Genomic DNA, 57,093 nt, shown 5'->3' with positions numbered 1-57,093 from the left:
CGGCACGAGCGCGCCGCCGACGATCGCCATACAGAGCAGCCCCGACGTCGCCGACGCGGGCGCGGTCGAACGCTCGATCGTCAGCGAGAAGATCACGGGGAACATGATCGAGTTGAACAGCCCGACCGAGATCGCGAGCACCCCCGCCGCCGGCCCGCTGATCTGGCTGATCGTCAGGCAGAGCAGCGCCGCGGCGACGGCCGCCACCGCGAGCAACGGCCCCGCGGGCAGCTTGTAGAGGAGCCCCGAGCCGATAAAGCGCCCGATCATCGCGCCGAGCCAATAGAGGCTGACGAAGCTGCCCGCCTGTACCGCGCTGATCGCGAACACATCGGGCTGCTCGAGGAAATTGACCATCGCGCTGCCGATCGCCACCTCGGCGCCGACATAGAGGAAGATCGCGAGCGCGCCGGCGAGCGCCCAGGGCGACGCGAAGGCGCTCGACACGCGCGCGCCCGTCTCGACCGGCGGCGCGGCCGCGGTGATCTCGTGGCGGACGCGATACAGGAACATCGCGAGCACTGCGATCACCGCCGCGATGAAGACATAAGCGACGTCGATCCGGCCGAGCGAATAGGCGATCTTCGCCTCGGTCACCGGCCCGTCTTCGAACAATCCGCCCTGCAGCAACGTCCGCGCCGCGAGATAGGGCGCGATAACGGTGCCGAACGAATTGAACGCCTGGCTCAAGACCAGCCGGAAATGCGAGCGTTCGGGGCGGCCGAGCGACGCCGACAGCGGGTTCGCCGCGACCTGCAGCAGCGTGATCCCCGAGGCGATCACGAACAGGCCGACGAGCACGATCGCATATTCGCGCACGATCGTCGCGAAGGGCATGATCAGGCAGCCGACGATCATCGTCGCGAGCGCCACGATGATCGAGTTGGCGGCGCCGAGCCGGCCCATGATTGCCGCCGCAGGCAGCGAGACGACACCATAGGCCATGAAGAAGGCGAATTGCGTGAGGAAGCTTTCGGTATCGCTGAGCGCGAAGATCGCCTTCACCGCGGGGATCAAAATGTCGTTGACCGCGGTCACCGCACCCCAGACGAAGAAGAGCATGGTGACGTAAGCAAAGGTCCAGGCGGTGCCCGATCGGCTGGCGGTCATGCGAATTTCTCCTCGCCCGGATAGGCAAGCAACAGGTCGGCCCCGGCCTCGGCGTCGATCTGCACCGAGCCGGTAAGCGCGAGGCATTCGCCCGCCGCGAAAGCGACGCCATCGACAACGCCCTTGCCCGCAACCGGGATCAGCCAGGCGGTGACGCTATCTGGGAGGTCGATCGTGCGCGCACCGCCAGCCATCCGCTCGAGCACGAACTTCGGCCCGTCGACGAGGATATTGCGGTCGTCGGCAATGCGGCCCGGTGACGGATAGGCGGCATAGGGCTGCGGATCGGACACCGCGATGCCGTCCTCCAGATGCAGCTCGCGCGGGCGGCCATAATCATAGAGGCGGTACGTCGTCTCGCTGTTCTGCTGCACCTCGATCAGCGTCAGACCCGCGCCGATCGCGTGCACCGTGCCCGAGGGGACGTAGAAGAAATCGCCTGCCTTCACGGACTTCCAGTCGAGCAATTGCTCGATGCTGCCATCGAGCGCGGCGTCGCGCAGCGCCGCCTTGTCGACCGGCGCTTTCGTTCCCAGCGCAATCGTCGAATCGGGCGCGGCGCCCAGGATCAGCCAGCATTCGTCCTTGCCGCGCGGCAGCCCGCGTGCACGCGCCTGGTCGTCGTCCGGATGGACCTGCACCGACAGTTTTTCGCTGGTGAAGAGATATTTGATCAGGAGGTCGGGCGTGCTGTCGCCGGGCGCCTGGAACCAGATTTCGCCGACGGGCTCGCCGCCCGCGGGCGAATCGCGAAACGGCCCCCATAGCTGGTGGCGCCCCCAGGGCTTTTCCACGCGATGGGTCGCAAGCAATGTCGCCGGCACAAACCTCTCCCTGTTTCCCAGCCGCCGTTCCGGGTCTGGTTTGCAAAAACTGCCCCGGCCGGACGCCCCTCGTCAAGATAATAATGAAAATTAATTTATTTGATCGAAATCGCCGTTGTGGCATGGCTGTCGGCAATCAGGACGGGCGCCGATGCCCGATCCGTCGGAGAGAGTGGATGACAGGCAAGCACGACAGCGAAGCATTTCGGGTGCCCGGCGCACCGCAACGTCCGGGAGGGCGCGGCACGGGAGGTCGCGGTACTTTGGCCGCCGCGATCGGGACGGCGGCCCTCGCGGGTCTTCTCTTCGGATTCGATACCGCGGTGATCGCAGGGGTGACGGGTGACCTCACCCATCTCTTCGCACTCACCCCCGAAACGCTCGGCATCACCGTATCGGCCGCGCTCTGGGGCACCCTCGTCGGCGCGCTGTTCGCGGGCAAGCCCGGCGATGCGTTCGGCAGCCGCGACAGCCTGCGGATCCTCGCCGCCTTTTATTTCATCGCGGGAATCGGCTGCGCGCTGGCATCGAGCTGGCCGGCTTTCCTTATCTTCCGTTTCATGTGCGGACTCGCGATCGGCGGCTCGTCGGTGCTCGCGCCCGTCTATATCGCCGAGATCGCGCCGCCGCGGCACCGCGGTTTCCTCGTCGGCCTGTTCCAGCTGATGATCGTGACCGGCATTCTCGTCGCCTATCTCAGCAACGCAACGATCGCGGGGCTGGTCGGCGGCGACGCGGCATGGCGGTGGAAGCTGGGCGTCACCGCCGCCCCCGCCCTGCTGTTCTTCGTTCTGCTGTTCGCGATCCCCAACAGCCCGCGCTGGCTCGTCTCCAAGGGACGCCGGGACGAAGCGGGCATCGCGCTGACGCGGATCGGCACCGCGCCCGATGCCGCCGAAGCCGAACTAAGCCGCGTCGAGCAAGCGCTAGAGCGCGACCCGCCGGGCGAAAAGCTGTCGTGGCGCCGCCATCGCCGGCCGATAATGCTCGTGATCCTCGTCGCGATGTTCAACCAGCTCGCGGGTATCAACGCCGTACTCTATTATCTGAACGACATCTTCGCGCGTGCCGGGTCGCTGTCGCCCGATCGGCAGGCGGTGCTGATCGGCATCGCCAACCTGGTATTCACGCTCGTCGGTATGGCGCTGATCGACCGGATCGGGCGCAAGACGCTGCTGCTCGCGGGTGCCGCGGGCATGACCTTATGCCTCGCCGCCGCGGCCGGGGTTCTCTATGGCGCGCTCGACAACGGCCTGATGCTCCCCGCGCTCATCGGTTTCATCGCCTTTTTCGCGACGAGCCAGGGCGCGGTCATCTGGGTTTATATTTCGGAGATATTCCCGACCCCCGTCCGCGCGCGCGGCAGCGCGCTTGGCGCGAGCACGCATTGGCTGATGAACGCGCTGATCGCCGGTATCTTCCCGATGTTGGTGGCGTGGTCGCCGGGAGCGCCGTTCGCGATCTTCGCCGCCGCGATGGTCGTCCAGTTCGTCGTCGTCGCGGCGATCTTCCCCGAAACGCGGGGCGTCGACCTCGACGAGATGGCAGAGCGGATCGAGTAAAGCGTCAGCGCCCCGCCTGCATCAGGATCGATTCGGACGGCAGCACATTGTCGAGGAACGGAATGATCGCGGCGCCGATCGCCGACGCATCGTCGGCCGCCTCGGCGCGCCGCACCGGCGCCACCACGGGAAGCTTGCGCCCCGCCATCCGGGCGTTGAGCCGCTCGACGAGCGCGTCGACCAATTTGCCCGGAAGGCGTCCGCCGATGAGGATCGCGGCCGGATTGATCAGGCAATTGACCGCGATCAGCGGCTGAACCAGCACGTCGGCGGCATCGTCGAGCCATTGAACGATCACCGCTTCCTGATCCGCCGGCCCATCGATCAGCGCCTCGGGCCCGTCGACGACATGCCCCGCTGCTTCCAGCCGGGCGTAAAGCGCCGACAGCGAAACCGTGTCCTGCACATTCGCCCCCTCGCCGCGCGCCGGATCGGGCAGCGCCCAGATCTCACCCGACCGCGAATCGGCGCCGCGAACATAGCTGCGATCGATCACCAGCCCGCCACCGAGGCCCGCGCTGATCAGCAGGTAAAAGAAGCTCGGCAGCGCGATGCCGTTGCCCAGATGAACCTCGCCAAGCGCCGCCGACGCGGCATCATTGTCGGCGTGGAGCGGCCAGGGGAGCACTTCGCCGAGCAGCGCGCCCAAGTCGATATCATCCCACGCGTCATATTCGGTCGGACGGTGCGGCAGTGAAATCCGCCCGAGATCGTCGGGCAGCGCGACGCCGACGCCAAGGATGCGCCCCCGATCGACGCCGCCCTCTTCGAGTAGTCCAGGCAGGATGTCGCGGACATGATCGACGACCGTTCCGGGCAGCGCGAAGGCAATCTCGCGCGTGTGGCGGCTGCGAATCTTGCCCGCGAGGTCGAGCGTCACCAGCGTGATATGATCGCGGTCGATGTTGAGCCCGATCGAAAAGGCGCCGTCGGGATCGATCACGATCCGCATCGCGGGCTGGCCGCGCTTGCCCTGCAATCGTCCAGCCGGTTTGACGAGCCCCATGTCGATCAGCCGCTTGGTGATATTGACGATCGTCGGCGGCGTCAGCCCGGTGACGCGCGCCAGGTCGCTGCGCGTCGTTTCGTCGGTCAGGCGAATGGCCTGGAGCACGATCCGCTGGTTATAATCGCCGGCGCGCTCCAGATTGGTGCCCGAGAGGCTGAGAGTCAGCCGCGCGTCGCGCGCCTCTGGACCATTTTTCGTCGGTTGCCGCCGGTCAAGACCCGGAAGATTAAGGGCCATCGCTGGATTGTCCTTCAAACTGATCCGAATGCCCGGCGCCCCCCGCCAAACAGATTCGATTCATAAAGCATAGGCGCTTTAATAATTCGAATTTAGATAAAGCGGAGCAACGCCCTCCTGTCAATGACGGGCGCTAAGGCTGTGCAGCGATCAGGTTGAAGCGTGGTTGTCGGCTATGGGCATCCGGCCGGACGGGGCCGCAGCAAAGCGCGGCCCGCGGCGACGCCGGTCGTCCGGCCGTCGTCGACCGCCAGCGCGCCGTTGACGAACAATTTGCTGACGCCGACGCTCAGCTCGCGCGGGCGCACATAATCGGCGCGCGGGGCATATTGGTCGGGGTTGAAAACGAGTATATCGGCGAAATAGCCGGGACGCAGATAGCCGCGCCGGTCGAGCTTGTAGATGTCGGCGGTGCGCCCCGTCGACTGGCGGATGAAGGTAGCGAGGTCGATGACCTTCCGCTCGCGGACATAGCGCACATATTTTTCGGGAAAGGTCGCGAACATGCGCGGATGGCCGTCCGAGCCGTCGGACGATGTCACCATCCACGGCTGCTTCATCAGCAGGTCGACGTCGGCCTGCGCCATGTTGAACGACGCGACCGCGGTGCCGCCGCTCTTCTGTTCGCCCGCTTCGATGCTCTGCCGGATGATGCGCAGCGCGGCGTCGCGGCTGTCGAGCTTCCACGTGTCTGCTACCTGTTCGAGCGTCTGGCCGGTCCAGGGAAAGCCCTGCGCGATGAGCAGCAGCGCACTCGCGCCGCCGCGCCGGCGAAGATTCTCCTGCATCTCGCCGCGAATCCGTTCCAGCGTCGCGGGATCATCGAGCCGCTTCAGCAAGGCCGGCCCGCCGCCGTCGACCGCCCAGCGCGGCAGCAGCGACGCATCGAGGCTCGATCCCGACGCCAGCCAGGGATATTGGTCGGCGGTCACATCGACCCCCGACTTGCGCGCGGCGTCGATCGCGTCGATCACCGCGCCCGCCTGTCCATGCACATCGACGCCAAGCGCTTTCAGATGCGCGAAATGGACGGGCATTCCCGCCTGCCGCCCGATGTCGATCGCTTCCTGCACCGACCCGAGCAGGCCGATGCTGTAGCTCGATTCGTCGCGCTGGTGGGTGTCGTAGACGCCGCCGCGGCGCGCCGCCTCGCGCGCCACCTCGACGACCTCGCCCGTGGTCGAGAAGCTTTGCGGCGCATAGAAGAGGCCGGTCGACAGACCGACGGCGCCTTCGCACATGCCCTTGGCCACCAGCGCTTTCATCTGGTCGAGCTCCGCAGGGCTCGGCGCGCGCGCATCCTGACCGAGCACGCGCTGGCGGACCGGGCCGAACCCGACGAACGGAACGATATTGGTGCCGATCCCCGATGCCGCGAGCTTGCCGGCATCCTCCGCAACATCGGGCGTACCCGACCCGTCGACCCCGATCATCACGGTGGTCGCGCCCTGATTGAGCCACGCCGCATTGACGCGCACCGCCTTGTCGGGCGAACGGATGAAGCTGTCGGCATGGGTGTGCGGATCGATGAAGCCCGGTGCAACGATCATGCCCTTGGCGTCGATGACCTTGCCCGCCTTATGGCGGCCCGACTTGCCAACATAGACGATCTGGTCGCCGCGGATCGCGACATCGCCGACAAAGGGCTTGCCCTCGCCGCCGTCGTAAATCGTACCGCCGCGGATGATCACATCGACCGTCTGATCCGCCTTCGCCGCCGCTCCGCCCACGCAGAGCAGCGCTGCGGCCACCGACAGCGAACCGATCGTGCGGCGAACCGAAAGCGAAGCAAGCGGTTGGGGCATCGGCGTGATCCTTCCATGGAGCTTTTATCAGGGACGAAGATGTCTCGATTGCACGTCCCGCGTCCAGACAGCGTTGTTGCACCCCCTATAACCCGATGGCATAGAGATCAAAGCCACAACAATATCCGGCCAAAACAAGGGGCAATCGCATGCCCCGGTGTCGCAACTTCGGGATCGTAACAGGATGAACCTGCGCCAGATCGAGATATTCCACGCGGTCTTCCTGCACGGCACGGTCAGCGCCGCGGCGCGGTCGCTCAACGTGTCGCAGCCGTCGGTGACCAAGGTGCTGCGCCATGCCGAACGCTCGATCGGCCTGACCCTGTTCGAACGGTCGAAAGGGCGGCTGATCCCGACGCAGGACGCGCGCACGCTGTTCGCCGAAGTCTCCGACATTCAGGACCGGGTGCGCTCGCTGCGCCAGGCGTGCCAGAATTTGCGCCACGGGCGCGGCGGGCTGCTCCGCATTTCGGCGCTTCCCTCGCTCGGGCTCGGCGCGATACCCGAGGCCGTCGCCCGCTTCATGGGCGATCATGCGGACATCATGTTCGACCTCCAGACGCTGCATCACGACGAAATGGTGCGCAAACTCTACGAACATGAAACCGACATCGCGATCAGTTTCGAAGTGCCCTTGTCGGCGCCCGTCGCGCATCAGGTGATCGGCGAGGGCGAGCTGGTCGTCATCTATCGCGAAGGGGACATGCCCGGCGCACCGCCGCGCCTGCACCTCGACGAGCTGCGCGGGCACAAGTTCATCAGCCCGGTGCAAGGCGGCCCGATCGGACGGATGCTGTCGAGCGAGCTCAGCCGACTCGAGGTCGAGCTGGACGAGGTCGTTTCCGCTCGCACCTATTATGTCGCCGCGGCGTTGGTGGGTGCGGGGGTCGGCATGGCGATCGTCGACAATTTCACCGCGCATGCCGCGCTGCCCCCCGGGCTATCGAGCCGGCCGCTGCAACCCGCGATCACCTTCGACATCAACGCGGTCTATCTGCAGAACCGTCCGCCATCGCGAACGGCGTCGGCGTTCCTCGCGGTGCTCGCGACGGTGATCGAGGGGCTATAGCATCAAGCTATAGGATATGGGGCGCTAGATATTGGGGCGTTACGGCAGCAAGGGATAATATCGGCCTCTCATCATCTCGCAGGTTTCCCGGATCCATGATCGAAACGCCCTATCTTCTCTACCTCGGCCACTCGAGCGACCCCGCCGACATCAAGACCTCGCGCGGGCTCGCCGTGTTCCGGCCCGACATCTGTGTCGGCGAATATCGCCACGACGATTGCCCGCTGACTCTGGACCTGCCGCGGACGGATTTCGCCGCCGCGCACGCTGCCGGCGCGCGGACACTGGTGCTCGGCATCGCCAATGCGGGCGGCAAGCTGGGCGAGGATCTGATCGTCGATGCGCTCGCCGCGATGGACGCCGGGCTCGACATCGCATCGGGGCTCCACCACCGGCTGAACGCCGAACCGCGCCTGATTGCAGCCGCGGCGCAGCTCGGCCGCAAGCTCCACGATGTGCGCGACCCGCGCCCCGACATTCCGATCGGCAACGGCAAGCCGCGCGCGGGCAAAAGGCTGCTGACCGTCGGCACCGATTGTTCGGTCGGCAAGATGTACACGACGCTCTGCCTCGCCAGCGCACTCGAAAAGCGCGGCGTGGCCGCCGATTTCCGCGCGACCGGGCAGACCGGCATATTGATCGCGGGCGACGGCGTCCCGCTCGACGCCGTGGTCGCCGACTTCATTTCGGGCGCAATCGAGCAAATTTCGCCCGCGCGCAGCGACGACGGCTGGGACCTGATCGAGGGGCAGGGCTCGCTCTATCACCCCTCCTTCGCCGGGGTGTCGACGGGGCTGCTGCACGGCGCGCAGCCCGACGCGCTCGTCCTCTGCCATGACCCGGTGCGCCCGCATATGCGCGGCCTTCCGCACTATCCGCTGCCCGGCATATCTGAAACGCTGGAGGCCAATCTGCGCGTGGCGCGGCTGACCAATGCCGATGTGCAAGTGGTCGGCATCGCGCTCAACACCTCGGCGATGGCAGAGGACGACGCGCGTGCCTTGTGCGCCGCGACCGAGGCCGAGTTTGGGCTTCCTACCAGCGATCCCTATCGCTTCGGGGTCGAGGCAATCCTCGACCGGTTGCTGGACGCGCCCGCCACCGCCGAAACCGTCTGATCACCCGGCGATGAACCGCACCCTGACCGTCGCCGGCGAGATCCTGCCGCTGCACACGCCGTTTCGCATCTCGCGCGGGGTCAAGACCGCCGCCGAGGTGGTGACCGTCGCCATCGCGCAGGACGGCATCACCGGGCGCGGCGAATGCGTTCCCTACCCCCGCTATGGCGAGAATGCCGAAAGCACGATCGCCGCGATCGAAGCGGCGCGCGGCGCGATCGAACGCGGCGTGGGTCGGCAGGACCTGCTGCAGCTGATGCCCGCGGGTGCCGCGCGCAACGCAGTCGACTGCGCGCTGTGGGATCTGGAACTGCGGCTCGCGGGCAGCGATTTCGCGGCGGCGTTAGGCCTCGAACGACCGCTGCGCCCGATCGTCACCGCGATGACGGTCAGCCTCGACACGCCCGAGCGCATGGCGCTCGCCGCCGCGGCGCTCGCCGACGCGCCGCTGGTGAAGGTGAAGGTCGATCGCAGCGATCCCGCCGCGCAGCTCAGGGCCGTCCGCGCCGCGGCGCCCAAGCCGAAAATGATCGTCGATCCCAATGAAAGCTGGACCATATCGGATGTCCGCGACTTGCAGGGGCTGATGACCGATCTGCGCATCGACCTGCTCGAACAGCCGCTGCCCGCCGACGCCGACCGCGACCTCATCGGTTTCCGCTCGGCGATCCCGATTGCCGCCGACGAGGCGGTGCATGTCGCGGCCGATCTCGACAGCCTGCCCGACGGCTATGACGTCGTGAACATCAAGCTCGACAAGACCGGCGGGCTCACCGCCGCGCTCGATCTCGCGCAAGCAGCGCGCGCGCGCGGGCTCGATGTGATGACCGGCTGCATGATCAGTTCGTCGCTCTCGATCGCGCCCGCCTGGGCCATCGCGGCGACGAGCAGCTTCGTCGACCTTGACGGACCGCTCTGGCTTGCAGAGGATCGCGCGGGCGGGGTCAGCGCGGCGAACGGCATCATGGCGCCGCCGCGGCCCGGTTTCTGGGGCGGCATTTGATACGATAAAACAGGGGGACGGATGACGGGGTTTCTTCGCGGCTGGTTCGCAGTGCCGCTGTGGCAACGCGTATTGGGCGCGATGGTCGTCGGCGTGCTGCTGGGGCTCCTGTGGCCCGCCGCGACCGGTGCGATCGCCTTCGTCGGCGAATTGTTCGTCCGTGTGATCCGGATGCTCGTTGTCCCGATCGTCTTCATCAGCATCGCGTCGGGCGTCACCGCGCTCGCCGACCCGCGAAAGCTCGGCTCGGTCGGCGCGCGGACCGTCGGCCTGTTCGCGGCGACCACCTTCTGCGCGGTGTCGATCGGCATGATCGTGGGCCTGCTGCTCGAACCCGGACAGGGCGCCGCGCTCGGCAGCGCCGTCCCGCATGCGCTGGGTGAGGCCAAGTCGCTGCACGATCAGCTGATCGGCATCGTACCCGTCAATATCGTCGAGGCGCTGGTCGAGGGCGACATGCTCGCGATCATCTTCTTTTCCATGCTTTTCGGCTTCGGCGTCATCCTCGCCGGCGAAGCGGGGCGCCCGATGGCCGACCTGCTGCAATCGGCGGGACAGGTGCTGTTCCAGCTGGTGCGGATCGTCATGGAAATCACCCCCTTCGGCGTGCTCGCGCTGATCGCGAAAGCGGTCGCCGACAATGGCGTCGCGGTGTTCGCAAACATCGGCTGGCTGGCAGTCGGGGTCGCGGCGGGAGTCATCCTGCAGATATTGCTCGTCCACCTGCCGCTGATCGCCTTTGTCGTGAGGCGGCCGGTGCTCCGTTTCTATCGCACGATTATCGACGCGCTGGCGGTCGCCTTTTCGACCGCCTCCTCGGCCGCGACCCTCCCCGTCGCGCTGCGCATCGCGCTCGAGGATCTGCGTATCGCCCCCGGGGTCGCCAAGACCGTGCTCCCGATCGGCGCGAGCATCGGCAAGGACGGCACCGCGATGTATGTCGGGCTGCTCAGCATCTTTGCGCTGCAGGCGGTCGGGGTCGAACCCGACCTGCCGATGCTGGCCATCGTCCTGCTCACCGGCGCGCTCGCCGCGTTTGGCACGGCGCCGATCCCGTCGGCATCGCTCTTCATGCTCGCCGCCGTCCTCTCCGCAGCCGGAGTTTCGCCCGAACAGACCGCGCTCGTCGTCGGCTTCGTCCTGCCCTTTGACCGGCTGCTCGACATGACGCGCACCGTCGCAAGCGCGAGTGCGAACCTCACGGTCACCAGCGTCGTCGCGCGCTGGGAAAAAGCCGTCGAGCCGGAGGAAAAGGCGTGACCACAGCGGCGGCCGAGGCCGTGGCGGGGGTCCTCGCAGGCGATCTGCCCGCCAAGCCATCGGCACGGCGCCTGCTCGGCCTCTACCTGCTGCTCGGCTTTTCGGCGGGGCTGCCTTTCTACATGTTCAACGCGGTGCTGACGCTGCGCCTCGCGCGGCACGGCGTCGATATCGTCATCATCGGCTTCTTCGCGTGGATCGCGCTGCTGCCGACGTTCAAATTCGCCTGGGCGCCGCTGATCGAGCGCTACGACGTGCCGGGCTTCGCGCGCTTCTGGGGGCGGCGGCGCGGGTGGATCATGTTGTCGCAGCTCGGTATTTTCCTCTCGATGGTCGCGATGGCCTTCACCTCGAGCGACAAGAGCCTGCCGCTCACCGCGCTGTTCGCGGTCCTGCTCGCCTTCTGGACGACGACATTGGAGGTCGCCGCCGACGGCTGGCGCATCGAGCTTGCGCCGACGCAGGCCGAACAGGCGCCGATCGTCGCCGCGAACCTGTGGGGTTATCGCAGCGCGATGGTCGCGGCGGGGAGCGGCGCGATCCTTGTCGCGGCGTGGGCCGACTGGACCTGGGCCTATCTGGTGATCGCTGTCGCCGCCTTCCTGCCCTTCCCGATCCTCGCGGCGATGCGGCCCGAACGCGAAGGCACCGGGGGCCGGGGGCAGGCGCTCGTTGCGGGCACGCTCGCCAGCCTGTTCGTCATACTTGCCGCGACGCTCGTCACCGCTGTGGTCGGCTGGGCGCTGCTCTCGGCGGTCCAAGGTGCGGGCATTTCGGCGAAGACCAATGTCACGCCGGTCGTGCTGGCGGTCGCCTTGCTGCCCTTCGTCGCGCTGGCGCTCGCGCTGCCACGCATTCGCCGCTTGCCCGCCTATGCCCTTTCGAACGTTTCCACCTTCGCCGCGCCTTATGTCGAGCTGTTCTGGCGTTACGGCACGCCCGTGCTCGCGGTGCTCGCCTTCGTCTCGCTCTATCGCATGGGCGACGTACTCACGCTGACGCTCTCGCACCCGCTGTGGAACGACAAGGGTTACAGCCTGCACCAGATCGGCATTGCCGATGGCGTCGTCGCGCTGTCCGCAAGCATGCTCGGCGTCGCACTCGGCGGCTTTCTGTCGACGCGGCTGTCGCTCGGCTGGACGCTCGGGATCGGCGCGGTGACCGCGGCGGCGGGCAACTGGATCTATGTCTGGCTGTGGCACAGCGAGCCGTCGGCCTTTGTCCTCTATACCTCGGTCGCGGTCGACCAGTTCGGCAACGGGTTCGCGGGGGCGGTGTTCGTCGTTTACCTGTCGATGCTGGTCAGCCCGACCTATCCGGGCGCGCAATATGCGCTGCTTTCGGGCTTCGCCTTCCTGCTGCCGCGCCTGCTCGCGGGCGCGTCGGGCTCGATGCAGACGCAGATCGGCTATGACGGTTTCTTCCTGCTTTCGGGCGCGCTGAGCTTTGCCGCGATCTTCCTGCTACCCATCATCGTGCGGGTGAAGGGCCGCGTGCCGACATGACGATCGAGGCGATTTGCGAAACGGCATTCGCGCCCGCGCTCGAAGCGGTCGAAAGCGGCCGCATTCCCGGCGCGGCGCTGGGGATCGTGTCCGCCGACGGCGAGCGCGCGGTGCACTTCGCCGGAATGGCCGCCCTCGTCCCCGAACGCGAGGTGCTGACGCGCAATCACTGGTTCGATCTCGCGTCGCTCAGCAAGGTGATCGCGACGACCATAATGATCCTGAGGCTCGCGGAAGACGGCCGCCTCGACCTCGACCGGCCGCTGACCGACGCGATCCCCGATCTCCGCCAATATGACGTCGCGGGCGCTGCCGAACGCCGGCTGACCTTTCGCGACTGCCTGATGCACAGAACCTTCCTGCCCGCGGTCGAGCCCATATACACCTATGGCGACGATCCGGCGCGGCTGCGCGCCTTTGTCCTGCAGCGCGAATGGCGCCACGGGCCGCCGGTCTATTCGGACATCAATTTCATCCTGCTCGGCATCGCGATCGAGCGCATCACGGGCGCGCCGCTCTCGGACTGGCCGCTCGGCGAGGGACTCGGCTTCGGCCCGCCGCCCGGTCCGGCGGTCGCGACGGAAAATTGCAGCTGGCGCGGGCGCGTGATGAAGGGCGAGGTCCACGACGAAAATGCCTTCGCCCTCGGCGGCGCGCCGGGGCATGCGGGGCTGTTCGGCACGGTCGATGGCGTATTGGGTTTTGCGCGCGCGATGCTTGATGGCTCGATGCTGTCGCCCGCGATGATGGACGAAGTCCGCACCGCGGACGAACGCCATCGCACCTCGGGCTGGGAACGCGCCTTTGCCGGATGGCACGGCGGCGATGCCTGTTCGACCGAGACGATCGGCCATACCGGTTTCACCGGCACCGGGCTGTGGATCGATTTCGAGCGCGGCCTTGCGTGGACCTTGCTCACCAACCGGGTCCATCCGACCCGCCACGCCGACAGCGGCATTACCACCCTGCGCCCCGCGGTGGGCGAGCGGGTCATTTCAGCCTGGGACAAACGAAACTGATATGACGACATCGATTGGACGCTTCGCACTCGCCTCTGCGCTCGCGCTTTCGCTGACCGCGGCGCACGCCCAGACGAACCCGGCGCCCGCGCCGCTGCTGACAACGGTCGAACAGAAGCTGGCCGAGGGACCCGCGGGGTCGCGCTTCGGCCTGCTCGTCACCACGCTCGACGGCGAAATACTGCTGTCGATCGCCCCCGATCAGCGCTTCATCCCCGCATCGAACACCAAGATGTTCACGACCGCGATCGCCTATGCCGAGCTGCCTTTGCTCCAGCGCACCGCAAAGGGCACCGGGGTGCGGCTCGAAACGCGCGCCGACGGCAAGGTCGACGTCGTGCTGCACGGCCGCGGCGATGCGCTGCTGTCGAGCGCCAATGACTGCAAGGTCGATTGCCTGCAGACGCTCGCCGACGCGGTCGCGGCGAAGACGCGCCACGTCCGCAACATCATCGGCGACGACAGCTGGTTCCCCGATGAGCGCTGGGGCCCCGGGATGAGCTGGAACAATATCCAGTCGCGTTACGGCACCGGCACGTCGGCGCTGACGCTCGACGACAATGAGCTGGTGGTGAAGCTGGCGCCGGGCGCGGTCGGCGCCCCGCCGGGCGTGCAGGCATCGGGCTATTATATCATCGAAAATCGGGTCACGACCGTCGCGGGCAAGGAAGAGGCGATCGAGGCCGACCGCATGCCGAACAGCCGTGTCCTTCGCCTGACGGGCACCGTCGGTGCGGAGGTCGCGCCCCTGACGCTGCGTTATGGCATTGACGATCCGGCGCACCATGCGGCGTGGCGCTTTGGCGAACTGCTGCGAGCGCGCGGGGTGCGGGTGGATGGTGATATCACAGCGCGCCACCGGCGGCTGACGCCCGCCGACGATCCCGAGAACCGCAAGGGTGCGCCGGCCACCCTACCCGCCGAACCCGCGATGCTTGCCGAATTGCCTGCGCCGTCGCTCGCCGAAAATATGGTGCGGATCAACAAGGAGAGCCAGAATCTCCACACCGAACTGATGCTGCGCCGCGTCGCGCGGCAGGCAGGCAGCGGCTCGATCGCCGACGGACAGGCGGTGATGCGCCGGGTGATGACGCAGGCGGGGCTGCCCGCGACGGGTTATCACTTCGCCGACGGGTCGGGCATGTCGAGCTATAACCGCATCACGCCGCGCGCCGCCGTCGGCTTGCTGAGCTGGATCGCGCGCCAGCCGTGGAGCATGGCGTGGCGGGGCACGCTGCCGATCGCGGGGCGCGATGGCACGCTGCAGAGCCGTTTCAAGGGCACGATCCTTGAGGGTAAGCTGTTCGCCAAGACCGGATCGCTCAACGCATCGCGCGCGCTGTCGGGTTATCTGACGACGCGCAGCGGCAAGACGCTGATCTTCTCGGCGCTGGCGAACGACATGCCCGAGGATACCGATGCGCAGGCCACCGCCGCGGTCGACCGCGCGCTCGTGGCGATTGCCGAAGCGCTTTAAGCGGGCGTCAACGTCAGCCGCCCCACGGCATGCCGGTCGACCGCCCCCTTGCTGAACCACAAGGGCTGCATCGCCCCCGCCAGCCAGAAAGGATAAAAGTCGCGGTAGCGCGGCGAGCGCGGGTCGGCGGATTGCCCGGGAAGCAGCAGGAAGCGGCTGTTGTCCCACGCGCCTACGTCGGCGACGAACAGATAGCTCGCGCCGTGCGACACGTTGAAACCGCGCTTGGGGTTGAAGCCGCGCGCCATCGGTGTCGTCCCGTCGCCGCCCGAGCGCCCACCCTCGATCCGAGGAAAAGCAGCGGCGATCGCCGGGTTCGATGCCAGCGGATGCGCGATCGTCACGCGGTGCAGATCGCCCCACCGCCAGCGCGCCGGATCGGGGCCGCCGAGTTCGACCCCCTTTGTCCATCCGGCCGCCAGCGCGCCGTCGACCAGCGCGTCGCGCGCCGCGGCGGGATCGGCGCCCAGCCTTTTGTCGGGCGCGGCGAGGAGGCGCAGCATTTCCGACAGATTGACCGACGCGATCAGGTCGCGCGCGCCCGCGGGCACGATCCGGTCGTAAAAGGCCGTCGATAGCGCCGGCATCACCATTTCATACAGCAGCGCCGCCGCGCTATCCGCCTCGATCCCGCAATCCCATCGCCGGAGCAAGGCGGCCGCGGGGGCGGCCGCCGCCGTGGGGTTGGCGGGAAGCAGCTTCAGCAGCGCGCGCGCGGGTAGCGACTGGACGTCGTGCTGGAGGGCGATGCTGTCCTCGATCCGGTGCTTCGGCTGGCTGCGCAGCACCTCGGCGACGCGATCGTAGCGGAAGGGGTCGCTCCAGCTGAAGCTGATGATCCGCTCGCGATACGGATAGCCCGCGGGCAGGTTCATCTGGTTGGCCGAAGCGAACCAGCCCTCGCGCGGGTTATAGACATGGGGCATATCCTCGACGGGCAAGATGCCCGTCCAGTCGAAAGCGCCATCGCCCGGCGCGGGAAACAGCCCGTCATGCTTCGGCCGACGCGGGGTGAAACCGATCGTCTGCCAGCCCGTGTTGCCGTCGATGTCGGCATAGTGGAGGTTCGTCGGCGATACGTGCAGCTTGAACGCCTGCCGCAGCGATGCCCAGTCTTTCGACAGATTGATCGCGATGATCGCGAAACGCTGGTTGGCGCCGGGCAACATGCTGACCGTGGCGAACGCGACCGCGCGATTGCGCGCGGCGTCCTGTGACACGATCGGGCGGCCCGCGGCATAGCGCAGCGTCACGCGTTCGCTCGGCGCGCCTTTGACCAATATCTCGTCTGCGAAGGTCTCGAACGCCTTCCACTTGCCCTTGTGCCAATAGCGGCCGGGGTCGCCCTCCTTGGTGCGCAGGACGAACAGGTCGGTCTGGTCGATGTGGAAGTTCGTGCGGCCAAAGGCGAAGCGGTCGGTATGCCCCTGCATGATGCCGGGCAGCCCCGGCGCGCCCGCGCCGATGACGTCGAGCCCCGGCGCCGACAGATGGCACATATGCCGCGGGCTGGCGCGGCCGATGCCGAGGTGCGGATCGTTGGCGAGGATCGGCCGTCCGGTGGCGCTGCGCGACGGCGAAACGGTCCACGCATTGCTGCCCAGCGCGAAGCGATCAGTCCAACGTTGTTCGGGGTCGAGCGATGCTTCCTGCACCGGATCGAAATCCATCGGGCGGTTTGCAGGATCGAGGACGCCGAGGTCGGCATCGCTCACTGCCGCGACATCGAGCCCTTTGGGCACGGTGAAGGACCAGGCGGGGCGCAGCGGCACCATCAGCTGATCGGCATCGAGCAGACCGCGCGCCTGAAGCTGTGCGCGGCGCACCTCGTCGTCGGCGTCGCCCATGCCGATGCCGCGATTGCGAACGAGATCCGCCATCTCCCAGCGCAGCGGGCTGATCCCGAGAATGCCATATTCGAGCGGCAGCTGCGCCGGATCGGCGGCGAGTTCCGCGATCCGGGCGTTGACGCCGGCGACATAACCGCGCGCGCATTCGAGCACGTCCGCCGGCAGCGCCGCGAGTTCGGCATCGATGTCGCCGCGATAGAGAAAGAGCCGCGCCGCCTTGTCGGCGGCGACGAAACGCGGTCCGAAGGCCTCGGCCATCCGCCCCATGTCGCGGCGATGTTCCATGTCGATCTGGAACAGCCGGTCGCGCGCGACGAGATAGCCTTGCCCGAAAAAGGCATCGTGCAGCGAGGCCGCGCGGACATGCGGCACCCCCAGCTCGTCTTCGACCACCTCGACCGGCGCGCGCGCGCCGGACAGGCTGATCGTTTGCGCGGCGCCCTTGATCCGGGGTTTCGCGAAAAGGCTTCCCGGCACCGCGACAAGCGCGACCGAAGCCAGCAGAAACGCGCGGCGCTGGATCAACAGGCCCTCCCCGATCAGATATGAAAATGACGAAACGCGACCCTATCGCAGCATCGCACCGCAGGGCCATAGCAAGCGGGCTGCGTCCTATAACTGCAAGCTATTCAGCGGCGCCATATCTTCGGGCTATATGTCCATATCGCCAGGTTAGTGGCCAAGCTGTTGACCCCCCGCAACCACCCTGTAACCTCGTTGTCACGAAATCGGCTGTCTGCGCGCTTCGGCTGCGACGATGGCCGGACCGTATAACGAACATCACGAAATATAAGAAGGCGGGCCAAGCATCCGCCAAATGGTCAGGTGGGACAAATAGGGCAGCCAGCCCGGCACCGCGCCGGGGCACGCCTCGGGCGGCGTGCGGCTCGGCTCTGGGTAAAAAGGGGACTGCTGATATGCGTAATTTTGAACATATTCGTCGACCGCTCGGCCGCAAGGGCCGCCTCGGCGTGGCCATGACCGCCATCGCGCTGGTCCATAGCGCCCCGGCGTTGGCGCAGGAGGCGACCGCCGCCCCGGACAGCGTCGAAGCGGCGCCCGTCGACCAGATCGTCGTCACCGGCTCGCGCGTCACGCGCGACGGCTTCGAGGCGCCGACGCCGGTGATGGTGCTGACGCAGGAAGATATCCAGAACAGCTCGCCGACCAACAACATCGCGGACTTCGTCAACCAGATGCCGGCACTCGCGGCATCGATCCGTCCGTCGAACTCGCGCCTTGAGCTCAGTAACGGCATCGCCGGCATCAATGCGCTCAACCTGCGCAGCCTGGGCACCGTACGTACGCTCGTGCTGATCGACGGGCGGCGGTCCGTGGGTTCGACCGCCAGCGGCGTGGTCGACATCAACACGATCCCACAGTCACTGGTGGAACGCGTCGAAGTGGTCACGGGCGGTGCCTCGGCCGCCTATGGCTCCGACGCGGTTGCGGGGGTGACCAACTTCATCCTGAACAAAGACTTCAGCGGGCTGAAGCTATCCGGCGATGTCGGAGTGACCGATGAGGGCGACGGCTTCAACTATTCGGCGAGCATTGCCGCCGGCTTGAAGTTCGCCGATGGCCGTGGCCGCCTGATCGTGGCGGGCGAGATCGCCCACTCGGACGGCATCTTCCAAGTCGATCGCGACTGGAACCACACCGGCTTCGTGCGGATCCAGAACCCGGCCTGGACGGCCAACAGCACCGTGCCCCGGTATCTGCTCCGGACCCAGGTCGGCGCGGCGAACTCGACGCCGGGCGGCCTTATCACGGGCAGCATGATCCCGAACCCTGCCGGTGGAACCCCTGCCAACGTGGCATCTTCACGGCTGTGCGGGACCTATTTCGGCGGGGGTGGGTCGATCAACCAGTACCAGTACGGCGCCTTGACCTTTCCTTCGCCCGCCTGCTCGTCCACTCCGTCGTTGACGCAAGGCGGCGACTGGCAGGTCAATGATTCGGGCCGCCGCATCGGCCTCAGCCCCGAAGAAGACCGCTATGGCCTCTTCGGCCGGCTGAGCTTCGAGGTCAGCGACGGGGTCACGCTTTTCGCCGAAGCATCGTACAATCGGCAGGAAACACTGTTCAACGCGGGTCCGAACCTGATGACCGGCCTTAGCTTGGACGCGAGAGGCTGCGGCACGGCGGCGACCGCGGCGGCCGCCCCGACGACGTGCAACGCATTCCTCTATAATGCGCTCGGACCGACAGCGCTGGCGGGCCTGACCAGCGCCACGCTGGCGACGACCGCCGTCGACTTGCCCGGCCGCGGCTCGAACAACGAGCGCAAGGTGCAGCGCTATTTGATCGGCGCCGAGGGTGATTTCGAGGCTTTCGGAAAACCGGCGGGCTGGGACGTCTATGCCCAGTACGGCCGCGCCGAGTTGCACGAGCAACTGACCGATATCCAGCAAACGGTGCGGAGAAACAACGCGCTCGCCGCCGTGTTCGCGCCGGCCGGCAACCCGCGCGGTCTTCCGGTCGGTTCGATCCAGTGCCTGATCAACGTCAACGCCAGCGCGGCGGACGACGATCCCAACTGCCGCCCGCTCAACCTGCTGGGCATCGGCGTCGCCGATCCGGCGGCGGTCGATTATGTCCTCGGCGATCCGTTCCGCGATCAGACGCTCGAACAGACCGTGATTGGCGCCAACCTGTCGCTCACGCCTTTCGCGACCTGGGCGGGCGACGTCAGCATCGCGGTCGGCGCCGAGTACCGCAAGGAGGAGATCGACGGGTCCGTGCCCGCCGAGTTCCAACCCGTCTTCAACCCAGCCACCGGCGCATCGACCAGCAATTGGTCGGTCGGCAACTACCGCCCCAGCAAGGGCAGCTACGACGTCAAGGAGGCCTACCTCGAAACGGTCGTGCCGTTGGGCTTTGGACTCGAGTTCAACGGGGCGGTGCGCGCCACCGATTATTCGACCTCGGGCTATGTCACGACATGGAAGCTGGGTGCGACCTGGCAGCCCATCGACGACATTCGACTGCGCGCCACGCGCTCGCGCGACATTCGCGCGCCCAACCTTAACGAGCTGTTCCAGGCGGGTACCGCCAACACCTCCACCGTCACCAACCCGTTCTTCCCGGGAGTGGGGCCGGGGACCGGCACTTATGGCTCCAGCCTCTCCTACCTGGGCACGATCACGGGCAATCTGGATCTGAGACCGGAGAAGGCGGATTCGTGGAACGTCGGCGCGGTGTTCTCGCCCCGCTTCATTCCGGGTTTCAGCGTGTCGGCCGACTATTTTGACATCAAGGTGAAACAAGCGATCGACAGCCTCAGCGCGGACGACATCGTCAACCGCTGTTTCGAGGGGCTGGCGGACTTCTGCGCGGCGATCACGCCCGACCCCGCCAATCCCTCGCGCGTCCTGATCAGCCGCCAGCCGGTCAATTTCTCCAGCCTCGTCATGCGCGGCGTCGATCTGGAAGCGTCGTATCGGATGCCCCTCGCCGGGGGCAATTTCACCCTGCGCGGCCTGGCGACGCGCTATATCGACAACATCGTCACAACAGGGGTGCCCGGCTTCGTGCCGCTCAACTCCGTCGGGACGCTGGGTGTCGGCACCGGCACGCAATCGATCACGCCGAAGTGGATCTACCGCTTCACCGCGAGCTACGACACCGACGATTTCTCGCTGACCGCGACGGCGCGAGGCGTGAGCGACGGCAGGTACGATGCCACCGGCATCGAGTGTGGGACCAGCTGCCCGATCTCGACCAACCAGTTCCCGACCTACGAGGACAACAGCATCGACGGCGCGACTTACGTCGACCTCAACGCGACGTTCAAGTTCGACGCGATGGCCAAGGGCGACGCCGAATTCTTCGTCAACGTCACCAATGTGTTCGACGCCGACCCGATCCTGCTGCCCGAAACCGGCCTCGCCGCGAACAGCACCTATTCGGACCTGCTTGGCCGCAGCTTCCGCGTGGGCGTGCGCTTCAGGATGAAGTGACACGGGACGAACGAAAGAAAAAGGGAGGGCACCGGTGGCCCTCCCTTTTTTGTTGAGCGGTCCAGGGTGTCGCTCGGGTTGAACGAAAATCGACCCGTCCGACAACGGAAAAGGCAGGCGTGGCACACGCCCGGGTCTGGGTGATTGAGGCGGGCCCCAGCATGGACTATAGGCGGCCGCGAAACTCTCACGGCCGGTGTCCCGCTGCGGGTCCCAACCGCCTCGGGAACAACGGAGCCCCCATGTCGAAATCGCTTTTCCTGGATGATTTGCAGGTCGGCCAGCAATGGCATGGCGGCCCGATCGAAATGACCGAGGCAGATATCATCCGCTTCGCGAGCGAATATGATCCCCAGCCGATGCACATCGACACCGCGACGGCCGCGAGCGGACGCTTTGGCGGCATTATCGCCAGCGGCTGGCACGTCGCCTCGGTCGTGATGCGCGATTTTGTCGAAGCCGCCCCGTTCGGGAGCACGCCGCTTCTTGGCCTCAAAATCGACGATCTGACGTGGCGCATACCCGTGCGGCCCGGCGATGTGCTTCGCATCACGCGCGAGGTCGTCGACATCGCGCATTCCAAAAGCAAGCCGGACCGGGGGGTGCTGACCATGCGAATGACCGTTACCAACCAGGAGGGCGCGGTCGTGATGGCGTTCACCAACCTCATCCAAATGCCAGCCCGGCCCGTCATCGATAGCTAGGCTCCTTCAGCAGCACCCGGCCGATAGATGTCTGTCGGCGAGCGGAAACGCTGAGGCAGTTCGAGCCTGCGACACCGCCGAGGATGGTCGCGGCAAGCACGACAAGGCCCGTCCGCCTCAGCGGCGACGAACGGTTCACCGCATCGCGCGCCTTCGGGCAAGTTTTTGTTAACCCCCTTCCTGCAGATGTCGGGCGGGGGGCACAAAGCGGCACAGGCCGCGCGAATGGAGAGTTCGCAGTGCTCGAATATGAAACAAGGCCGGCATCGGTCATGGGGCCGCTGGGCCGGCTCACTCTCGACGATCTGCCGTCCTCGTCCACGGCGCACTGGGTCAGCCGCCGCAAGGCCGAAGTGCTGGCCGCGATCGATGGCGGATTGCTCAGCCAGAGCGAGGCCTGTGCGCGATACCGGCTGAGCGTCGAGGAACTTGCCGGCTGGCGGCGGTCGATCGATCGCGCGGGCATCCCCGGCCTTCGTATCACCAGAACGCAGGAATATCGTAATCGGTTGGGCAGATGATCAATCGATGCCGGGCGTCCCCACACGCACGGCAACGGCGGGGCGGCGCGAGCAGACTGGTCCCTCTCGCGCCGCCCTTTCCAAATGCTCTGCTTCGCCGCCTCTGGGCACCGATGGCCCGCGATTAGTCACCGATCATATCGGCGAATGCTGGTGAAACACCAGCTTCCAACCATCGGGGCGCCGCACATAGGCTGAGCTGACGAGCGCCGCATAGGGTTCGCCATCGGCGCGCGTCACATCCGCCCGGTAGCTGATGATCGCAAAATCTTCGTCATTATCCAGAAGTTGACGATCCCCCATCGTCAGGTCACGCCAGCGGCTGGCGTTGGTCGCCGTCGCCGCGACCTCTTCGCGCGAATGCACGCCATGCATTTCTCCCGCCTGCGGAAAGGCGAGCAGGCACTGGCGGTCGACATGCTTCAGGAAATGATCTTTGCCGTCGAGCCAGAATCCTCGCTCGATGTCATAAAGCTCCTTTTCGAGCGCCATCTCACTTTCCCTTCAAGCGCGCGCGGGATCAACCGCCCTTCTTCTGCGCCCGCGCAGCCCGGACGCCCGCGAGAAACTGCTTTTCATTGACCTTCATCGCCAATCCTCTCGCCGAGAGGAAGAATGCGGCGCGCGGCATGGTGATATTGCCTTCGCTGGTCGCCAGCACCGCGCCCTGGGACGCCATCGCCGTAACCTTGCCGAGCACAGCGGCACCGTCGGCGCTCCGCACTTCGGCGCCCGGTTTCAAGGCTCCGTCAACCGCCGCCGCATCGGCCTCGGCCTGCCTCAGAACGGCGACGATCTTCTCCTTCGGGGCCTTCAGCGCCGGGCCCTTCGCGCTCTTCACAAAGGCATTCTTCGGAACCACCAGCCCGTTGCCGTCAATCGACACGGCCACCCTGTCTCCTGACACTTTGGCGATCTGGCCAACTTCTTCGCCATTCTGGTCATAAACCTTGGCACCCACGACCAGCGAAGCGGCAGGTGCCGGCGCTGGCGCTTGCGCCTGCGCAGCGGGGCCAGCGAGCGGTATCGCGCTCGCAAGGAATAGCGCTGCGATCGGGCCGAAGGATTTGTGCATGAAGCGCTCCTGTCGAACAAATATGCCCGCCCGTGCCGCATCGCACGACCGCGTGCCAAATGCGATGTTGCCCGGCCGTGCTACGGACGCGGCGAGCCGACGTCCCTCGCCAATCGGCGAAGACATCGGTCGGCCCGAAAGGGAGCCGGTTACCGGCGGCTACTGCGGGACGGGCGTCGGGCTGTCAGAACCCGTCGCCGACCTATATGGCGCTCTCGGCGCGCGCCGCGGATCACGCCGCCAAGCTGCTGAGGGAAGGCGCGATCTAACGGCGCGGCGGTGGAAAGGCGGGAGTTCGTCATGCCTTCGGGCGCCAACCGATTGGCCCGCACCTGGCGGACTGTCGTCGTGACAGACTCCGCTTTGCACCGGAATCTCCCTGTTTTCAGCCAAATCGCGAAGATCGGGCTGGCTGGGGCGGCAGGATTCGAACCTGCGAATGGCGGCATCAAAAGCCGCTGCCTTACCACTTGGCGACGCCCCAACAGGCCGGTGCGAGCGCGTCTATAGCGCCTCTCGGCCGCTTGGCAAGCTAGCCAGTCAGAGCCGGGTAACCCAGCCATGCGGATCGGCGGCGCGGCCGCGTTGGATGTCGACTAGCTTGTCCTTGAGCTTCGTTGTCACTTGTCCCGGGCCGCCGGCGCCGATGGTGAAGCTTGAATTGCCGCGCGTCACTTTGCCCACCGGGGTCACCACCGCGGCGGTGCCGCAGGCGAAGCTTTCGGTCAGCTTGCCGCTTTCCGCATCGGCCTGCCACTGGTCGATCGCATAGGGTTCCTCGCGCACCGTCAGCCCGGCGTCGCGCGCCAGCGTGATGATCGTTTCGCGCGTGATGCCGGGAAGGATCGTGCCGGTCAGCGGCGGGGTGACGATGCTGCCGTCGTCGAAGACGAAGAACATGTTCATGCCGCCCAGTTCCTCGATCCAGCGACGCTCGGCGGCGTCGAGGAAGACGACCTGATCGTGCCCCTTGGCGATCGCCTCGCGCTGCGCGACGAGGCTGGAGGCGTAATTGCCGCCGCATTTGGCGGCGCCGGTGCCGCCGGGCGCGGCGCGGGTGTAATCCTCCGACACCCAGAGCGAGATCGCGGGGGCGCCCGACTTGAAATAATTGCCGACCGGCGAGGTGATGACGAGGAACTGATATTCGGCCGCGGGTTTCACGCCGAGGAACACTTCGCTCGCGAACATGAAGGGACGGAGGTACAGCGCGCCGCCGTCGACCTGCGGGAACCAGTGCGCGTCGGCGGCGACGGCTTCCTTGACCGCGGCGATGAACAGTTCCTCGGGCAGTTCGGCCATCGCCATGCGGCGCGCGCTGGCGTTGAAGCGCGCGGCATTGGCCTCGACGCGGAACAGCGCCATCGAGCCGTCGTCGAGGCGATACGCCTTCAGCCCCTCGAAGATTTCCTGCGCATAATGGAGCACCGCGGTCGCGGGATCGAGCGACAGCGGGCCGCGCGGCATAACCTGCGCATCGTGCCAGCCCTGTCCCTCGGTATAGCGGATCGACACCATATGATCGGTGAAGACGCGCCCGAATGCCGGATCGGCGATCGCCGCCGCCCGTACATCGTCCGCGATCAGATTGGGGTGCGGCAGATGGGTGAAGGCGGGAGCGGACATGCGAAAACACCTGTGTTTGCTGGTTTGTGGAGCGGGCCTCTTGCCAAAGACCGGCGGCGCGCGCAACGGTAGCGACTATGCCGGATGAGAATTTTCTTTCACAAGTACCCGCCGCCTCTGCTCTTTTCTTGCGCGAAGACGAAGTGCGCCGCGGCATCGAATTCCTCTTTTTCGCGCACGCCTCGCTGTGGCGCGCGATCGATGCGCGGCTCGCCGAAAAGGAACTGGGCCGCGCGCATTACCGCGCGCTCTATTTCATCGCGCGGCAACCGGGGCTGACGATTTCGGACCTGCTCGCCTTGCTTGGCATCACCAAACAGTCGCTCGGCCGGGTGGTGAAGGAGCTGGAGGCGCGCGAATATCTGACGACGCGCCCGGGCAATCGCGACCGGCGGCAAAAGGAGCTGCGCCTGACCGATGCCGGCCGCGCGGCCGAGACAGTGATCTTTGGCATGCTGCGCGACACGATGAGCCGCGCCTATACCCATGCGGGGCAGCAGGCGGTGACGGGGTTCTGGCAGGTCAGCGAGGCGCTTGTCCCCGCCCGCGAACGCCGCCGGATCGCGATGCTGGGGAAAGATACGGGCTAGCTAAACCCAATTCCGTTCGCATCGAGCCCTTCGACTGCCTTGGCAGGCGCTCAGGATAAACTTCGGCCGCTGGCCGAAGTCGAGATGCCCATCGGTTGGGCGCTACACTGAGGGGCGTCTCGACGTCGCTCGACACGAGCGGGTTATGAAGGGTCAGCCCTCACCGCGCGCAATATCGGCAAGCTCGCGCCCGCGGTCGCGTGCCGCGCGCAGCACGTTGGTGAGCAGCGCGGCAAGCTGGCCGTCGCTGTCGAGCACGTCGAGCCCCGCCTGCGTCGTGCCGCCCTTGCTCGCGACCTGCGCGATCAGCACGCCCGGCTTTTCGCCGCTGTCGGCAAGCAGCGCGGTCGCGCCGCCGAACGTTGCGGTCGCGAGTGCCAGCGCGTCTTCGGCGGACAGGCCGAGGCGTTCGCCCGCGGCAGCATAGGATTCGATCAGGCGAAAGACGAAAGCGGGGCCGCTGCCGGTGAAGGCGGTGACAAGATCCATCGTCGAATCGTCGGCGAGCCGCACCGTCTGGCCCAATGTGTCGAGCAATGCGTCGATCGCCGCATCGTCGGCGTCGCCCAGCGTCGCGACCGCCGACACCCCGGCGCCGATGCGGGCGGCGAGGTTCGGCAGGATGCGAACCTGCGCACCTGCGTGGGGGAAGCGTGCGGCCAGATCGGCGAGCGACACGCCGGCGAGGATCGAGAGCAGATGAACGCCGCCCGTCGCGAGCGGTGCCAGCACATCGGCGACGTCGCCCAGCTGCTGCGGCTTCATGCCGAGCATGATCCAGTCGGCGCTGCCGCCCGCGGCCTGCCATTCGTCAAGCGACGCGTGCTGGGCGATGCCCGCGCGCGGCGCCGCATAGGGATCGACGATCGCGACCAGCGCCGGGTCGAGACCCGCCGCCAGCCAGCGATCGAGCATTGCGCCCGCCATATTGCCGCAGCCGACCAACAGGAACCGGCCGGAGAAATTCCGCAATGCTTTGGTCATAGGTCCTACTTTTCTGTCCTTATCGACAGCTGCTCTCGGGCCCCGACAACAGGTCGAGACAGCGTCCGTCGATCTTGTTCGCGTCCACGGCCAGGCCCATCAGCGAGGCGAGTGTCGGCATGATATCCACCGTCATCACGGCGTTGGGCTGTTCGAAACCGGCCAGCCCCTTGCGCCAGAAGAGGATCGGCACGCGGCGGTCATAATCCCACACCGACCCGTGCGTCGCGACATAGCCGATGCCCGATTCGGGGATCGGCGTGACCCGCGGCTTCAGCGCGATGATGAAATCGCCCGAACGCTGCGGATTATACGAGGCGCGCAGCTTATCCATCAGGGTCCAGGTGTCAGGCGCGCGTTTTGAAATCGAATGCGCCTCGAGTTCTTCACGCGTCACCACCGCCTCGATCTGCGGATGCGCGCGGAGGCGCGGAAGCAGTTCGGCGAGCACGGCCTTGCGCTGCGCGGCGGTCAGCGTCTTCGCCAGATAATAGTCGCCGCCATCGCCATAGAGCAGGGGCTGCGGCAGGCCGAGCTTTTCGGCCACCGCCTTGCCCATTGCTTCGGGGTCGAGCGCCTTATCGACGCGCTGCGCGTCGGGCCAGGCGTTCTGGCGGTTGCGTTCGGGCAGGTCGTGGCCGCCATGGTCGGCGGTCAGCGCGACGACATAATCGATCCCCGTCGCATCGAGCCGCGCAAAGAAATCGCCGAGCTCGCGGTCGAGCCCCGCCATCTGGATGCACATCTCGCTGCCTTCGGTGCCGGTGCTGTGGCCGACATAGTCGGTCGCTGCCAGCCCGACGATCAAGAGGTCGGTGCCGCTACCCTCACCCATCTTGCGCACCTGGCGCAGCGCGGCGGCGGTCGCGAGTACCGCGCCATCGGCCTCGGGCGACGCCATGAAACGGCGGAAGTCGCCGGCGTCGCGCGCCATGCGGCCGGTGCCGACCGAGCCGCCCTTTTCGAGCGGGATCGCGATGTCGTGCGCGGCGCAATCGGCAGGAAGCGTCAGCGCGGGGCGCGGCTGGTTAATCGCGGCGGCGATCGCGGTGCCCGCCTGCTGCGCCGCCGGCGACAAGGTCGTGCCGCGATAGCTGGTGAGCCCGGTGGGCGCGAGCCACATCAGTTCGTCGGCCTGCCGGCCGCCCATCATGATCGCCGAGCGATCCTTGCCCGATACCGAGACGACCTGCGCCTTCGGGTCGCGCGCCTTCATCAGATCGCCGAGCGTCGGCACGAGCAGATGGTTCACCGACGGCGCATATGCGCCGCTTTTCGATGTCGTCCCGGCGACCGTTTCGTCCTCGGCGCAATAGACGCGCTTGTCTTCGCGCGCGACCGACAGGTCGAAATAATTATTGGCGACGATCCCCGTGTGCGCCGGATGATTACCGGTCAGGATCGTCGAATGGCCGGGGCAGGTTTCGGTCGCGCCGTGCGCCTGATAGCCCGACGGGAAGACGATGCCCGACGCGAGCCGCGCGAGGCCGCCAGTGAAACGCCCGCGATATTCGGCGAACAAATCGGCTGAAAACTGATCGACCGCGATCATCACGACGAGCTTCGGCGCCGGGGTCGTGGCGGTAATTTTCTGTACCGGCGGCGCCGAATTCTGCGCGAGACCGGTTCCGGCGGCGGCAACACAAAGCGCGGTAGCGATGGCAGTGGACAGATATTTCAGCTTCACGGACGGCTTCTCCAAATGATGGCGGGGCATCGCCCCAAAAAGCGCGGGCTGTCCTCTCGTCGAAAGCCGCCTATATGGCAAGCCTTCGAACGATGAACGGGCGCGGGCAGAGCATGAATTTGACAAGTGAGGCTTTTGTGACACGCGCATGGCGAACCGTGCTGGCTTTGTTGGCGCTGTCGTTCATCACCATGAGCCCTGCGCACGCGCAATCGACGCATATCCAGCCAAAACTGGTCGCCGAGTCGGCGGCGCCCGCCCCAGGGAGCAGCACGACGCTCGCGCTGACGATGGCGCCCGAGGCGACCTGGCACGGCTATTGGGCCAATGGCGGCGATGCGGGTTTCGGCCTGTCGGTCGAATGGAACGCGCCCGAGGGGGTGACGATTGCGCCCTTTCGCTATCCGGTACCCGACGCGCTGATCCTGTTTGGCATGATGAACCATGTCTACGAGCATCCCTATGCGCTGCTGGCGGAGGTGCAGGTCGACAAAAGTGTCGCACCGGGGACCGACCTGACGCTATCGGGGGTCGCGAACTGGCTCGCCTGCACCGACAAGGTGTGCGTGCCCGAAAAAGCGGTGATTTCGGTCGCGCTGAAGGCAGGTGACGGCAAGATCGCGCCCGCAGAGCGCACCCGCTTCGACGGCTGGCGTGCGCTGCTGCCGCAGCCGCTCGACCGCCACGGCACTTGGGAAAAGCACGGCGACATCGTGCGCTTTGCCATCCCCCTCCCCGCCAGCACCGCGATCGACGCGCCGCACCTGTTCGTCGAGACGCAGGATGTCGTCGACTATGCCGCGCCCCAAAGTTTCAGCCGCAATGGCGACCACATCATCGTCGAAACGCGCGTGAAGGGCGAAAAAGCAGGGCCGGTTTCGGCGCTGCTGAAGCTCGGCGGCGGGCGCGGACTGTCGTTGACGCTCGACCCCGGCGCGGTTCCGGCGGCGGGCGAGGCGATCGCCGGGAAAGCCGGCGGCATCGATATGGCGCTGTTCTGGACCGCGCTCGGCGGCGCAATCCTCGGCGGGCTGATTCTCAACCTGATGCCGTGCGTCTTTCCGATCTTGAGCCTCAAGGCATTGAGCCTTGCTCGCTCGGGCGGCGATGCGCGGTCGGCGAAGATCGAGGCGCTCGCCTACACTGCCGGTGCCATCGTCACCGCACTGCTGCTCGGCGGCGTGCTGCTCGCGCTGCGCGCGGCGGGCGAGCAGGTCGGCTGGGCGTTCCAGTTGCAACATCCTGTGAGCGTGCTCGCGCTGCTGATCCTCGCGCTGGCGATCACGCTCAATCTGCTCGGCGCCTATGAACTGCCGTCCTTCGGCCGCGGACAGGCGCTCGTCGACAAGGGCGGCGCGGCGGGCGGATTCTGGACCGGCGCGCTCGCGGCCTTTGTTGCAACGCCGTGCAGCGGCCCGCTGCTCGGGGCGGCGCTCGGCGCGACGCTGGTGCTGCCAGCGTGGGCAGCACTGCCGATCTTCGGCGGGCTCGGCTTGGGCCTCGCCCTGCCGTTCCTCGCGATCGGCTTTGTGCCCGCGCTCAGGAACCGCCTGCCGAAGCCGGGGCCGTGGATGGATCGCTTCCGCAAATGGATGGCGCTGCCGATGGGGCTCACCACGCTCGCGCTGGCATGGCTGCTGTGGCGGCAACTCGGCGGCGGCGAGCAGCTCATATGGCCGATCCTCGCGGTCGCCATGGCGCTTGTCCTGCTCACGCATTACGGCTCGATCCAGCGCGGCGACCGGCGGTCGTGGTTGCTCTACGCCTCGGGGCTGCTCTTGCTTGTCAGCCTCGCGGGCACGGTGACCGAAGTCGCCGAGGCCGAACGCACTGCCGACGGCGCCGGATCGACCTTCTCTGCAGATGCGCTCGCCAAGGCGCGCGCCACCGGCAAACCTGTCTTTGTCTATTTCACCGCCGACTGGTGCCTGTCGTGCAAAGCGAACGAAGCCGGGGCGATCAATCGCGAGGCGGTGCAGGAGGCGTTCGACAAGGCGGGTGTCGTCACGCTTGTCGGCGACTGGACCAATGGCGACCCCGTCATCACGCGCACCCTCGCCGAGCATGGCCGCAACAGCGTGCCGCTCTACCTCTGGTATGCGCCGGGCGCCGCGAAACCCGAAATCCTGCCGCAGATTCTGACCCCGGGCCTGCTCACCGACAAGGTTGGCGGCTGATGGCGAAGCAGCGCGCCGACCAGCTGCTCGTCGACCGCGGCCTCGCCGAAAGCCGGACGCGCGCGCAGGCGCTGATCCTTGCGGGGCTCGCCTTCGTCGGCGACCGCAAGATCGACAAGGCGGGGCAGCAGGTTGCCGAGGATGCAGAGATCAGCGTCAAGGGCCGCGACCATCCGTGGGTGTCGCGCGGCGGGATCAAGCTCGACCACGCGCTGACCCATCTTGACTGGGACGTGACGGGCGCGGTCGCGATCGATGTCGGATCGTCGACCGGCGGGTTTACCGATGTGCTGCTGAGCCGCGGCGCGGCGCGCGTCTATGCGGTGGATTCGGGCACCAACCAGCTCGCGTGGAAGCTGCGGCAGGACGAACGCGTCATCGTCCACGAACAGACGAGCGCGCGCATATTGACGCCCACGCACATTCCAGAGCCCATCGACCTGATCGTGTGTGATGCGAGCTTCATCGCGCTGTCGAAAGTGCTTCCCGTGCCGATGTCCTTCGCGAAAGACGGCGCGCGGATGGTCGCACTGATCAAGCCGCAGTTCGAGGCCGAGCGACATGAGGTGGGCAAGAAAGGCGTCGTTCGCGACGCCGCGGTGCATGCGCGCGTTTGCGCCGACGTGCAGGGCTGGCTGACCGGCGAAGGCTGGGACGTCGTCGACCTTGTCGAGAGCCCGATTACCGGCCCTGAAGGAAATGTGGAATTTCTGATCGCGTCGGTGAAGCGAGCCGCTTGACGCTGCGCCGCACAATCGCGACACCATGCAACGGATTCGCGTGTGGGGGATAATGCGGACATGACCGAAATCGCAACGCCGGGGCAGCTTCGCATGTCCTATCTGCGCTGGGCGCTCGTCACGGTTCCGGCGATCGTGCTTGCGGGGAGCCTGTCGGGCCTCTTGTCGAACAGCGGTTATGGCAATCGCTGGTTCGCGTCGCTCGACCTGCCGCCGATCACGCCGCCGGGCTGGGTGTTCGGCACCGTCTGGCCGCTCCTCTATATCTGCCTCGGCCTGTCGCTCGCGATGATCCTCCACGCCCGCGGCGCAAAGGGGCGCGGTTTTGCGCTGCTGCTCTTCTTCGTCCAGCTGATCGCCAATTTCGCCTGGTCGCCGCTGTTTTTCGGGCAGCATCAGGTGACGACCGCGCTCTATGTGATCATCTTCATCCTGATGGTGACGATCGCCACCGCCTTTGCCTTTGCGCCGATCCGCAAGGCCGCGGCGTGGTTGCTCGTGCCCTATATGATCTGGCTCAGCTTTGCCGCGATCCTCAATTTCCAGATCGATCAGCGCAATCCCGATGCCGAAACCCTTGTCCCCGCCGCCGCCAGCACCCAAATAGGGTGACGGCAAGGGGACAGACCCCGACGAAGGAATATGAGACATGCAGAGCGAAAACCGCTTTTTCGACGATCTGGCCAAGATGGTGAACGGCATTGCCGGAACCGTCGCCGGTGCCGGCCGCGAAGCCGAGTCCGCGATGCGCGACCGCGCCAAGGAATGGGTTGGCCGCATGGATTTCGTCAGCCGCGAGGAATTCGAGGCTGTGAAGAAAATGGCCGCGACCGCGCGCGCCGAAGCTGAGGCGCTGAAAGCGCGCCTCGACAAGCTCGAAGGGGTGACGAAGCCCGCGGCGACGCCCAAGGCGGCTGCGGCGCCGAAAGCTGCGGCGAAGCCGGCCGCTGCGAAGCCGGCCGCGAAACCCGCTGCTGCGAAACCGGCAACCAAAGCCGCGGCAAAGCCGAAGGCCAAGTAATGCGTCGCCCCTGCGAAGGCAGGGGCCGCTGGCAACCTTGCGCAATGCCGATAGCGGCCCCTGCCTTCGCAGGGGCGACGAATATTCGCGGACTCGCCACGATGCGCGAGAGCCGCTAAAGGCGCGCGCATGAGTGACGATATTTACGACGACGATGACGGCCAGGATGCGGCACCGATGGAGATGCTGGCGTCCTATTTCGCCGCGCACGACTGGCCGCACGAGATGGTCGGCGAGGACGAGATCGTCGCGACCGCGCAGGGCAGCTGGACGACCTATGAGCTGCGCGCGGTGTGGCGCGCCGACGACGGCGTCATCCAGCTCCTCGCCTTTCCCGACATTCGCGTCGTCGAGGACAAGCGCGCCGCCGCGCACGAGGCGCTCGCGCTGATCAACGAGCAATTGTGGCTCGGTCATTTCGAGCTGTGGTCGAACAGCGGCACAATCCTGTTCCGCCACGGCATGCTGCTCGGCGCCGACGCATCGCTGCCGCTCGACCTCACCGAAACGCTGATCGAAAGCGCGATCGACGAGTGCGAGCGCTTTTACCCGGTGTTCCAGTTCGTGCTGTGGGGTGGCAAGTCGCCGGCCGAGGCGCTTGCCGCGTCGCTCATCGAAACGCGCGGCGAAGCCTAAGCCCTAAATCTTTTCGAAGCGGGTCAGCCCCGGCCCCAGTTCGTTCGGCCCGATCGCCAGCGGCTCGCCGCTCCAGTCGGCGACGAAGATCGTCTTGCGGCCGGTGCCTTGCGGAACGCTCGCACGATTGCCTTCGATGATCAGCCCGCGCGACGGATTGTCGCGCGCCTCGGCTGCGATCGCGATCAACGCGCCGTAATTTTCCTTGTCGCGTCCCTGGATCATCAGGTTGTTTGCAATCCGTCCGGTCGATCCCGCGGGCAGGTCGATCAGATAATTGGTCGCGGTGCCCTGCGTATCGTCGAAGCTGTTGTCGCGGATTTCGACGCGCGGCGAACGGGTCTTGAGATAATGGCCGCCGCTGCCCTTTTCAAAGCGCGTGCGCGTGACGACGACGCGGCCATAGACGCCGGTATAAACGCTGTGTGCGCAGCTGAGGCCGCGGTCGCAGCGGCCGAGGCGCGAGAAGGTCGAGCGGTCGATCGTCAGCGTCGCCGCGGGGTCGTCGGCGGTGAGGATCCCTTCCTCGCTGTTGCGGAACAGGCTGTTCACGACGTCGAGATTGCTTTTTTCGAGGCGGATGCCCGCGCCATTGCCGTCGGGGACGCGCATATTCTGGAACACGATCCCGTCGATGCGCGCGCCGGCGCCGCGCAGCACCAGCGCCGCCTTGCCCTCGCACGTCACGCCGTCGAAGATCGCCCGGCCGGGCTCGACGGCGACGAAGGCGATACGGCCCGCGGTCTGTACCGCGCAGTCGCGATGATAGCCGGGGGCGACGCGGATCGTGCCCTCGCCTTCGCCGATCGCATCGACGGCGTCCTGCAGCCGTCCGAAGCTGCGGCCCTCGACGCTGTAAGGTGCGCCCCCGGTCTGCGCGGGCAGCGGCACCGGCGCGAGAAGCAGCGGGAGGGCGAGCAGCGGCAACAAGGGCCGGCGAAGAAGTGCCTTGAACATGCCGCCGCCCATAGCGGCTTTCGGCGCGTCCGTCGTTGGCGAAGCTGGTTAATCGCGCGCCTGTCCCCTTATCGGACAGGCGCGCGGACGCAGGTTAATCCAGATTGGGCCGCAGCCAGCGCGTCGCGGTTTCGATGTCGACGCCGCGCCGCTCCGCATAATCTTCGAGCTGGTCGCTCCCGATCCGGGCGACACCGAAATACTGGCTTTCGGGATGCCCGAAATAAAAGCCGCTGACCGCCGCCGTCGGCAGCATCGCAAAGCTTTCGGTCAACACCAGCCCGGCATTGTCGCCGGCCGCCAGCAAGTCGAACAGGATCGGCTTCAGGCTGTGGTCGGGGCATGCCGGATAGCCGGGGGCGGGTCGGATACCGCGATATTCTTCCTTGATCAGCGCCTCGTTGGTCAGCTGCTCGCCGGGCGCATAGCCCCACAGGGTGGTGCGGACATGCTGGTGCAGCCGCTCGGCGAAGGCCTCGGCGAAGCGGTCGGCCAGCGCCTTCAGCAAGATATCGGAATAATCGTCCTTGTCGGCGCGGAAGCGTTCCGAATGCGGCTCGATGCCATGAATGCCGACCGCGAAGCCGCCCATCCAGTCGCCCGCCGGATCGATGAAATCAGCGAGGCACATATTGGCGCGGTCGCGGCTCTTCTTGACCTGTTGACGCAGGAAAGGAAGCGTCACATGGCGCTCCTCCTCGGCGATGTGGATCGTGACGCTGTCACCGTCGCGCGCGCACGGCCAGAGGGCGCAGACGCCGCGTGCGGTCAGCCACTTCTCCGCGATCAGCTTGTCGAGCATCGCATCGGCATCGGCCTTCAGCGCCTGCGCCGTTTCGCCGACCACGTCGTCTTCCATGATCGACGGCCAAGTGCCATGCAATTCCCACGCGCGGAAAAAGGGCGTCCAGTCGATGCATTCGCGCAAATCTTCGAGCGACCAGTCGTCGAAGCGGTGCAGCCCGGGCTGCAGCGGCGGCGCCGGCTTGTCGCTGAGATAGGCGTCGTAATAATTGGCACGCGCTTCTTCGAGGGTGTGCAGCACGCTCTGCCCCTTGCCCGCGCGCACGTCGCGGATATGGGCATAGTCGTCCTTATAGCCCTGCACATAGGCCTCGCGCCCGGTATCGCTGACCAGCGAGGTTGCTACGCCCACCGCGCGGCTCGCATCAAGGACGTGGAGCACCGGCCCCTGATAAGCCGGATCGATGCGCAGCGCGGTGTGGACCTTCGACGTCGTCGCGCCGCCGATCAGCAGCGGCATCGTCATTCCCGCGCGCTGCATTTCCTCCGCCACCGTCACCATCTCGTCGAGCGAGGGGGTGATCAGGCCCGAGAGGCCGATCATGTCGGCGTCATTCTCGTTCGCGGCTTCTAGGATCTTCGACCACGGCACCATCACGCCGAGATCGACGATCTCGAACCCGTTACACTGGAGCACGACGCCGACGATATTCTTGCCGATGTCGTGGACGTCGCCCTTCACGGTCGCCATCACGACCTTGCCCTTGCCCTTCGCGCCAGGCTCCTTCGATGCCTCGATGAAGGGCAGCAGGTGCGCGACCGCCTTTTTCATCACGCGCGCCGATTTGACCACCTGCGGCAGGAACATCTTGCCCGACCCGAACAGGTCGCCGACGACGTTCATCCCGTCCATCAGCGGCCCCTCGATCACCTCGATCGGACGCGGCATCAGCAGGCGCATTTCCTCGGTATCGTCGACGACATAGGCGTCGATGCCCTTGACGAGCGCATGTTCGAGCCGCTTGGCGACCGGCCAGCCGCGCCATTCCTCGGCCGCCTTTTCCTGCGCGGGGTTGCTACCCTTATAGCGTTCGGCGAGTGCGATGAGCCGCTCGGTCGGGCTTTCGGCTTCGCCCTCGACCTTGCGGTTGAGCACGACATCCTCGACCGCCTGACGGAGTTCGGGGTCAATCGTGTCGTACACGTCGAGCTGGCCGGCGTTGACGATTGCCATGTCGAGCCCGGCGGGGATCGCATAATAGAGGAAGACGCTGTGCATCGCGCGCCGCACGACTTCGTTGCCGCGGAAACCGAAGGACAGGTTCGAGAGGCCGCCCGAGAAATGGACGTGCGAGCAGCGGACGCGGATTTCCTTCACCGCTTCGATGAAATCGACCGCATAATTGTCGTGCTCTTCCAGCCCTGTCGCGACCGCGAACACATTGGGGTCGAAGATGATATCCTCGGGCGGGAAGCCGATCGTCATCAGCAATTTATAGGCGCGCTCGCAAATCTCGATCTTGCGCTCTTTGGTGTCGGCTTGCCCGACCTCGTCGAACGCCATCACGACGACCGCGGCGCCATAAGCCATGCACTTGCGCGCATGTTCGAGGAAAGGCTCCTCGCCTTCCTTCATGCTGATCGAATTGACGATCGGCTTGCCGGGAACGCATTTCAGCCCCGCCTCGATCACACTCCATTTCGAGCTGTCGATCATCACCGGCACGCGCGCGATGTCGGGCTCGGCGGCGATCAGCTTGAGGAAGGTCGTCATAGCATATTCGGCGTCGAGCAGACCCTCGTCCATATTGACGTCGATGACCTGCGCGCCGTTTTCGACCTGCTGGCGCGCGACCTCGACCGCCGCAGTATAATCGTCGGCGAGGATCAGCTTCTTGAACGCCGCCGATCCGGTGACGTTGGTGCGTTCGCCGATATTGACGAAGCTGGATGAGGCGGCGGTGGTCATCGGGTAATCCTGAAACTGAGTATTAGGCAGCGAGCGGGCGGGCGAGGACGAGATCGTCGTAAAGCTTGCCGCCGACGTTGAACTGGCGCGTGCCGAGGTCGGCGAACCCCTGCTTGCGGTAAAAGGCGAGCGCGCGTTCGTTCTGCGCATAAACACCAAGCAGAAGGCGGCGATGGCCGCGCGCCGCTTCCAGCGCCTGCTTCATCAGCGCCGCGCCGAGCCCGCTGCCGTGAAAGCGCGACAGCGAATAGATGCGCTTCAACTCGATATCGCCTTCAAGCGCCGCGACAAGGTCGGGCTTACCGACCAGCGCGAAACCGATCGGCGCGCCGCCGGGCTTCGCCTCGGCGATCCACGCGCGCGCGCCAGCCGCCAGATAGGCCTTGTACGCCGCCTCATTGTGGTGCGCGGCGCAATGACCGACGATCGCATCGCCGTCGAGGATGCCCGCGAAGGTTTCGAGGAAGGTCGCGGCGCCGATCAGCGCGAGCGCCGACGCATCGTCGGCTCCGGCTTCCCGGATCGTCCATGTCGGATTGTCGGTCATCGGTTCAGGCCGCCATGGTGAAGGGCTCGAGCCCCGCGAGCCGCGTCCGCACCGGCACCTCGGGAATATGCCGGGGCGCAAGGCCCTGAACCGCCTTGGCCATCGCCGCGATATGCGCGGGGGTCGACCCGCAGCAGCCGCCGAGGATGTTGACCTGGCCATGCTCGGCCCATTCGCGCACCAGCCCCGCGGTCGTGTCGGGCATTTCGTCATATTCGCCGAGTTCGTTCGGCAGGCCCGCGTTCGGATAGACCATCACCAGCGCGTCGGCGATGTCCGACAGCACGCGGACATGCGGGCGAAGCTGCGACGCGCCGAACGAGCAGTTCAGCCCGATCGTCAGCGGCTTGGCATGACGCACCGCGTACCAGAAAGCCTCGACCGTATGCCCCGACAGGTTGCGGCCGCTGAGATCGGTGAGCGTCATCGAAATCATCAGCGGCAGTTCGCGCCCGACCTTCGCCTCGGCCTCGAGCGTCGCGGCGATGCCAGCCTTGGCGTTCAGCGTGTCGAAGATCGTCTCGATCAGAATGAAATCGGCGCCGCCTTCGGCGAGCGCCACGACCTGATCGAGATAGACATTCTTGAGCTCGTCGAAGTCGATCTCGCGATAGCCGGGATTGTTGACGTCGGGCGACAGCGACAAAGTCTTGTTCGTCGGCCCCACCGCGCCCGCGATGAAACGGCGGCGACCGTCGCGCTCCTGATAGCGATCGGCGGCTTCGCGGCCCAGCCGCGCGCTTTCATGGTTGATGTCGGCGACCAGATGCTCGGCGCCATAATCCGCCTGGCTGATCGTGTTGGCGCTGAAGGTGTTGGTCGACACGATGTCCGACCCCGCCGCCAGATAGGCTTCGCCGATCGCGGTGACGACATCGGGGCGCGTCAGCGCGAGGATGTCGTTATTGCCCTTCTGGTCGTGCGTCAGGCCGAGCGAGCCGGCATAGTCGGCCTCGACCAGCTTGCGGAGCTGGATCTGGGTGCCCCAGCCGCCGTCGGTCAGCAAGATACGTTCCTTCGCCGCTGCCTGCAGGGCTTCACGTGCGCTGATCATGCGGCTTTCTCCGTCGCGGGGGCCACCGCCGGGCGGAGGCCCAGGAGGTGGCAGATGGCATAGCTCAGCTCGGCGCGGTTGAGCGTGTAGAAGTGGAAGTCGCGCACCCCGCCCGCATAGAGGCGGCGGCACATTTCGGCGGCGATCGTTGCGGCGACAAGCTGGCGCGCGGAGGGCAGGTCGTCGAGCCCCTCGAACAGCGAGATCATCCACGCGGGGATCGCGGTGCCGCACATATCGGCCATACGCCGCGTCTGCGACACGTTCGACACGGGCAGGATGCCCGGGATGATTGGTGCGGTGATCCCCGCCGCCGCAGCCGCGTCGCGGAAACGCAGGAAGCTGTCGGGCGAGAAGAAGAATTGCGTGATCGCGCGCGTCGCGCCCGCGTCGAGCTTGCGCTTCAGATTGTCGAGGTCGGACTGCGGACAATCGGCGTCGGGATGCGTTTCGGGATAGGCGGCGACCGAAATGTCGAACGGCGCAATCGCCTTCAGCCCCGCGACGAGTTCGATCGCATTGGCATAGCCGTCGGGATGCGCGCGGTACGGCGCGCCGCCCGGGACGTCACCGCGCAGCGCGACGATATGGCGCACTCCGGCATCCCAATAGGCATGCGCGACCTCGTCGATCTCGGCGCGCGAGGCCTCGACGCACGTCAGGTGCGCGGCGGGCGGAACGGCGCTTTCGGCGGCGATGCGCGCGACGGTCGCATGGGTGCGCTCGCGCGTCGATCCGCCCGCGCCATAAGTGACCGACACAAAGCTGGGCCCCAGCGGCTCGAGCGTGCGGAACGTGTCCCACAGCTGCGCTTCCATCTTCTCGGTCTTGGGCGGGAAGAATTCGAAGCTGACGCCGATGTCGCCTTCGAGATTGGCGAACAGCGGCGAGGCCGCGGCGCGGCGCGCCTCTGCCAGCGAATTCAAGTTCGACGTCATGCCGCAAGCCTTTTACTTTGTCCGTCACCGATGACGGGGGGTTGATCTTCATCGCTGCGACGGCGGCCGAGCCACAGCTTCACGGCCAGCTCCCCGCCTTCCAGCGTCTGGGTATTTTCCAGCAGCAGCCCTGCCGACGCGAACCAGCCGCGGATCTGCGCGTCCGAAAAGCCGAGGCGCGCGTGCGCCGCAAAATTGCGCAACTCTTCGTCCTCGTGCGGCGCGAAATCGACGACGAGCAAATGGCCACCGCCGCGCAGCACCCGGCTCGCCTCGGCGATCACGCGGTCGGGCTCGTGCGCGAAATGCAGCGCCTGATGGATGACAATGCTGTCGATGCTCGCATCATCGACCGGCAGGTTCAGGAAGTCGCCCTGGAGCAGGTCGACCGGAACCGATTGCTCCGCCAGCTTGGTGCGCGCGATGCGCAGCATTTCGGGGCTGCGATCGAGTGCGGTGATGCGGCGCGCGGTCGGCGCGAAGATTTCCGCCATCCGGCCGGTGCCGGTGCCGATGTCGAGCAGGTGCCCGAGCCGGCGGTTGTGCATCATCGCCAGCATCGCGGCCTCGACCTCGCTTTCGGCGACGTGGCGCGACCGGATCGCATCCCATTCGGCGGCATGTTCGGCAAAATAGCGTTCGGCGGACGCCGCGCGCTCGTCGCGCACCGCCGCCAGCCGCCGCGCATCATGCGCGATGACCCGCGTCTCGCGCGCAGAGAAAGGCCATTTTTCGGCTTGGCCGATAATGTCGGCGACCGGCCCGCCGTTCGCGATGCGCAGGAAAACCCAGCTTCCTTCGCGCCGCCGCTCGACGATCCCGGCCTCGACAAGGATCCGGACATGGCGCGACACGCGCGGCTGGCTCTGGTCGAGCACGACCGCCAATTCGCCGATCGCGAGCTCCATCTCGCGCAAAAGCGCGACGACTCGCAATCGCGTCGGGTCCGCGAGGGCACGGAAAATGTCGATCAGCTCGCTCATGGGGTAACATATAAAGCTTTCTTTATATCCGGTCAACCAAGCGCCGCTCCCCTATTTCCGCCACGCACCCTTCAGCCGGGACCGAATTACGACGAAACAGCGGGGCTCTGGCAAAAAGGGCGTTGCGTGCCATTTGGCGAGGGGGTAATTCTGCGCGCGATTGGCAAATTTCGGGATCGATCAGTTCCTGTGCCGATCGGTCAGTTCAAACCGAGAGGGGTATTCCCAAATGAAGAAATCGATCACTCTGTCGCTCGTCCTCGCCGCCTCGATGGGCCTCGCTGCTTGCGCCGAAAAGGCTGCCGACGACACGGCTGCTGCAACCGAAGACGCAGCCGCGACCGTCGAAGGCGCTGCTGATGGCGCGATGGAAGCGGCCGAAGGCGCTGCCGACGCGACCGCAGCTGCTGCTGGCGAAGCCGGCGCCGCTGCCGACGCCGCTGGCGATGCCGCTGCCTCGGGCGACGCTGCCAAGGCTGCCGACAAGGCGACCGAAGCTGCCGATGCTGCCAAGGAAGCTGCCGACGCCGCCAAGGGCGCGATGGAAGAAGCCAAGAAGTAAGCGTCTTTTCGGCCTTTCAGGCCGAAGAAATGCCACAGGCAAAGGGGGGTCGCCGGTTCGCCGGTGGCCCCTTTTTCATTCGGGACAGGTATCAATCGGCGCAGTTGCCAAGCCCCTGATCCGCCGTTAACTCTCAGTCCCTATGGCCGTCGCCCGGCCATTGCATTCGAAAGGAATATCATGCGCAAGATCATCATCGCCTCGATGGCCGCCGCGGCCTTCAGCCTCGCCGCCTGCTCGGAAAAAACCCAGGACGCCGCTTCGGAAACCGCCACTTCGGCCGCCGATGACGCCGCCGCCGCTGGCGATGCCGCTGCCGATGCTGCCGCTGGCGCTGCCGACGCGACGGCTGCTGCCGCCGACGAAGCCGCCGATGCGACCGCCGCCGCCGCCGACAAGGCCGGCAACGCCGTCGAAGGCACCGTGAATGCCGCGGGCGAAGCCGCCGACAAGGCCGGCGCCAATATCGCCGAAGAAACCAAGAAGGCCGAAGCCAACGACAAGAAGTAAGTCGTCGGCACGCCTTCGGGCTGATATCGGGGGCTCCATCCACCACGGATGGGGCCCTTTTTCATGGGAGCGCATGCGATGATCGACCTTCGGATGACGAGCGCCGCGCTCGCGATGCTGATCCTGACGACGGGATGCAGCCGCACCGACAATGAGCCCGGCCCCGGCGGCGTGACCGTCAGCGAGGCCAAGGCGCTCGACGATGCCGCCCAAATGCTCGAAAGCCGCGATAGCGCGCCGGTAGCCGCCGCGGACAAGCCGGACGGCGACGCCGAAAAGACCGTCAAATAGCGCCTTCCCCTCGCCGCATCAGGGCGTTAGGCTGCTCTCGCCCCGCAACTGGCGCTGAAGATGGAGTCCCATCGGGAAGCGGGGCGGACCGACAGGTCGACAGGAGCCGCGCGCCTGGGTGATCCATCGCCAGCGCAAGGACATCCGCATGACCGATACGCCCAGCACCACCGTCGTCTTCCTGCTCTTTCCCGGTATCACCCAGCTCGATTTCACCGCTCCCGCGCAGGCGCTTTCGCGCATGCCCGGTGCCATACTCGCGGGCGCCGCGGCCAGCCTCGACCCGATCATGACCGACAGCGGCTTCGCGATCGTGCCGACGCATGATTTCGCGAGTGCGCCGCAGGGCGACATCCTCTGCATCCCCGGCGGGCACGGCGTCGCCGACGCGCTGGGCGATGCCGCGACGATCGATTTCATCGCGCGCCAGGCGGCGGGCGCGCAGTGGGTGACGAGCGTCTGCACCGGCGCCTTCCTGCTCGGCCGCGCCGGGCTGCTCGACGGCAAGCGCGCGACGACGCACTGGGCCTATACCCACCTGCTGCCACTGGTCGGTGCCGAAACGGTGAAGGCACGCGTCGTCGAGGACGGGAATGTCGTGACCAGCGGCGGCGTCACCTCGGGGCTCGATTTCGCGCTGACGCTCATCGCCCGGCTGCGCGGCGATGCGGTCGCGCAGGCGATCCAGCTCGCGATCGAATATGATCCCGCGCCGCCCTTCCCCGGCGGCCATCCCGACCGCGCGCCCAAGGCGATCACCGCGGGATTGAAAGAGCATGTCTATGACGCCGCAGCAGCGCGGATGGAGGCGGCGTTGTCGGGCGGTTAGGGTCCAGACCCTAACGGCAGCCCGCGAGTGCGATTTCGTAAAGTTTCGGCCAATATTTTCCGGTGACGAACAAGCGCTTCGTTTTCGCGTCCCATGCAATGCCGTTGAGCACGCTGTCGGTCCCCCTGACACCGGCGTCGGCCTTGAGCCCCGTCAGGTCGACGAGCGAGACGACGTTGCCGGTGGCGGGATCGATGCGGACGATGAAATCGGTCATCCACACATTCGCCCAGATCTGGCCGTCGATCGTCTCCAGCTCGTTGATCATCGAGATCGGCCGGCCGCCGAAGCGCACCGTGACGCGCCTCTGCTCCTTCATTGTCGCGGGATCGAAGAAGCGGAGCTCCGTCGTGCCGTCGCTGAGCACCAGGCTGCCTTCGACCATCGTCACGCCCCAGCCCTCGCCTTCATATTTGAAGGTGCCGGCGCGTTTCAGATCCTTGATCGACCAGCGATTGCCGGCGCCGCCCTGCCAGGTCACGCCGATGATCTGATCACCCCAGCGCGTGATGCCTTCGCCGAACTGGTCGGCCGGCAGCTTTGTCTGCGCCAGCGCCTTGCCGGTCTTGAGGTCGAGCCGCGCCACGCGGGACTGACCATATTGACCGGTGGCCTCGTACAGATGCCCCTCGTCCCAGAAGAGGCCTTGGGTGAAGCTGGTCGCGTCGTGCGGGAAGGTTTCGACGATGCGGTAGCCGCAGCGCTCGATCGGCGGCGGCGCGGGGGCGGCAACCGCAGGATCGGCGAGCAGCGCAAGGGGAAGAACGAATAGCATCACCACTCTTAGCTATGCCGCATCGCCTGAACTGGCAATGTCCCGCCTGCCCTATTTCGTCATGCCATTTTCGTCATGCCGGACTTGATCCGGCATCCATGACGCCGCCCGTGGCATGGACCCCGGATCAAGTCCGGGGTGACGATGAAGATAAATTGCACAAAGAAAAGGGCCGGAGGATTGCTCCCCCGGCCCTTCTTTTTTGACTTGGCCGTTCGGCAAGTCGGCATGCGACCCCGGCCTTCGCCGGGGTGACGACCTGTTGGGGTCGTCAGAAGTCCATGCCGCCCATGCCGCCCATGCCGCCGCCGCCCATGGGCATGGCGGGCTTGTCGTCAGGTGTTTCGGCGATGCCGGCTTCGGTGGTGATCAAGAGACCGGCAACCGAGGCCGCATCCTGCAGCGCGGTGCGCACGACCTTGGTCGGGTCGATGACACCGGCCTTGACGAGGTCTTCATAGACGTCGGTCGAGGCGTTGAAGCCGAAGTTGCTGTCGTTCTGGTCGAACAGCTTGCCCGCGACGACACCGCCGTCGAAGCCCGCGTTTTCAGCGATCTGGCGAACCGGAGCCTGCAGCGCGCGACGGATGATGTCGATGCCGCGGGTCTGGTCTTCGTTGACGCCCGACATGCCGTCGAGAGCCTTCGTCGCGTACAGAAGCGCCGTACCGCCGCCGGGGACAATGCCTTCTTCGACCGCAGCGCGGGTCGCGTGGAGCGCATCGTCGACGCGGTCCTTGCGTTCCTTCACTTCGACTTCCGAAGCGCCGCCGACCTTGATCACGGCAACACCGCCGGCGAGCTTCGCCAGACGTTCCTGCAGCTTTTCCTTGTCGTAGTCGCTGGTCGTCGTTTCGATCTGCGCGCGGATCTGTTCGACGCGGCCCTTGATCGCATCATGGTCGCCAGCACCATCGACGATGGTGGTGTTGTCCTTGTCGATCGTGACGCGCTTGGCCTGCCCAAGCATGTTCAGCGTGACCGACTCAAGCTTGATGCCCAGGTCTTCGCTGATCATTTCACCGGCGGTGAGGATCGCGATGTCCTGCAGCATCGCCTTGCGACGATCGCCGAAGCCCGGTGCCTTGACGGCAGCGACCTTCAGGCCGCCGCGCAGGCGGTTGACCACCAGCGTTGCGAGCGCTTCGCCTTCGATGTCTTCGGCGATGATGAGGAGCGGACGGCCCGACTGCACCACGGCTTCGAGGATCGGAAGCATCGACTGGAGGTTCGACAGCTTCTTTTCGAAGATCAGGATGTACGGATCCGAAAGCTCGACGAGCATCTTTTCGGGGTTGGTGATGAAGTAAGGCGACAGGTAGCCGCGGTCGAACTGCATGCCTTCGACGACGTCGAGTTCGAAATCGAGGCCCTTGGCTTCCTCGACGGTGATCACGCCTTCCTTGCCGACCTTTTCCATGGCTTCGGCGATCTTGTCGCCGACTTCCTTGTCGCCATTGGCCGAAATGATGCCGACCTGCGCGATTTCAGCGGTGCCCGAAACGGGCTTCGACTGCGCCTTGATCGTTTCGACAACCTTGGTGACCGCGAGGTCGATGCCGCGCTTCAGGTCCATCGGGTTCATGCCGGCGGCAACCGACTTCATGCCTTCGCGCACGATCGCCTGCGCCAGAACGGTCGCGGTGGTGGTGCCGTCGCCGGCCTTGTCGTTCGCCTTCGATGCGACTTCGCGCAGCATCTGGGCGCCCATATTCTCGAACTTGTCCTTAAGTTCGATTTCCTTGGCGACGGTGACGCCGTCCTTGGTGATGCGGGGCGCGCCGAAGCTCTTGTCGATCACGACGTTGCGGCCCTTGGGACCGAGGGTCACCTTCACCGCGTCGGCGAGGGTGTCGACGCCGCGCAGAATGCGCTCACGCGCGTCGCGGCTGAATTTTACGTCTTTAGCAGCCATGGGCTTGTTCCTTTAAAATCCGCAGAAAACTGCGTAACTTCACACTGAATTCGATGAAATCGCTCAGGCGATGACGCCGAGGATGTCCGATTCCTTCATGATCAACAGCTCTTCGCCGTCGACCTTGACTTCGGTGCCCGACCATTTGCCGAACAGGATGCGGTCGCCCGCCTTGACGTCGAGCGGGGTCACCTTGCCGTCATCGGCGCGGGTCCCGGTGCCGACCGAGACGACTTCGCCTTCCTGCGGCTTTTCCTTGGCGGTGTCGGGGATGATGATGCCGCCAGCCGTCTTTTCTTCGGCTTCGATACGGCGAACAAGCACGCGGTCGTGCAGCGGACGAAATTGCATGGAAATCCCTCCAGAGATGGAAATGATGTCGTTTAGCACTCACAGGACGCGAGTGCTAACAGTCGGCCATATGGGTGGGAGTCAGATAGGCGTCAAGCGCAGGGGTACAAGATTCTCGCGAAGTTTTTGCGTCAGGCCGGAAGCAGGCCCAGACGCGCGCGCATCCGCCAGCGGAGCAGCAGCACGGCAGAGACGACAATCAGCCCCACGGCCAGCCCGATCCACACCCCGACGCCGGCGAGCGGCGTCCAGAAGCCGAGGTAGATGGCGGTGCCATAACCCGCGATCCAGTAACCGCAGATCGCGATGATCATCGGGGTGCGCGTATCCTGCAATCCGCGCAGCACGCCGGCCGCCACCGCCTGCGCCCCGTCAAAGAGCTGGAAGGCGGCGGCGACGACGAGGAACTGCATCGCGAAACCGACGAGCGCGGCGTTGCGCGCGGCATCGACGTCGACATAGATCGACAGCACGAGCGACGGGAACAGCCACATGATGAGCGCGGTCAGCCCCATGAAGCCGATGCCGAGGATGAGCGACGCCTGCCCCGCGTGTGCGATACCGCGATGGTCGCGCGCGCCATAGAAAAGACCGACGCGGATCGTCGCCGCCTGCGCGACGCCGAAGGGGATCTGGAAGGCGAGCGCCGCGACCTGCAGCGCGATCGTGTGCCCGGCGAGCTCGGTTTCGCCGATGCGGCCCATCAGGAAGGCGGCGCCGGTGAACAGCCCCGCCTCGGCCAGGATCGTCAGGCTGATCGGCGTGCCGATGCGCAGCATGTCGAAAAAGCGCGTCCATTCGGACCGCCACCAGTTGCCGAACAGATGATAGCGCCGCAGCCGCCGGTCGCTCTGGATGACGACGACATAGGCGATCAGCATCAGGAAGCTGGTCATCACGCTCGAAATTGCCGAGCCGTGGAGGCCGAGCGCGGGCATGCCGAGGTGGCCGAACACCAGCACCCAGTTGCCCAGCGCATTGACGAACAGCGCGCCGAAGGTGATCGCGGTCGCGATCGTCGGCCGCCCGAGCGCCGAGACGAAGATGCGCAGCACCGCCGCGGCGATCATCGGGAACATGCCCCACATCAGGATCAGCAGGAAGCCCGCGGCACGCGCCGAGGTTTCGGCCGGCTGCCCCGTCGCGAGCATGATCGGCCCGCCCGCGGCGCAGATGCCCATGAAGAGGAGCGAGACCAGCGCGCTGAGCCACAGCGCCATGCGCACGGTTCGCCGCACCTCGCGCACCGCATGCTTGCGGCGGCCGAGCTCGGCGGCGATCAGCGGCGCCGACGCGCCGATAAGGCCGGAGCCGGTCCACAGCAGGAGTCCGAAGATCGCGACGCCGAGCGACGAGGCGGCGAGCGCCGCGTCGCCGAGCCGCGCGACGAAGATCACGTCGATCGCATGGACGAGCATTTGCAACAGGTTCGCGGCCGCGAGCGGCACCGCAAGCGCCAGCGTCGCGCGGAATTCGGCGCGGAGGCTCGGCGGTGTTTCCGCGGTCAGAGGGGCGGCCTGATGCAGCATAGCCGGCCCGGATAGGCGAGCGGCCCGACGCTTTCAATTGCGCGCGTCGATCACTCCGCTTTTCGGCCCAAGGGGTGGCAAAAAGGCAACAACTGCCGGCGCATGCGCATCAGCGCAGGGTGATTTCGACCGATGAGCCCGAAGTGCGGCGCGTGATATTTCGCGGCGCAACGCCCCGCGCTTCCAGATAATTTTGCACGACCGCGGTCATCCGGTCGTTCGGCCCGACGATTTCGATCCCGCCGCCGCAATCCCGCGCGACCTTGCCCAGCATGTCGAGCATGGCGCGCGAATCGGGCGTGATCGCCGCCATCCCGCTGTCAAAAGCAATCGGATAAGGTCCGGTGTTGCAGACCGCCGAGCCGAGATCTTTGGGGACGAACGCCTCCGTCATGTCGGAGACGACCGCCGGCGGCGGCCCCGATGGCGCCTCGACCCCGGCCAACGACGCCTCGCTATCGACCGGCGCGCCGACCGGCTGTCCGGACCAATAAGCCGAAGCCGCCCATATCAGCAGCGCAATGCCAATCGCGCAGAGTGCGGTCAGGCGATGGCGGCGCACGAACGCGGCGATATGACCCAGCCGGTCCGGAGCGATATCGGTCGCAGCCGCCGTCGTTTCTGGACGGTCGGCAACGGGCGAAGGCGTGCCTGCGACTTTGGCGCCCGCGAGGGCTGCCAGCCGTTCGCGCGCCTCGCCGAGAAGCGGATCGCCCGCGTTAGCCGCAATCCAGCCGCGCCACTGTCCCGCGTCGGCTGATTGTTCGTAGCGGACATAATCGCCCAGCCCCGGCCGTCCGACGAGACGGCCGATCCGCGCGACGATTTGCCGCCAACCGTCGCCCGCCTGAAAATCGGGCCGGTCGAACAGGTCAACCGCCTGTACCGAGGCGAATTCGAGCGGGGGCAGGCAGTCGTCAAGCCTTGCTGCGACCAGCCTTTCGCTCTGCCGCCCGGTGCGCGCTTCGGCGCGGATCCAGTCGCTGTCGGCCGCCAGTTCGGACCAGAGGACCAGCACCGCCTTGGCGCGGCGTACCTCACGCTCGATCTCGCGATCGAAATCGGTGCCCGGTTCGATATGCGCGTCGAACCAGACCGACAGCTTCAGGTCGACGAGCGCGGTGCAGATCGCAACGCATCGCCCGCGCTCCTCGCGCTTGTAGCTGATGAAGACGTCGGTCATGCTGGGATAATGCTTTGAGGGATCATTTGCTCCAAAGCGTCGCCATCTCGAAGGCAAAAGCCAGGAAGGTCAGCGTCAACCCGACGACGAACAGCCGGTACGCATAGGCAAGATAGCGATATTTGCGCCGCGCGAGGACGACGCCATTCTGGTAGGTATCGCGCAGCATCGTCTCATAGAGATCCTCCTCGGTGCGCAGGCGCGCCTTCACCGCGGCGATGAACTCATCCTCGTCCATCTGTTCGAAGCGGCCGAAGAAGAGGATATTGCTGTGATCCTTGCCGTCCTTGTAGACGACCGGCGGCGCCCTGCCGACGCGCGGCAGCACCGCCGACACCGCGAGCAAAGCCGAGAGGAAGGAAAAGGTCGCGAGGATCGCGAGCGGCATCGCAAGCGCGCCGCCGCCCGAGCGCGCCTGCCCGATCGCAAGCGTGAAGACGACGAAGGTCGCGCCCATCAGGATCGATGCCTTCTGGTCGGCCATCTGCGACAATTGCATCGTGATCTGCTGGTTGGTGCGCACGAGGTGCACCGCGTTCGGCGGAAAGGAAATCGCCGGCCGGCCCTGCGATATCTTTGAATCTTCGCTGTCCATGCCAAGCTGCCCCTGCTGGCGACCCGCCACAGCGATGCCACGAAGTCCCGCCAGCGGCAAGATGCTGCCCTGTTCCCGCCGCATTCGCTTGCCAATCGGAGGCCTTCGCGGCATGCCGCACGCAACTTCATATCTTTATGGGACGCACCACATGAGCACCGCCCTGCGCGACCAGATTTTCGGGCTGATTGCCCCTTTCAACAAGAAGGGCGTCGAACTGACCGACGCCACCACCTTTGCCGGCGACCTCGAATGGGACAGCCTGACGGTGATGGATTTCGTCGCCGAGGTCGAGGATACGTTCGACATCATCATCAGCATGAACATGCAGGCCGAAATCGAAACCGTCGGCCAGCTGGTCGCCGCGGTCGAGAAGCTGCAGGGCTAAATCTTTTTCCCCGTTCGTGTCGAGCGAAGTCGAGACACCCATCGGGACAGCGCAAGTTCGAGGGGCATCTCGACTTCGCTCGATGCGAACGGATTTTGGACATTTGACATGACCGACCTCTTTTCGAAATTCGACCCGCTGATCCAGCAGCGCGAGGATCTGCTCGCGACCGGAGTCACCGATCCGTATAATCTGGTGATGGAAAAGGTGATCTCGCCGACCGTCGCGATCTGTAACGGGCGCGAGACGATCCTGCTCGGCACCTATAATTATATGGGCATGACGTTCGACGAGGATGTCATCGCCGCGGGCAAGGACGCGCTCGACAAGTTCGGCAGCGGCACGACCGGCAGCCGCGTGCTCAACGGCACCTATCAGGGGCACAAGGAGTGCGAAGAGGCGCTCAAGGAATTTTACGCCATGGATCATGCCATGGTGTTTTCAACGGGGTACCAGGCGAACCTCGGCATCATTTCGACGATCGCCGGCAAGGGCGACTATGTCATCCTCGACATCGACAGCCATGCGTCGATCTATGACGGCTGCGCGATGGGCAATGCCGAAATCGTCGCTTTCCGCCACAATGACGTCGAGGCGCTCGAAAAAAGACTGAAGCGCCTGCCCCCCGAAGCGGGCAAGCTCGTCGTGCTCGAAGGCGTCTATTCGATGCTCGGCGACGTTGCGCCGCTGAAGGAAATGATCCGCGTCTCGAAGGAAGCCGGCGCGATGGTGCTCGTCGACGAAGCGCATTCGATGGGCTTCATCGGCGAGAATGGCCGCGGCGTCGCCGAGGCGCAGGGCGTATTGGACGACGTCGACTTCGTCATCGGCACCTTCAGCAAGAGCGTCGGCACCGTCGGCGGCTTCTGTGTGTCGAACCATCCGAAGTTCGAAATCCTGCGGCTCGTCTGCCGTCCCTATGTCTTCACCGCCTCGCTGCCGCCAAGCGTCGTCGCGACCGCGGCGACGAGCATCCGCAAGCTGATGCACGGGTCGAACAAGCGCGCGCACCTGTGGGAAAATTCGAAGGTTTTGCACAAGGGACTGCGCGACCTCGGCTTCCAGCTCGGCACCGAAGAGCCGCAGTCGGCGATCATCGCGGTGATCATGCCCGACCTTGAACGCGGCGCGATGATGTGGGAAGCGCTGCTGGAAGAAGGCCTTTACGTCAACCTCGCGCGCCCGCCCGCGACCCCCGCGGGCATGACCTTGCTCCGCTGCTCGCTCTGCGCCGAGCATAGCATCGAACAGGTCGGCGAAATCCTCGGCCGGTTCGAACGCGCCGGCCAGCGCGTCGGCATTATCGGCTGAACCGAGCCTGCGCGCCGACCAGCGGATTCCTTTTCGGGTCGAGTTGAAGCGGTGTTAAGTTAACGGCGGCTTCGGCGCTTTGCGGCGCCGCGCTTGTCCGGTAAGAGATGCGCGTGTTCGAGAGGGATGGCGACAGCGAAAATGACGGCCGGCGGGAGCGTGTTCGCTTCTGGCTGACGATCGTCCTCGGCGCGATCCTGACCGGTGTGGTCGGGGCGCTCGTGCTGCTGCTCGCGCGCGCCAACGACAATTACGACCGCTCGCTCGGCTGGCAGACGCAGAGCATGGAAGTCATTTCGCAAACGCGGTCGGTCGACGCCGCGATCGCGCGCGCCGAGGCGTCGCTCGGCCGCTTTGCGGTCGGGCTGCAGAAAGAGGATGGGCGCGTCTATGAATATCAATGGGGCCGCGCGCGGCAGTTCCTCGCGCAATTGCAGCGTAACGTCCGCGACAATCCCAAACAGATGGCGCTGGTCGAACAGCTGACGCGCGAAATGGACAGCCGCGGGGCGCAGCTTGGCGACGCGGCGCTCAGCGCCAACTATAACCAGACCGTCGCGGCCATTTCGAAATATTATGCGGCGGGCAAAGGCCAGGGCGTCAGCCGGATCGACAAGCTGCTCAGCGAAATCATCGCGAACGAGCGCGCACTGCTGCGCGAGCGCAACCGGCTTGCCGTGGCCGACCGCGCCAGCCTCAACCAGGCGATCCTGCTCTTTTCGTTACTCGGCGCGGGCGCCGCGGTCATCGCGATCGGCACGACCTTCTCGTTGATCCGCGCCGAGGGCGAACGGCGGCTCGCGCGGAACGAGCAGCTGATCGAAAGCGACCGCGCCGCGCAGCTCGAGGCGGCGGTCAACGAACGAACCGCGGAACTCGCGCACGCGAACGATGCGCTGCGCGGCGAGATGATCGAGCGCGAAGCCGCCGAGGCCCAGCTGCGCCAGGCGCAAAAGATGGAGGCGGTCGGCCAGCTGACCGGGGGCATCGCGCATGATTTCAACAATATGCTGGCGGTCGTCGTCGGCGGGCTCGAACTGGCGCAACGGTCGCCCGCAAAAGCGTCGCGCCACCTCGCGAACGCGCTCGACGGCGCCAATCGCGCCGCCGACCTGACCCGCCGGCTGCTGACCTTTGCCCGGTCGGAGCCCGCGCGACCCGAGATGGTCGCGGTCGACGCGTGCATCACGAGCTTTGCCGAGCTGATCGAACGCACGATCGGCGACCGCATCGCATTGACGCTCGACCTGCAGGCGCCGGGCCGTGCCTGCTGGGTCGACCGGCAGCAATTCGAAAATGCGCTGCTCAACCTTGCGGTCAATGCGCGCGACGCGATGAACAGCCATGGCTCGCTCACGATCCAGACGCTCGACGATGGCGAAGGCAAGGCGCTCGCGGTGCGGGTGATCGACACCGGCTGCGGCATGTCGCCCGAAGTGCTCGAACGCGTGTTCGATCCCTTTTACACGACCAAGCCCGCGGGCCAGGGCACCGGGCTGGGCATGAGCCAGGTCTTCGCCTTCTGCCGCCAGTCGGGCGGCGAAGTGCAGCTTTCGTCGACCGAGGGCGAAGGCACCAGCGTCGCGATGCTGCTGCCGATCGCCAAGCCTGAGGCCGATGCGGCCACCGAAACTTTGCCCGTCGATGCCGACGGTCCCGCATCGCCCGACGACGCGCTCAGCATCCTCGTCGTCGAGGACGACGAACGCGTCCTCGCGGCGACGGTCGATGCGGTCAGCGAGCTGGGCCATAGCGTGGTCGCCTGCGGCAACCCGCTCGAGGCCGAAACGCTGGTCGAGCGGCGGCTGGCGGAGGGAGGGAGCGGTTTCGACCTGATCCTGTCCGACGTGCTGATGCCCCAGCTGACCGGCCCCGAAATGGTCGCGCAGCTGAAACAGCGCTGGCCCGACCTGTCGGTGCTGTTCGTGACCGGCTATGCCGGCGACGCGAGCGAGGTCGAAAGCTTCGGCGACCATGATGTGCTGCGCAAACCCTTTACCCTCACCGCGCTCGACCAGGCCATCCGCCGGCGCGGCGAGGCGCGGCCGGCCGAAGGGCAAAGGCTGGCGAGTTAGGGTTATCCGTCATCCCGGCGAAGGCCCGGATCTCACCCTCGATTTCTGACACACCGGCGAGATCCCGGCCTTCGCCGGGATGACTACGGGTGTTACCGAATAGCCCCGCTCTTCATCAGGCGCGGCACCAAAGTCAGCGCGGCGACGAGCGGCCAGCGGCGCTGCCACGGCTTGATCTCGATCTTGGTCCCCGCGTGGCGATTGATCTTCCACGCCAGATAATCGATCCCGCCGGCGTAGGTCAGGCTGGCCTTGGCAAGCCGCGCGATGCTGAGCGCCTTGCCCTCCAGCCGCCGCCGCGCCCAGCCGCCGGCGCGCGCATCGGCCGGGATCGCGGCGATCGCGGGCAGGCTGAACCGCTCGTATCGTTCGGCATCGGCGTCGACCACCGACTGTGCGCGGCTCGTGCGCTCGGCGCGCAGCTCGACCGAGTAGGTGAGCGAAAAGGCGCGCCGCCACCAGTCGAGCGACGCTTCGCCATCGACCCGGCCCGCCGCAGCGAGCAGCGTCGGTGCCGCGCGCGCCACCGCCGCGACGGCCCGGTCGCGCGCGGTATCGTCGACCGCCCAGACGAGGCGCGACGGCTGCGCAAAGCGCGCCCACACCGACACATTGCGCGTCTCCGCACCGTTCAGCCGGTCGAAATCACCTTCGCTGAGCACCGCATATTTGGCGATCAGCCCGCCCGACTGGAACGGGAAGACGTTGGGCGGGATCAGGCGGTTGGCGGCCGCCATCCAGCGCTTGGGATAGGCGTCGCTATAGTCCGACACGATCAGGTAGAAATCGAGCATCAGCCCGTCGAGCTCGCTCTCGCGCAGGCAGCTGCCGTAAAACAGCACCGCGCGCGCGCTGCCCGGATATTGGGCAGCGATCGCCGCTGCCATCGCGGCGGCGCGCGGGTCGACGGGGGTCGCCAGTTCGGCGCGGACCAGATCGAGCAGGTCGGACACGCGCGAAGGCTCAGGCGGCGAGGCGCAGGAACGGAACCGGCTGCGTCGAGGTCAGGATGATCGGCATGCCGTGCTTCGCCTGAAAGATTTCGCCGTCGAGGATGACGTTCGACCGTTCGCCCTCGATGCGGATTTCGTCGCCCTGCTGGAAATGCACGCCGTCGAGCGGCTTTTGCCCCAACGTCCCGCGCCAGGTCGCGCCGAGCATGCGGAACATCGCGCCGACATTGCTGTCGGTCGCGAGCAATTTCATGTGCCCGTTGGTGCCGCCGCCGTCGCTCGTGCGGATGCTGAGCAGCAATTTTTCGAGCGTGGTGACGATCAGCAGCGAGAATTTGCCTTTGAACTCGCCCTGACGGATCAGCGACACGGTCATATTTTCGGGCTTGGGCGGCAGGCGGCCGCCGCCGATCCCGAAGATGATCGCGAACAGCCCGAGGATCGCCGCGAGGAAATGCGAAATCCCGTTCGGCAGGCCGAGCGGATAGATGCGGTTGCGGCAATAGAGCATCACGTCGGCGAGATAGGCGCCGCCGAGGAACATGCCGAGCACCGGCCGCGCTTCGCCGCCGCTGTCGAGCGAGATGAGCTGGCGTTCGATTACATGATCCTCGAGCCGGCCGCTCGCGACGAGTTCGAGCACGCGATCGAGCGCCTTGATCGGATCGCCCTCGGCGCCGAGGTCGAGCGCGATGAGGTTGGTCTTGCCGTTCGGAAGCACCGCGACCGGCGGCGGCGAGCCGCCGAAATGGTCGCCCGAATAAATTTCGGTCAGCGCCGCCTGGACCGTGCCGTCGCCGCCGTTGATCACGACGACGCGCGGGCCGACCATCGCCATGGTGCGAATGGCCTTTTCGATCTGGTCGACGTCCTCGACCTCATAATGAAAGATGTCGGGGTGCGCCGCGCAATATTCGCGAACCCGCGGCAGCAGCGAGCGGTTGCCCGTGGAGCGTGGATTCGAAAGGAGCGCGACGCTTGCCATATATCCCTAAAGTCTCTCTATTCGACGGGGTCGAAGGACAGGCCGTTGACATAGTTCAGCACGACCGGGACGCGCTTGGTGGCGCCGCCGACCGCAAAACTGACCGTTGCCAACTTGGGCTTCCGCTTGAAGATGAAGTCGCTGACCTTCATGTCGGGGTTGCCCGACAGGCCCGCGCCGTCGCTACGGTCCGACTTGCCGTTGCCGTTGATGTCGTGCCGCACCGAAATGACATAATTGCCCTGCTGCTTCACAGGCACACAGACCGACATGGTGCCGGCGCGCGACACGGGGACATCGACGCGCTCGAGCCATTTGCGCTTTTCCAGATAGCTGCTGTTCGCGCTGTAAATCTGCACGCGCACGGTTCCCGTGCGCTGCTTGAAACCGCGCACGTCGACCTGGACGGCGGTGGCGTTGCTGTTGCACAGCGCGGCGCTCGGACCCAGCGCGGCACCCTGCGCCGCGACGGGCGCGATCAGCGCTCCGGCAGCACCGGCGCCAAGCAGTCCGGCGAGAAACATTTTCGACATGACCTCAAAACCTCCAGAGGCTATAGCCATCTCAGCAAGCGCGAGAGCGCACGCTGACACGGGTCCCTGTCGCCCTTGAATCGGCATATCGGAAACAACTGCGGCCAAATCATGGTGATGGGGCGACCAAAGATTGAATAAGCTTCCTGCCATCGACCGCTACATCGCGCGGCTCATCTTCTTCCCGATGCTCGGCACGCTCGTCCTGTCGGCGATGCTGCTCGTGCTCGAAAAGATGCTGCGCCTGTTCGATTTCGTCGCGACCGAGGGCGGCCCGGTCAGCGTCGTGTGGCGCATGCTTGCAAACCTGATCCCCGAATATCTTTCGCTCGGCATTCCGATCGGGCTGATGCTGGGGATTCTCCTTGCTTTCCGGCGCCTTGCGACATCGAGCGAGCTCGATGTGCTGAAGGGTGTGGGGATGAGTTTCGGGCGGCTGATGCGCGTGCCCTTCGCTTATGCGATCGCGCTCGCCGCGCTCAATCTGGCGATCGTCGGCTTTATCCAGCCCGTCGCGCGCTACGCCTATGAAGGGCTGCAGTTCGAACTGCGCTCGGGCGCGCTGGGCGCGTCGATCAAGGTCGGCGAATTCACCAAATTGGGCGACCGCATGACGCTCAGGATCGAGGAAAGTTACAACGACGGGCGCAGCTTGCGCGGCATTTTCGTGCGCGGCGAGCAGAAAGACGGACAGCGCGTGTCGGCCACCGCAGCGCGCGGGCAGTTCCTCGCGACCGACGATCCGAACACAATCATCCTCCGCCTGTCGCAGGGCGTGCTGATCCATGAATCGCCGAAATTTTCGGTTCCGCGCGTCCTGACCTTCGACAATCACGACCTGCCGATCCCCCTGCCCAAGATCGAGGCCTTCCGCCTGCGCGGCGGCGCCGACCGCGAAATGACGATCCCCGAATTGTTTGTCGCGGGCAAGGACAAGAGCCAGTCGGTGCAGACACGGCTGGAATCGCGCGCGAATTTCCACTTCCGCATCGTCGAAGTGATGTCGATGTTCCTGATCCCGCTGATCGCGATCGCGCTCGCGATCCCGCCCAAACGATCGACCTCCTCACTCGGCGTCTTCCTGTCGATCGTGCTGCTCGTCACCCAGCACAAGATCAACCAATATGCCGAGGACATGGGCGCGCGCGGGGTGGTCGACCCGCTGATCGCGCTATGGGTGCCCTATCTGCTGTTCGCGGCGCTCGCGATCTGGATGTATTATGTCGTCGCGCATGTCCCCGGCGGCCAGCCGATCGGTGCGCTCGAGCGTGTCGCGGCGAAGGCGGCGCAGAAAATCCGCAAAATGCTGACGATGTTTCAGCGCAAGCCGGGGCTGGTGGAGAGTGTGAACTAAATGCATCAGCTCCACTTTTTCCCGTCGCGGACGATGGCGCTCTACGTCGGCCGCCTTTTTCTCGTCCGGTCCTTCTCGATCCTGTTCGCGCTGGTGCTGATCCTCCAGACGCTCGACCTGCTCGGCGAGAGCGGCAAGATCCTCGCGGTCGCGGGCAACAGCGATTCGGATGTGTGGCGCTATGTCGGCATGCGGATGCCGCAGATTATCGAGACCTTCCTGCCCTTTTCGGTGCTGCTCGGCACGATATTGACGATGGTGACGCTCAACCAGAACAGCGAGGTCATCGCGATGAAGGCGTCGGGCATGTCGGCGCATCAGGTGCTCGCGCCCCTGTTCCTCGCGGCCTTGCTCGTCGCGGGGATCAGCTTTGCGTTCAACGAACGCATCGTCACGCGCTCGACCGCGGCGCTCAGCGCCTGGCAAAAGGTCGAGTATAAGAAAGTCCCCAAGGACAGCGGCATACGCACCAACATCTGGGTCCGCGACGGCGACAATCTGATCAACGCCGCGACGGTCGATACCAGCGGCCCGGTGATCGTCCTCGGCTATGTGACGATTTACGAGCGCACCGGCGGGGTGCTGTCGTCGATGCTGTCGGCGGACAGCGCACGCGCGCTTCCGGCCGGCGGCTGGGAATTGACCAATGCGCGGCGTTTCCTGCGCCGCTCGGGCACGCTCGAACCGCTCGGCACGATCGTCGCGGCGAAGGATGTCCGCCCCGACCAGTTCACGCTGGCGCAGGTCGACGGCGACGAGCTGCCCTTCCTGAAGCTCCAGTCGGCGATCGCCGATCTCGAGGCGGCGGGGCGGCCGGTCGATGCGCTCAAGGGCGTGCTGTGGCACAAGATTTCGGGCCCGCTGTCGGCGATATTGATGCCGCTCTTGGGCGCGGTCGCGGCGTTCGGCCTTGCCCGATCGGGCAAGCTGTTCATCCGCGCGATCATCGGCATGGGGCTCGGCTTCGCCTATTTCGTCGCCGACAATTTCGCGCTCGCGATGGGCGACCTTGGCGCCTACTCGCCCTTCCTCGCGGCGTGGGGGCCGTTCATATTGTTTGCGCTGATCGGCGAGATGATTTTGATACGGACTGAGGAATAGGGCGGCTTGCGCCTAATTATTGGTCGTCGCCCCCGCGAAGGCGGGGGCCGCAGTCGGCCTTATTCTTCGACGCTGTGTAAACCTCCAGCG

The 57,093-nt window shown here is 66.0% G+C and carries 51 protein-coding genes, 1 tRNA gene and 1 riboswitch (1 of these 53 only partly in view); of the genes, 26 read left to right on the top strand and 26 right to left on the bottom strand.

The features are described from left to right. Both ACTJI5_RS20905 and ACTJI5_RS20900 read right to left on the bottom strand, forming a co-directional pair. Positions 1–1,110, bottom strand: the 5' portion of a protein-coding gene (locus tag ACTJI5_RS20905) for a sugar MFS transporter (protein WP_440861657.1). 150 nt of this gene lie to the left of the window's left edge; the window shows 1,110 of its 1,260 coding nt (coding positions 1–1,110); the start codon lies at positions 1,108–1,110; its stop codon lies beyond the left edge, outside the window. Beyond that, on the bottom strand, positions 1,107–1,934 hold the full coding sequence (locus ACTJI5_RS20900) for a class I mannose-6-phosphate isomerase (protein ID WP_440861656.1): 828 nt from the start codon (positions 1,932–1,934) through the stop codon (positions 1,107–1,109). Before ACTJI5_RS20900 ends, ACTJI5_RS20905 begins: the two co-directional genes overlap by 4 nt. 263 nt (positions 1,935–2,197) lie before the next feature. Here ACTJI5_RS20900 and ACTJI5_RS20895 point away from each other — a divergent pair, with 263 nt between their 5' ends. Continuing rightward, positions 2,198–3,496, top strand: a complete 1,299-nt coding sequence (locus tag ACTJI5_RS20895; RefSeq protein ID WP_440861655.1) for a sugar porter family MFS transporter — start codon at positions 2,198–2,200, stop codon at positions 3,494–3,496. A gap of 4 nt (positions 3,497–3,500) precedes the next feature. Here the strand turns inward: ACTJI5_RS20895 and ACTJI5_RS20890 are convergent, their stop codons facing one another. Next, complete coding sequence (locus tag ACTJI5_RS20890; protein WP_440861654.1) at positions 3,501–4,742, bottom strand: ROK family transcriptional regulator; 1,242 nt, start codon at positions 4,740–4,742, stop codon at positions 3,501–3,503. A gap of 173 nt (positions 4,743–4,915) precedes the next feature. Beyond that, positions 4,916–6,547: an N-acyl-D-amino-acid deacylase family protein gene (locus ACTJI5_RS20885; RefSeq protein ID WP_440861653.1), complete on the bottom strand. Its 1,632-nt coding sequence runs from the start codon at positions 6,545–6,547 to the stop codon at positions 4,916–4,918. 184 nt (positions 6,548–6,731) lie between these two features. Between ACTJI5_RS20885 and ACTJI5_RS20880 the strand changes: the two genes are divergently transcribed. The 7 genes from ACTJI5_RS20880 to dacB all read left to right on the top strand — a co-directional run bounded on the left by ACTJI5_RS20880 (position 6,732) and on the right by dacB (position 14,998). After that, on the top strand, positions 6,732–7,616 hold the full coding sequence (locus ACTJI5_RS20880; protein WP_440861652.1) for a LysR family transcriptional regulator: 885 nt from the start codon (positions 6,732–6,734) through the stop codon (positions 7,614–7,616). A 95-nt stretch (positions 7,617–7,711) separates the two neighbouring features. Next, positions 7,712–8,734, top strand: a complete 1,023-nt coding sequence (gene dgcN, locus ACTJI5_RS20875; RefSeq protein WP_440861651.1) for an N-acetyltransferase DgcN — start codon at positions 7,712–7,714, stop codon at positions 8,732–8,734. A 10-nt stretch (positions 8,735–8,744) separates the two neighbouring features. Next, the gene (gene dgcA, locus ACTJI5_RS20870; RefSeq protein WP_440861650.1) at positions 8,745–9,737 is read left to right on the top strand and encodes an N-acetyl-D-Glu racemase DgcA; all 993 of its coding nucleotides are present in this window, start codon (positions 8,745–8,747) and stop codon (positions 9,735–9,737) included. A 21-nt stretch (positions 9,738–9,758) separates the two neighbouring features. Continuing rightward, the gene (locus ACTJI5_RS20865; protein ID WP_440861649.1) at positions 9,759–10,997 is read left to right on the top strand and encodes a dicarboxylate/amino acid:cation symporter; all 1,239 of its coding nucleotides are present in this window, start codon (positions 9,759–9,761) and stop codon (positions 10,995–10,997) included. Continuing rightward, positions 10,994–12,502, top strand: a complete 1,509-nt coding sequence (locus ACTJI5_RS20860) for a permease (protein ID WP_440861648.1) — start codon at positions 10,994–10,996, stop codon at positions 12,500–12,502. Before ACTJI5_RS20865 ends, ACTJI5_RS20860 begins: the two co-directional genes overlap by 4 nt. Continuing rightward, positions 12,499–13,521, top strand: coding sequence for a serine hydrolase domain-containing protein (locus ACTJI5_RS20855; RefSeq protein ID WP_440861647.1), 1,023 nt, complete (start codon positions 12,499–12,501; stop codon positions 13,519–13,521). Before ACTJI5_RS20860 ends, ACTJI5_RS20855 begins: the two co-directional genes overlap by 4 nt. A gap of 1 nt (position 13,522) precedes the next feature. Then, the gene (dacB, locus tag ACTJI5_RS20850) at positions 13,523–14,998 is read left to right on the top strand and encodes a D-alanyl-D-alanine carboxypeptidase/D-alanyl-D-alanine endopeptidase (protein WP_440861646.1); all 1,476 of its coding nucleotides are present in this window, start codon (positions 13,523–13,525) and stop codon (positions 14,996–14,998) included. On the opposite strand, the gene ACTJI5_RS20845 is transcribed toward dacB, so the two are convergent. Further along, positions 14,995–17,373: a penicillin acylase family protein gene (locus ACTJI5_RS20845; RefSeq protein WP_440861645.1), complete on the bottom strand. Its 2,379-nt coding sequence runs from the start codon at positions 17,371–17,373 to the stop codon at positions 14,995–14,997. The two genes, dacB and ACTJI5_RS20845, sit on opposite strands and share 4 nt — an antisense overlap. Before the next feature lie 452 nt (positions 17,374–17,825). Here ACTJI5_RS20845 and ACTJI5_RS20840 point away from each other — a divergent pair, with 452 nt between their 5' ends. The 3 genes from ACTJI5_RS20840 to sciP all read left to right on the top strand — a co-directional run bounded on the left by ACTJI5_RS20840 (position 17,826) and on the right by sciP (position 22,035). Further along, positions 17,826–20,810: a TonB-dependent receptor plug domain-containing protein gene (locus tag ACTJI5_RS20840; protein ID WP_440861644.1), complete on the top strand. Its 2,985-nt coding sequence runs from the start codon at positions 17,826–17,828 to the stop codon at positions 20,808–20,810. 242 nt (positions 20,811–21,052) lie between these two features. Further along, complete coding sequence (locus ACTJI5_RS20835) at positions 21,053–21,514, top strand: MaoC family dehydratase (RefSeq protein ID WP_440861643.1); 462 nt, start codon at positions 21,053–21,055, stop codon at positions 21,512–21,514. Between the two features lie 239 nt (positions 21,515–21,753). After that, the gene (gene sciP / locus ACTJI5_RS20830; RefSeq protein ID WP_269433268.1) at positions 21,754–22,035 is read left to right on the top strand and encodes a CtrA inhibitor SciP; all 282 of its coding nucleotides are present in this window, start codon (positions 21,754–21,756) and stop codon (positions 22,033–22,035) included. 135 nt (positions 22,036–22,170) lie between these two features. Here sciP and ACTJI5_RS20825 read toward each other — a convergent pair whose 3' ends face one another. The 4 genes from ACTJI5_RS20825 to ACTJI5_RS20810 form a co-directional block, all read right to left on the bottom strand. Continuing rightward, on the bottom strand, positions 22,171–22,527 hold the full coding sequence (locus tag ACTJI5_RS20825; RefSeq protein WP_310251652.1) for a hypothetical protein: 357 nt from the start codon (positions 22,525–22,527) through the stop codon (positions 22,171–22,173). Positions 22,528–22,555: 28 nt separating this feature from the next. Further along, positions 22,556–23,110 carry a hypothetical protein gene (locus tag ACTJI5_RS20820; RefSeq protein WP_440861642.1) on the bottom strand — a complete coding sequence of 185 codons (555 nt, stop codon included), beginning with the start codon at positions 23,108–23,110 and terminating at the stop codon, positions 22,556–22,558. Between the two features lie 409 nt (positions 23,111–23,519). After that, a tRNA-Gln gene (locus tag ACTJI5_RS20815) sits at positions 23,520–23,594 on the bottom strand. A gap of 56 nt (positions 23,595–23,650) precedes the next feature. Next, positions 23,651–24,736 carry a branched-chain amino acid aminotransferase gene (locus tag ACTJI5_RS20810; RefSeq protein ID WP_058536835.1) on the bottom strand — a complete coding sequence of 362 codons (1,086 nt, stop codon included), beginning with the start codon at positions 24,734–24,736 and terminating at the stop codon, positions 23,651–23,653. A 77-nt stretch (positions 24,737–24,813) separates the two neighbouring features. Between ACTJI5_RS20810 and ACTJI5_RS20805 the strand changes: the two genes are divergently transcribed. Beyond that, a complete protein-coding gene (locus ACTJI5_RS20805; protein WP_440861641.1) occupies positions 24,814–25,326 on the top strand; it encodes a MarR family winged helix-turn-helix transcriptional regulator in 513 nt (170 codons plus the stop codon). A 153-nt stretch (positions 25,327–25,479) separates the two neighbouring features. On the opposite strand, the gene proC is transcribed toward ACTJI5_RS20805, so the two are convergent. Further along, positions 25,480–26,310, bottom strand: a complete 831-nt coding sequence (gene proC / locus ACTJI5_RS20800) for a pyrroline-5-carboxylate reductase (protein ID WP_440861640.1) — start codon at positions 26,308–26,310, stop codon at positions 25,480–25,482. Between the two features lie 19 nt (positions 26,311–26,329). Then, a complete protein-coding gene (locus tag ACTJI5_RS20795) occupies positions 26,330–28,027 on the bottom strand; it encodes an alkaline phosphatase family protein (protein ID WP_440861639.1) in 1,698 nt (565 codons plus the stop codon). Between the two features lie 83 nt (positions 28,028–28,110). On the opposite strand from ACTJI5_RS20795, the gene ACTJI5_RS20790 reads away from it, so the two are divergent. The 5 genes from ACTJI5_RS20790 (at position 28,111) to ACTJI5_RS20770 (ending at position 32,571) form a co-directional block, all read left to right on the top strand. Then, on the top strand, positions 28,111–30,174 hold the full coding sequence (locus ACTJI5_RS20790) for a protein-disulfide reductase DsbD family protein (RefSeq protein ID WP_440861638.1): 2,064 nt from the start codon (positions 28,111–28,113) through the stop codon (positions 30,172–30,174). Further along, positions 30,174–30,914, top strand: coding sequence for a TlyA family RNA methyltransferase (locus ACTJI5_RS20785; protein ID WP_440861637.1), 741 nt, complete (start codon positions 30,174–30,176; stop codon positions 30,912–30,914). Before ACTJI5_RS20790 ends, ACTJI5_RS20785 begins: the two co-directional genes overlap by 1 nt. 60 nt (positions 30,915–30,974) lie before the next feature. Beyond that, positions 30,975–31,526 (top strand): TspO/MBR family protein, encoded by a 552-nt coding sequence (locus ACTJI5_RS20780; protein ID WP_056372140.1) that lies wholly within the window; start codon positions 30,975–30,977, stop codon positions 31,524–31,526. A 37-nt stretch (positions 31,527–31,563) separates the two neighbouring features. Further along, positions 31,564–31,935 (top strand): accessory factor UbiK family protein, encoded by a 372-nt coding sequence (locus ACTJI5_RS20775; RefSeq protein ID WP_440861636.1) that lies wholly within the window; start codon positions 31,564–31,566, stop codon positions 31,933–31,935. A gap of 129 nt (positions 31,936–32,064) precedes the next feature. After that, positions 32,065–32,571 carry a YbjN domain-containing protein gene (locus ACTJI5_RS20770; RefSeq protein ID WP_058536841.1) on the top strand — a complete coding sequence of 169 codons (507 nt, stop codon included), beginning with the start codon at positions 32,065–32,067 and terminating at the stop codon, positions 32,569–32,571. Positions 32,572–32,574: 3 nt separating this feature from the next. Here the strand turns inward: ACTJI5_RS20770 and ACTJI5_RS20765 are convergent, their stop codons facing one another. From ACTJI5_RS20765 to ACTJI5_RS20740, 6 genes are all read right to left on the bottom strand, one after another. Next, positions 32,575–33,528 (bottom strand): right-handed parallel beta-helix repeat-containing protein, encoded by a 954-nt coding sequence (locus tag ACTJI5_RS20765; protein WP_440861635.1) that lies wholly within the window; start codon positions 33,526–33,528, stop codon positions 32,575–32,577. A 94-nt stretch (positions 33,529–33,622) separates the two neighbouring features. After that, the gene (gene metH, locus ACTJI5_RS20760; protein WP_440861634.1) at positions 33,623–36,241 is read right to left on the bottom strand and encodes a methionine synthase; all 2,619 of its coding nucleotides are present in this window, start codon (positions 36,239–36,241) and stop codon (positions 33,623–33,625) included. A gap of 22 nt (positions 36,242–36,263) precedes the next feature. Further along, positions 36,264–36,788, bottom strand: a complete 525-nt coding sequence (locus ACTJI5_RS20755; RefSeq protein ID WP_440861633.1) for an N-acetyltransferase family protein — start codon at positions 36,786–36,788, stop codon at positions 36,264–36,266. 4 nt (positions 36,789–36,792) lie between these two features. After that, positions 36,793–37,842, bottom strand: a complete 1,050-nt coding sequence (locus ACTJI5_RS20750) for a homocysteine S-methyltransferase family protein (protein ID WP_440861632.1) — start codon at positions 37,840–37,842, stop codon at positions 36,793–36,795. Next, on the bottom strand, positions 37,839–38,780 hold the full coding sequence (gene metF, locus ACTJI5_RS20745; RefSeq protein WP_440861631.1) for a methylenetetrahydrofolate reductase [NAD(P)H]: 942 nt from the start codon (positions 38,778–38,780) through the stop codon (positions 37,839–37,841). The genes ACTJI5_RS20750 and metF overlap by 4 nt, the downstream gene beginning before the upstream one ends. Further along, on the bottom strand, positions 38,777–39,763 hold the full coding sequence (locus ACTJI5_RS20740) for an ArsR/SmtB family transcription factor (RefSeq protein WP_058536845.1): 987 nt from the start codon (positions 39,761–39,763) through the stop codon (positions 38,777–38,779). The genes metF and ACTJI5_RS20740 overlap by 4 nt, the downstream gene beginning before the upstream one ends. Before the next feature lie 229 nt (positions 39,764–39,992). On the opposite strand from ACTJI5_RS20740, the gene ACTJI5_RS20735 reads away from it, so the two are divergent. From ACTJI5_RS20735 to ACTJI5_RS20720, 4 genes are all read left to right on the top strand, one after another. After that, entirely contained in the window at positions 39,993–40,325 is a 333-nt protein-coding gene (locus ACTJI5_RS20735) for a hypothetical protein (RefSeq protein ID WP_058536846.1), read from the top strand. A 180-nt stretch (positions 40,326–40,505) separates the two neighbouring features. Next, entirely contained in the window at positions 40,506–40,835 is a 330-nt protein-coding gene (locus ACTJI5_RS20730) for a hypothetical protein (protein WP_037514457.1), read from the top strand. A gap of 78 nt (positions 40,836–40,913) precedes the next feature. Continuing rightward, on the top strand, positions 40,914–41,126 hold the full coding sequence (locus ACTJI5_RS20725) for a hypothetical protein (protein WP_440861630.1): 213 nt from the start codon (positions 40,914–40,916) through the stop codon (positions 41,124–41,126). Positions 41,127–41,160: 34 nt separating this feature from the next. Further along, positions 41,161–41,253, top strand: a riboswitch (ZMP/ZTP riboswitch). A 21-nt stretch (positions 41,254–41,274) separates the two neighbouring features. Beyond that, a complete protein-coding gene (locus ACTJI5_RS20720; protein WP_440861629.1) occupies positions 41,275–41,955 on the top strand; it encodes a DJ-1/PfpI family protein in 681 nt (226 codons plus the stop codon). A 10-nt stretch (positions 41,956–41,965) separates the two neighbouring features. Here ACTJI5_RS20720 and ACTJI5_RS20715 read toward each other — a convergent pair whose 3' ends face one another. From ACTJI5_RS20715 to ACTJI5_RS20690, 6 genes are all read right to left on the bottom strand, one after another. Beyond that, entirely contained in the window at positions 41,966–42,730 is a 765-nt protein-coding gene (locus tag ACTJI5_RS20715) for a glutaminyl-peptide cyclotransferase (RefSeq protein ID WP_440861628.1), read from the bottom strand. A gap of 271 nt (positions 42,731–43,001) precedes the next feature. Further along, positions 43,002–44,645: a chaperonin GroEL gene (gene groL / locus ACTJI5_RS20710; protein WP_058536849.1), complete on the bottom strand. Its 1,644-nt coding sequence runs from the start codon at positions 44,643–44,645 to the stop codon at positions 43,002–43,004. Between the two features lie 63 nt (positions 44,646–44,708). After that, positions 44,709–44,996 carry a co-chaperone GroES gene (gene groES, locus ACTJI5_RS20705; protein ID WP_037514464.1) on the bottom strand — a complete coding sequence of 96 codons (288 nt, stop codon included), beginning with the start codon at positions 44,994–44,996 and terminating at the stop codon, positions 44,709–44,711. A gap of 131 nt (positions 44,997–45,127) precedes the next feature. Continuing rightward, on the bottom strand, positions 45,128–46,525 hold the full coding sequence (locus ACTJI5_RS20700; protein WP_058536850.1) for an MATE family efflux transporter: 1,398 nt from the start codon (positions 46,523–46,525) through the stop codon (positions 45,128–45,130). 109 nt (positions 46,526–46,634) lie between these two features. Next, positions 46,635–47,708: a TIR domain-containing protein gene (locus tag ACTJI5_RS20695; protein ID WP_440861627.1), complete on the bottom strand. Its 1,074-nt coding sequence runs from the start codon at positions 47,706–47,708 to the stop codon at positions 46,635–46,637. Between the two features lie 22 nt (positions 47,709–47,730). Then, positions 47,731–48,303 carry a Pycsar system effector family protein gene (locus tag ACTJI5_RS20690; RefSeq protein ID WP_440861678.1) on the bottom strand — a complete coding sequence of 191 codons (573 nt, stop codon included), beginning with the start codon at positions 48,301–48,303 and terminating at the stop codon, positions 47,731–47,733. Positions 48,304–48,454: 151 nt separating this feature from the next. On the opposite strand from ACTJI5_RS20690, the gene ACTJI5_RS20685 reads away from it, so the two are divergent. From ACTJI5_RS20685 to ACTJI5_RS20675, 3 genes are all read left to right on the top strand, one after another. Further along, positions 48,455–48,691, top strand: a complete 237-nt coding sequence (locus ACTJI5_RS20685; protein WP_056372169.1) for an acyl carrier protein — start codon at positions 48,455–48,457, stop codon at positions 48,689–48,691. Between the two features lie 108 nt (positions 48,692–48,799). After that, positions 48,800–50,002, top strand: coding sequence for a serine palmitoyltransferase (gene spt / locus ACTJI5_RS20680; protein WP_058536851.1), 1,203 nt, complete (start codon positions 48,800–48,802; stop codon positions 50,000–50,002). A gap of 113 nt (positions 50,003–50,115) precedes the next feature. Further along, entirely contained in the window at positions 50,116–52,077 is a 1,962-nt protein-coding gene (locus ACTJI5_RS20675; protein ID WP_058537023.1) for an ATP-binding protein, read from the top strand. Between the two features lie 92 nt (positions 52,078–52,169). Here ACTJI5_RS20675 and ACTJI5_RS20670 read toward each other — a convergent pair whose 3' ends face one another. Genes ACTJI5_RS20670 through ACTJI5_RS20660 form a run of 3 tightly spaced genes read right to left on the bottom strand, consistent with a single transcriptional unit; the run spans position 52,170 to position 54,548 of the window. Continuing rightward, a complete protein-coding gene (locus ACTJI5_RS20670; protein WP_440861626.1) occupies positions 52,170–53,030 on the bottom strand; it encodes a hypothetical protein in 861 nt (286 codons plus the stop codon). 10 nt (positions 53,031–53,040) lie between these two features. After that, a complete protein-coding gene (locus tag ACTJI5_RS20665) occupies positions 53,041–54,015 on the bottom strand; it encodes a diacylglycerol/lipid kinase family protein (RefSeq protein WP_058536853.1) in 975 nt (324 codons plus the stop codon). Between the two features lie 17 nt (positions 54,016–54,032). Further along, entirely contained in the window at positions 54,033–54,548 is a 516-nt protein-coding gene (locus tag ACTJI5_RS20660; protein WP_082639648.1) for a DUF2141 domain-containing protein, read from the bottom strand. A 133-nt stretch (positions 54,549–54,681) separates the two neighbouring features. On the opposite strand from ACTJI5_RS20660, the gene lptF reads away from it, so the two are divergent. Both lptF and lptG read left to right on the top strand, forming a co-directional pair. Beyond that, the gene (gene lptF, locus ACTJI5_RS20655) at positions 54,682–55,902 is read left to right on the top strand and encodes an LPS export ABC transporter permease LptF (RefSeq protein ID WP_082639649.1); all 1,221 of its coding nucleotides are present in this window, start codon (positions 54,682–54,684) and stop codon (positions 55,900–55,902) included. Further along, complete coding sequence (lptG, locus tag ACTJI5_RS20650) at positions 55,903–57,003, top strand: LPS export ABC transporter permease LptG (protein WP_058536854.1); 1,101 nt, start codon at positions 55,903–55,905, stop codon at positions 57,001–57,003. The last annotated feature ends 90 nt before the right edge of the window (positions 57,004–57,093 follow it).

The organism is Sphingopyxis sp. 22461, assembly GCF_052044915.1.
Lineage (GTDB): Bacteria > Pseudomonadota > Alphaproteobacteria > Sphingomonadales > Sphingomonadaceae > Sphingopyxis.
This window is presented reverse-complemented; position numbering and strand designations above follow the sequence as displayed.

Coding starts and splice junctions, on each gene's coding strand:
- dgcA (WP_440861650.1), top strand. CDS start 8,745: ATGAACCGCACCCTGACCGTCGCCGGCGAGATCCTGCCGCTGCACACG.
- ACTJI5_RS20735 (WP_058536846.1), top strand. CDS start 39,993: ATGAAGAAATCGATCACTCTGTCGCTCGTCCTCGCCGCCTCGATGGGC.
- ACTJI5_RS20740 (WP_058536845.1), bottom strand. CDS start 39,763: ATGAGCGAGCTGATCGACATTTTCCGTGCCCTCGCGGACCCGACGCGA.
- proC (WP_440861640.1), bottom strand. CDS start 26,310: ATGACCAAAGCATTGCGGAATTTCTCCGGCCGGTTCCTGTTGGTCGGC.
- ACTJI5_RS20695 (WP_440861627.1), bottom strand. CDS start 47,708: ATGACCGACGTCTTCATCAGCTACAAGCGCGAGGAGCGCGGGCGATGC.
- ACTJI5_RS20820 (WP_440861642.1), bottom strand. CDS start 23,110: ATGCACAAATCCTTCGGCCCGATCGCAGCGCTATTCCTTGCGAGCGCG.
- ACTJI5_RS20690 (WP_440861678.1), bottom strand. CDS start 48,303: ATGGACAGCGAAGATTCAAAGATATCGCAGGGCCGGCCGGCGATTTCC.
- ACTJI5_RS20660 (WP_082639648.1), bottom strand. CDS start 54,548: ATGTCGAAAATGTTTCTCGCCGGACTGCTTGGCGCCGGTGCTGCCGGA.
- groES (WP_037514464.1), bottom strand. CDS start 44,996: ATGCAATTTCGTCCGCTGCACGACCGCGTGCTTGTTCGCCGTATCGAA.
- ACTJI5_RS20835 (WP_440861643.1), top strand. CDS start 21,053: ATGTCGAAATCGCTTTTCCTGGATGATTTGCAGGTCGGCCAGCAATGG.
- ACTJI5_RS20885 (WP_440861653.1), bottom strand. CDS start 6,547: ATGCCCCAACCGCTTGCTTCGCTTTCGGTTCGCCGCACGATCGGTTCG.
- ACTJI5_RS20720 (WP_440861629.1), top strand. CDS start 41,275: ATGACCGATACGCCCAGCACCACCGTCGTCTTCCTGCTCTTTCCCGGT.
- ACTJI5_RS20665 (WP_058536853.1), bottom strand. CDS start 54,015: ATGGCAAGCGTCGCGCTCCTTTCGAATCCACGCTCCACGGGCAACCGC.
- ACTJI5_RS20685 (WP_056372169.1), top strand. CDS start 48,455: ATGAGCACCGCCCTGCGCGACCAGATTTTCGGGCTGATTGCCCCTTTC.
- ACTJI5_RS20730 (WP_037514457.1), top strand. CDS start 40,506: ATGCGCAAGATCATCATCGCCTCGATGGCCGCCGCGGCCTTCAGCCTC.
- metF (WP_440861631.1), bottom strand. CDS start 38,780: ATGACGTCGAACTTGAATTCGCTGGCAGAGGCGCGCCGCGCCGCGGCC.
- dacB (WP_440861646.1), top strand. CDS start 13,523: ATGACGACATCGATTGGACGCTTCGCACTCGCCTCTGCGCTCGCGCTT.
- spt (WP_058536851.1), top strand. CDS start 48,800: ATGACCGACCTCTTTTCGAAATTCGACCCGCTGATCCAGCAGCGCGAG.
- ACTJI5_RS20775 (WP_440861636.1), top strand. CDS start 31,564: ATGCAGAGCGAAAACCGCTTTTTCGACGATCTGGCCAAGATGGTGAAC.
- ACTJI5_RS20855 (WP_440861647.1), top strand. CDS start 12,499: ATGACGATCGAGGCGATTTGCGAAACGGCATTCGCGCCCGCGCTCGAA.
- ACTJI5_RS20765 (WP_440861635.1), bottom strand. CDS start 33,528: ATGTTCAAGGCACTTCTTCGCCGGCCCTTGTTGCCGCTGCTCGCCCTC.
- ACTJI5_RS20890 (WP_440861654.1), bottom strand. CDS start 4,742: ATGGCCCTTAATCTTCCGGGTCTTGACCGGCGGCAACCGACGAAAAAT.
- ACTJI5_RS20825 (WP_310251652.1), bottom strand. CDS start 22,527: ATGGCGCTCGAAAAGGAGCTTTATGACATCGAGCGAGGATTCTGGCTC.
- ACTJI5_RS20700 (WP_058536850.1), bottom strand. CDS start 46,525: ATGCTGCATCAGGCCGCCCCTCTGACCGCGGAAACACCGCCGAGCCTC.
- ACTJI5_RS20880 (WP_440861652.1), top strand. CDS start 6,732: ATGAACCTGCGCCAGATCGAGATATTCCACGCGGTCTTCCTGCACGGC.
- dgcN (WP_440861651.1), top strand. CDS start 7,712: ATGATCGAAACGCCCTATCTTCTCTACCTCGGCCACTCGAGCGACCCC.
- ACTJI5_RS20865 (WP_440861649.1), top strand. CDS start 9,759: ATGACGGGGTTTCTTCGCGGCTGGTTCGCAGTGCCGCTGTGGCAACGC.
- ACTJI5_RS20795 (WP_440861639.1), bottom strand. CDS start 28,027: ATGCCCCGCCATCATTTGGAGAAGCCGTCCGTGAAGCTGAAATATCTG.
- ACTJI5_RS20755 (WP_440861633.1), bottom strand. CDS start 36,788: ATGACCGACAATCCGACATGGACGATCCGGGAAGCCGGAGCCGACGAT.
- ACTJI5_RS20770 (WP_058536841.1), top strand. CDS start 32,065: ATGAGTGACGATATTTACGACGACGATGACGGCCAGGATGCGGCACCG.
- ACTJI5_RS20780 (WP_056372140.1), top strand. CDS start 30,975: ATGACCGAAATCGCAACGCCGGGGCAGCTTCGCATGTCCTATCTGCGC.
- groL (WP_058536849.1), bottom strand. CDS start 44,645: ATGGCTGCTAAAGACGTAAAATTCAGCCGCGACGCGCGTGAGCGCATT.
- ACTJI5_RS20790 (WP_440861638.1), top strand. CDS start 28,111: ATGAATTTGACAAGTGAGGCTTTTGTGACACGCGCATGGCGAACCGTG.
- lptG (WP_058536854.1), top strand. CDS start 55,903: ATGCATCAGCTCCACTTTTTCCCGTCGCGGACGATGGCGCTCTACGTC.
- ACTJI5_RS20715 (WP_440861628.1), bottom strand. CDS start 42,730: ATGCTATTCGTTCTTCCCCTTGCGCTGCTCGCCGATCCTGCGGTTGCC.
- ACTJI5_RS20810 (WP_058536835.1), bottom strand. CDS start 24,736: ATGTCCGCTCCCGCCTTCACCCATCTGCCGCACCCCAATCTGATCGCG.
- ACTJI5_RS20805 (WP_440861641.1), top strand. CDS start 24,814: ATGCCGGATGAGAATTTTCTTTCACAAGTACCCGCCGCCTCTGCTCTT.
- metH (WP_440861634.1), bottom strand. CDS start 36,241: ATGACCACCGCCGCCTCATCCAGCTTCGTCAATATCGGCGAACGCACC.
- ACTJI5_RS20785 (WP_440861637.1), top strand. CDS start 30,174: ATGGCGAAGCAGCGCGCCGACCAGCTGCTCGTCGACCGCGGCCTCGCC.
- ACTJI5_RS20840 (WP_440861644.1), top strand. CDS start 17,826: ATGACCGCCATCGCGCTGGTCCATAGCGCCCCGGCGTTGGCGCAGGAG.
- ACTJI5_RS20725 (WP_440861630.1), top strand. CDS start 40,914: ATGATCGACCTTCGGATGACGAGCGCCGCGCTCGCGATGCTGATCCTG.
- ACTJI5_RS20750 (WP_440861632.1), bottom strand. CDS start 37,842: ATGATCAGCGCACGTGAAGCCCTGCAGGCAGCGGCGAAGGAACGTATC.